Annotated in this window: 44 protein-coding genes and 1 tRNA gene; 33 read left to right on the forward strand and 12 right to left on the reverse strand. The window is 62.5% G+C overall.

Going from position 1 to position 46,891, the window contains the following annotated elements; translation table 11 throughout:
• Positions 1 to 491 precede the first annotated feature (491 nt).
• The gene (locus KFO72_RS26700; RefSeq protein WP_036003799.1) at positions 492 to 2,042 is read left to right on the forward strand and encodes a 2-isopropylmalate synthase; all 1,551 of its coding nucleotides are present in this window, start codon (positions 492 to 494) and stop codon (positions 2,040 to 2,042) included.
• Positions 2,043 to 2,171: 129 nt separating this feature from the next.
• On the opposite strand, the gene KFO72_RS26705 is transcribed toward KFO72_RS26700, so the two are convergent.
• Positions 2,172 to 2,696 carry a hypothetical protein gene (locus KFO72_RS26705; protein WP_054930065.1) on the reverse strand — a complete coding sequence of 175 codons (525 nt, stop codon included), beginning with the start codon at positions 2,694 to 2,696 and terminating at the stop codon, positions 2,172 to 2,174.
• A gap of 177 nt (positions 2,697 to 2,873) precedes the next feature.
• On the opposite strand from KFO72_RS26705, the gene KFO72_RS26710 reads away from it, so the two are divergent.
• The 28 genes from KFO72_RS26710 (at position 2,874) to KFO72_RS26845 (ending at position 29,931) form a co-directional block, all read left to right on the forward strand.
• A complete protein-coding gene (locus KFO72_RS26710; protein WP_225033410.1) occupies positions 2,874 to 4,154 on the forward strand; it encodes a branched-chain amino acid ABC transporter substrate-binding protein in 1,281 nt (426 codons plus the stop codon).
• 169 nt (positions 4,155 to 4,323) lie between these two features.
• Positions 4,324 to 4,596, forward strand: a complete 273-nt coding sequence (rpsO, locus tag KFO72_RS26715) for a 30S ribosomal protein S15 (RefSeq protein WP_036003805.1) — start codon at positions 4,324 to 4,326, stop codon at positions 4,594 to 4,596.
• Between the two features lie 316 nt (positions 4,597 to 4,912).
• Entirely contained in the window at positions 4,913 to 7,051 is a 2,139-nt protein-coding gene (gene pnp, locus KFO72_RS26720) for a polyribonucleotide nucleotidyltransferase (RefSeq protein ID WP_054930067.1), read from the forward strand.
• Positions 7,052 to 7,177: 126 nt separating this feature from the next.
• Positions 7,178 to 8,194 (forward strand): NAD(P)H-quinone oxidoreductase, encoded by a 1,017-nt coding sequence (locus tag KFO72_RS26725; RefSeq protein ID WP_036003809.1) that lies wholly within the window; start codon positions 7,178 to 7,180, stop codon positions 8,192 to 8,194.
• A 155-nt stretch (positions 8,195 to 8,349) separates the two neighbouring features.
• The gene (tpiA, locus tag KFO72_RS26730; protein ID WP_060600190.1) at positions 8,350 to 9,129 is read left to right on the forward strand and encodes a triose-phosphate isomerase; all 780 of its coding nucleotides are present in this window, start codon (positions 8,350 to 8,352) and stop codon (positions 9,127 to 9,129) included.
• A gap of 87 nt (positions 9,130 to 9,216) precedes the next feature.
• Positions 9,217 to 9,606 carry a preprotein translocase subunit SecG gene (gene secG, locus KFO72_RS26735; RefSeq protein ID WP_036003813.1) on the forward strand — a complete coding sequence of 130 codons (390 nt, stop codon included), beginning with the start codon at positions 9,217 to 9,219 and terminating at the stop codon, positions 9,604 to 9,606.
• A gap of 113 nt (positions 9,607 to 9,719) precedes the next feature.
• Positions 9,720 to 9,804, forward strand: a tRNA-Leu gene (locus KFO72_RS26740).
• A 171-nt stretch (positions 9,805 to 9,975) separates the two neighbouring features.
• On the forward strand, positions 9,976 to 10,335 hold the full coding sequence (locus KFO72_RS26745) for an NADH-quinone oxidoreductase subunit A (protein WP_007588164.1): 360 nt from the start codon (positions 9,976 to 9,978) through the stop codon (positions 10,333 to 10,335).
• Positions 10,336 to 10,397: 62 nt separating this feature from the next.
• Positions 10,398 to 10,877: a NuoB/complex I 20 kDa subunit family protein gene (locus tag KFO72_RS26750; protein WP_027819582.1), complete on the forward strand. Its 480-nt coding sequence runs from the start codon at positions 10,398 to 10,400 to the stop codon at positions 10,875 to 10,877.
• Positions 10,878 to 10,898: 21 nt separating this feature from the next.
• The gene (locus KFO72_RS26755) at positions 10,899 to 11,501 is read left to right on the forward strand and encodes an NADH-quinone oxidoreductase subunit C (RefSeq protein WP_036003817.1); all 603 of its coding nucleotides are present in this window, start codon (positions 10,899 to 10,901) and stop codon (positions 11,499 to 11,501) included.
• Positions 11,502 to 11,510: 9 nt separating this feature from the next.
• A complete protein-coding gene (locus tag KFO72_RS26760) occupies positions 11,511 to 12,764 on the forward strand; it encodes an NADH-quinone oxidoreductase subunit D (protein WP_054930070.1) in 1,254 nt (417 codons plus the stop codon).
• Positions 12,765 to 12,922: 158 nt separating this feature from the next.
• Entirely contained in the window at positions 12,923 to 13,408 is a 486-nt protein-coding gene (nuoE, locus tag KFO72_RS26765; protein WP_036003823.1) for an NADH-quinone oxidoreductase subunit NuoE, read from the forward strand.
• The gene (gene nuoF, locus KFO72_RS26770; RefSeq protein WP_054930071.1) at positions 13,405 to 14,733 is read left to right on the forward strand and encodes an NADH-quinone oxidoreductase subunit NuoF; all 1,329 of its coding nucleotides are present in this window, start codon (positions 13,405 to 13,407) and stop codon (positions 14,731 to 14,733) included. Before nuoE ends, nuoF begins: the two co-directional genes overlap by 4 nt.
• Before the next feature lie 95 nt (positions 14,734 to 14,828).
• Complete coding sequence (gene nuoG / locus KFO72_RS26775; RefSeq protein ID WP_054930072.1) at positions 14,829 to 17,162, forward strand: NADH-quinone oxidoreductase subunit NuoG; 2,334 nt, start codon at positions 14,829 to 14,831, stop codon at positions 17,160 to 17,162.
• Complete coding sequence (gene nuoH, locus KFO72_RS26780; RefSeq protein ID WP_054930073.1) at positions 17,163 to 18,227, forward strand: NADH-quinone oxidoreductase subunit NuoH; 1,065 nt, start codon at positions 17,163 to 17,165, stop codon at positions 18,225 to 18,227. It abuts the gene before it with no gap.
• A gap of 14 nt (positions 18,228 to 18,241) precedes the next feature.
• On the forward strand, positions 18,242 to 18,730 hold the full coding sequence (nuoI, locus tag KFO72_RS26785) for an NADH-quinone oxidoreductase subunit NuoI (RefSeq protein WP_012401389.1): 489 nt from the start codon (positions 18,242 to 18,244) through the stop codon (positions 18,728 to 18,730).
• Positions 18,731 to 18,886: 156 nt separating this feature from the next.
• A complete protein-coding gene (locus tag KFO72_RS26790; protein WP_054930074.1) occupies positions 18,887 to 19,555 on the forward strand; it encodes an NADH-quinone oxidoreductase subunit J in 669 nt (222 codons plus the stop codon).
• A gap of 18 nt (positions 19,556 to 19,573) precedes the next feature.
• A complete protein-coding gene (nuoK, locus tag KFO72_RS26795; RefSeq protein WP_007588140.1) occupies positions 19,574 to 19,879 on the forward strand; it encodes an NADH-quinone oxidoreductase subunit NuoK in 306 nt (101 codons plus the stop codon).
• A gap of 18 nt (positions 19,880 to 19,897) precedes the next feature.
• Positions 19,898 to 21,964: an NADH-quinone oxidoreductase subunit L gene (gene nuoL / locus KFO72_RS26800; RefSeq protein ID WP_060600193.1), complete on the forward strand. Its 2,067-nt coding sequence runs from the start codon at positions 19,898 to 19,900 to the stop codon at positions 21,962 to 21,964.
• A 24-nt stretch (positions 21,965 to 21,988) separates the two neighbouring features.
• Positions 21,989 to 23,482, forward strand: coding sequence for an NADH-quinone oxidoreductase subunit M (locus KFO72_RS26805; RefSeq protein ID WP_054930075.1), 1,494 nt, complete (start codon positions 21,989 to 21,991; stop codon positions 23,480 to 23,482).
• Positions 23,483 to 23,507: 25 nt separating this feature from the next.
• A complete protein-coding gene (gene nuoN / locus KFO72_RS26810) occupies positions 23,508 to 24,983 on the forward strand; it encodes an NADH-quinone oxidoreductase subunit NuoN (RefSeq protein WP_225033411.1) in 1,476 nt (491 codons plus the stop codon).
• The gene (locus KFO72_RS26815; RefSeq protein ID WP_060600196.1) at positions 24,983 to 25,279 is read left to right on the forward strand and encodes a DUF2818 family protein; all 297 of its coding nucleotides are present in this window, start codon (positions 24,983 to 24,985) and stop codon (positions 25,277 to 25,279) included. Before nuoN ends, KFO72_RS26815 begins: the two co-directional genes overlap by 1 nt.
• Before the next feature lie 41 nt (positions 25,280 to 25,320).
• The gene (locus KFO72_RS26820; RefSeq protein WP_054930078.1) at positions 25,321 to 25,911 is read left to right on the forward strand and encodes an NUDIX domain-containing protein; all 591 of its coding nucleotides are present in this window, start codon (positions 25,321 to 25,323) and stop codon (positions 25,909 to 25,911) included.
• Positions 25,912 to 26,144: 233 nt separating this feature from the next.
• Positions 26,145 to 26,588, forward strand: a complete 444-nt coding sequence (locus tag KFO72_RS26825; RefSeq protein ID WP_054930079.1) for a DUF1178 family protein — start codon at positions 26,145 to 26,147, stop codon at positions 26,586 to 26,588.
• A 54-nt stretch (positions 26,589 to 26,642) separates the two neighbouring features.
• Entirely contained in the window at positions 26,643 to 27,839 is a 1,197-nt protein-coding gene (locus KFO72_RS26830; RefSeq protein ID WP_225033412.1) for an acyl-CoA dehydrogenase family protein, read from the forward strand.
• A 10-nt stretch (positions 27,840 to 27,849) separates the two neighbouring features.
• The gene (locus KFO72_RS26835) at positions 27,850 to 28,977 is read left to right on the forward strand and encodes an acyl-CoA dehydrogenase family protein (RefSeq protein ID WP_225033413.1); all 1,128 of its coding nucleotides are present in this window, start codon (positions 27,850 to 27,852) and stop codon (positions 28,975 to 28,977) included.
• Between the two features lie 34 nt (positions 28,978 to 29,011).
• Complete coding sequence (locus KFO72_RS26840) at positions 29,012 to 29,470, forward strand: MaoC family dehydratase (protein ID WP_054930081.1); 459 nt, start codon at positions 29,012 to 29,014, stop codon at positions 29,468 to 29,470.
• Entirely contained in the window at positions 29,467 to 29,931 is a 465-nt protein-coding gene (locus KFO72_RS26845; RefSeq protein ID WP_060600199.1) for a MaoC family dehydratase, read from the forward strand. The genes KFO72_RS26840 and KFO72_RS26845 overlap by 4 nt, the downstream gene beginning before the upstream one ends.
• Before the next feature lie 1,043 nt (positions 29,932 to 30,974).
• Here the strand turns inward: KFO72_RS26845 and KFO72_RS26850 are convergent.
• From KFO72_RS26850 to KFO72_RS26870, 5 genes are all read right to left on the reverse strand, one after another.
• On the reverse strand, positions 30,975 to 32,192 hold the full coding sequence (locus KFO72_RS26850; RefSeq protein ID WP_054930084.1) for an acyl-CoA dehydrogenase family protein: 1,218 nt from the start codon (positions 32,190 to 32,192) through the stop codon (positions 30,975 to 30,977).
• A 66-nt stretch (positions 32,193 to 32,258) separates the two neighbouring features.
• Positions 32,259 to 33,359 carry a phosphotransferase gene (locus tag KFO72_RS26855; protein WP_225033414.1) on the reverse strand — a complete coding sequence of 367 codons (1,101 nt, stop codon included), beginning with the start codon at positions 33,357 to 33,359 and terminating at the stop codon, positions 32,259 to 32,261.
• 34 nt (positions 33,360 to 33,393) lie between these two features.
• Positions 33,394 to 34,125, reverse strand: coding sequence for a histidine phosphatase family protein (locus tag KFO72_RS26860; RefSeq protein ID WP_225033415.1), 732 nt, complete (start codon positions 34,123 to 34,125; stop codon positions 33,394 to 33,396).
• Positions 34,122 to 34,910, reverse strand: coding sequence for an oxepin-CoA hydrolase, alternative type (locus KFO72_RS26865; RefSeq protein ID WP_225033416.1), 789 nt, complete (start codon positions 34,908 to 34,910; stop codon positions 34,122 to 34,124). The genes KFO72_RS26860 and KFO72_RS26865 overlap by 4 nt, the downstream gene beginning before the upstream one ends.
• Positions 34,910 to 36,478: a 3-hydroxyacyl-CoA dehydrogenase gene (locus KFO72_RS26870; RefSeq protein WP_225033417.1), complete on the reverse strand. Its 1,569-nt coding sequence runs from the start codon at positions 36,476 to 36,478 to the stop codon at positions 34,910 to 34,912. The genes KFO72_RS26865 and KFO72_RS26870 overlap by 1 nt, the downstream gene beginning before the upstream one ends.
• 127 nt (positions 36,479 to 36,605) lie before the next feature.
• Between KFO72_RS26870 and KFO72_RS26875 the strand changes: the two genes are divergently transcribed.
• A complete protein-coding gene (locus KFO72_RS26875; protein WP_062915553.1) occupies positions 36,606 to 37,253 on the forward strand; it encodes a glutathione S-transferase family protein in 648 nt (215 codons plus the stop codon).
• A 106-nt stretch (positions 37,254 to 37,359) separates the two neighbouring features.
• On the opposite strand, the gene KFO72_RS26880 is transcribed toward KFO72_RS26875, so the two are convergent.
• Entirely contained in the window at positions 37,360 to 38,550 is a 1,191-nt protein-coding gene (locus KFO72_RS26880) for a pyridoxal phosphate-dependent aminotransferase (RefSeq protein ID WP_060600211.1), read from the reverse strand.
• 154 nt (positions 38,551 to 38,704) lie between these two features.
• Positions 38,705 to 39,220, reverse strand: a complete 516-nt coding sequence (locus KFO72_RS26885) for a putative toxin-antitoxin system toxin component, PIN family (RefSeq protein ID WP_225033418.1) — start codon at positions 39,218 to 39,220, stop codon at positions 38,705 to 38,707.
• A 57-nt stretch (positions 39,221 to 39,277) separates the two neighbouring features.
• On the opposite strand from KFO72_RS26885, the gene yaaA reads away from it, so the two are divergent.
• Together yaaA and KFO72_RS26895 are read left to right on the forward strand one after the other, a co-directional pair.
• A complete protein-coding gene (yaaA, locus tag KFO72_RS26890; protein ID WP_225033419.1) occupies positions 39,278 to 40,060 on the forward strand; it encodes a peroxide stress protein YaaA in 783 nt (260 codons plus the stop codon).
• Between the two features lie 30 nt (positions 40,061 to 40,090).
• Positions 40,091 to 41,257, forward strand: a complete 1,167-nt coding sequence (locus KFO72_RS26895) for a M14-type cytosolic carboxypeptidase (RefSeq protein WP_054930093.1) — start codon at positions 40,091 to 40,093, stop codon at positions 41,255 to 41,257.
• Between the two features lie 124 nt (positions 41,258 to 41,381).
• On the opposite strand, the gene KFO72_RS26900 is transcribed toward KFO72_RS26895, so the two are convergent.
• From KFO72_RS26900 to KFO72_RS26915, 4 genes are all read right to left on the reverse strand, one after another.
• Complete coding sequence (locus tag KFO72_RS26900; protein ID WP_060600216.1) at positions 41,382 to 42,065, reverse strand: BspC domain-containing protein; 684 nt, start codon at positions 42,063 to 42,065, stop codon at positions 41,382 to 41,384.
• A gap of 198 nt (positions 42,066 to 42,263) precedes the next feature.
• On the reverse strand, positions 42,264 to 42,938 hold the full coding sequence (locus tag KFO72_RS26905) for an energy-coupling factor ABC transporter permease (protein ID WP_054930095.1): 675 nt from the start codon (positions 42,936 to 42,938) through the stop codon (positions 42,264 to 42,266).
• A 109-nt stretch (positions 42,939 to 43,047) separates the two neighbouring features.
• Positions 43,048 to 43,929 carry a LuxR family transcriptional regulator gene (locus KFO72_RS26910; RefSeq protein WP_054930097.1) on the reverse strand — a complete coding sequence of 294 codons (882 nt, stop codon included), beginning with the start codon at positions 43,927 to 43,929 and terminating at the stop codon, positions 43,048 to 43,050.
• Positions 43,930 to 44,127: 198 nt separating this feature from the next.
• Positions 44,128 to 45,342: a DUF2863 family protein gene (locus tag KFO72_RS26915; RefSeq protein ID WP_036003896.1), complete on the reverse strand. Its 1,215-nt coding sequence runs from the start codon at positions 45,340 to 45,342 to the stop codon at positions 44,128 to 44,130.
• 260 nt (positions 45,343 to 45,602) lie between these two features.
• On the opposite strand from KFO72_RS26915, the gene KFO72_RS26920 reads away from it, so the two are divergent.
• Positions 45,603 to 46,727, forward strand: a complete 1,125-nt coding sequence (locus tag KFO72_RS26920) for an AI-2E family transporter (RefSeq protein ID WP_054930096.1) — start codon at positions 45,603 to 45,605, stop codon at positions 46,725 to 46,727.
• Positions 46,728 to 46,891: the final 164 nt, after the last annotated feature.

Raw genomic sequence — 46,891 nt, forward strand, 5'->3', positions numbered from 1 at the left:
GGCAAAGAAAAGTAGGTGCCGCCCCGCACAGGGGCGACGCGTGAAGCGCGCTAACAATTCGCGGATGCCAGCGCAAAGCCCGAAACCGTCGATGCCAGCGCAAAACCCGAAACCGCGGATGCCAGCGCAAAGCCCAAAAACGCAAACGGCGCATCCCGCGCCATCCCGCTCACGCAGCAAAAACCCCAAAAACCAAACCCCCCAGACCAAACCCCCCAGACCAAACCCCAAAAAGCCCGGCCCGCAGGGCCCCCAATTGCACGTTTCCGGCATTGCCGCTATAGTCTCTGGCATGGCACTTTCCAAGTTCCCCTTCCTGTCTCTTCAAGCCGGCAAGCTACTACGCTCGCTAGCTCTAGCGCGCCTGCCGCGCTGATCGTTTTCGCCCTCCGTCTGCCTCGTTCGTTGTTTAGCGTCGCCTGCGGTGGTGGCGCAAACACTCGAATTCCGTTTTCCAATTCAAACTGACCGAATCCCCCTGGAGACCCGAGATGGCAGACAAGCTCATCATTTTCGATACGACGTTGCGTGACGGCGAACAATCGCCCGGTGCGTCGATGACAAAGGAAGAAAAGATCCGTATCGCGAAGCAACTCGAACGGATGAAAGTCGACGTGATCGAAGCAGGCTTCGCCGCCAGCTCGAACGGCGACTTCGACGCGATCCACACGATCGCCGGCATGATCAAGGACAGCACCATCTGCTCGCTCGCTCGCGCGAACGACAAGGACATCCAGCGCGCCGCCGACGCCCTGAAGCCCGCCGACCACTTCCGCATCCACACGTTCATCGCGACGTCGCCGCTGCACATGGAAAAGAAGCTGCGCATGACGCCCGACCAGGTGTTCGAGCAGGCGAAGCTGGCCGTGCGTTTCGCGCGCAAGTTCACGAATGACGTCGAATTCTCGCCGGAAGACGGCAGCCGCTCGGACATGGACTTCCTGTGCCGTGTGCTCGAAGCCGTGATCGCGGAAGGCGCGACGACCATCAATATCGCCGACACCGTCGGCTACGGCGTGCCGGAACTGTACGGCAACCTCGTGAAGACGCTGCGCGAACGCATTCCGAACTCCGACAAGGCCGTGTTCTCGGTGCATTGCCATAACGACCTCGGCATGGCCGTCGCGAACTCGCTGGCAGGCGTGCAGATCGGCGGCGCGCGTCAGGTGGAGTGCACGGTCAACGGTCTCGGCGAACGCGCGGGCAACACGTCGCTCGAAGAAATCGTGATGGCAGTGCGCACGCGCAAGGACTACTTCGGCCTCGACCTCGGCATCGACACGACGCAGATCGTGCCGGCATCGAAGCTCGTCTCGCAGATCACGGGTTTCGTCGTGCAGCCGAACAAGGCGGTTGTCGGCGCGAACGCGTTTGCGCACGCATCGGGCATCCACCAGGACGGCGTGCTGAAGGCGCGCGACACCTACGAAATCATGCGCGCGGAAGACGTGGGCTGGACCGCGAACAAGATCGTGCTCGGCAAGCTCTCGGGCCGCAACGCGTTCAAGCAGCGTCTGCAGGAACTGGGCATCTCCCTCGACAGCGAAAGCGAACTGAACCTCGCGTTCCAGCGCTTCAAGGAACTCGCCGACCGCAAGTCCGAGATCTTCGACGAAGACATCATCGCAATCGTCACGGAAGAATCGGCCGAAGCGCAGGAAAAGGAGCATTACAAGTTCGTGTCGCTGTCGCAGCACTCGGAAACCGGCGAGCGGCCGCATGCGCGCATCGTGTTCTCGGTCGCGGGCAAGGAAGTGGTCGGCGAAGCGAACGGCAACGGCCCCGTCGACGCGACGCTGAACGCGATCGAAACGGAAGTGGGCAGCGGTTCGGAACTGCTGCTGTACTCGGTCAACGCCATTACGACGGGAACGCAGGCGCAAGGCGAAGTGACCGTGCGTCTGTCTAAGGCGGGGCGCATCGTGAACGGCGTGGGCACTGACCCGGATATCGTCGCCGCATCGGCGAAGGCATATATCTCGGCGCTGAACCGTCTGTATGCCGGACACGATAAGCTGAATCCGCAACGCTCGGAAATCTGATCGGCGTTTGTGCGGTTGATCGTAGTCAGAAAAACCCCGCTGCGGCGGGGTTTTTCTTTGCGACTGCGACAGGAAAAGTCATGAAAAAGCCGCCTCGCAAGGCGGCTTTCCGATTTGCGCCGAAGCAACTCAGAACAAGCTGCGGCGATCCGGATCATGCAAGGGATCAGGCGTCTTTTGAGTCAGACGCAGGATGCCCTGATCATCGAAATAGAAGCTGTACATCATGTACCAGACGTTGTCTTCCAGATAGCGGTACGTCCACACTTCGCGCTTCATCAGCGGGAAATAGTTCGTTTCGACCGGGCGTCCGAAGTTGACGAGCACGTCGTCGCGCGTCCATTTGCCGATCTCCGCGCGATAGAACTCGTTCGGCTGCAGCACCTGGCGCACGTTCACGATCTTGCCCGAGGCGTCGACGTCGGCGGCCGTGGTGGTTTCGCCCATCGGCTGCGTCGGCCACATCAGGCGCTTGCCGCCGTTGGGCAGGTCGTACACTTCGCGCGGCGGACCGAGGCGGGCGACGATCGTCGACTGATCCGCGCCCGCCTGATAGTTCTGCCAGGGCTGCGCGCAGCCAGCGAGCAACACGGCGCAGGCAAGAACGGCCAGCGCGCCGCGCGCCGGGCGCCCGAACGAAAGGCGGTTGAACATGACACCTCCGGTGGTGTTCGATGAGTGGTTGTTGTTCCAGGCTGATATTTTGACACGCGCCACGTCAAAAGATTTTCGGGCATTCGCCCGGCGGAACGGGCCTTCGCGCGCGATTCGCTTGCTTGAGCCCCGCGCGCCGTCCTATGATCCGCGCTTCGATCGACAGATGAGACGCTGATGAAAGCAAAGTGGGCAAAGGCGATGGCGACCGCGATGATGCTGGCGGCGACGGTTCCAGCCGCCAATCTGCATGCGCAAGGCGCGCCGGCTGGCGCGCCGATCCGTATCGCGATGATCGAAGGCATGTCCGGCCCGTTCGCGAACGCGGGCGCGGCTGTCGAGCGAAACCTGCGATTCGGCGTCGAAACGGTCAACGCGCGCGGCGGCGTGAAGCTCGCGGACGGCGCGCATCCGCTCGAACTCGTCGTGCTCGACAGCAAGGGCAGCGCGGAAGAGGCGCTCGTGCAACTGCGCGCAGCCGCCGACAAACACATCGGCTTCATCGCGCAAGGCAACAGCTCGGCCGTGGCGGCCGCCTTGCTGACGGCGATCGACAGGCAGAACACGCGCGAGCCGGACAACCGCGAGCTGTTTCTGAACTATTCCGCCGACGACCCGGCGCTCACCAACGCGAATTGCAGCTTCTGGCATTTCCGCTTCGACGCGCATGCCGGCATGCGGATGGACGCGCTCGCCGATGTCATCCAGCGCGACAAGTCGGTGAAGAAGGTCTATCTGCTGAATCAGGACTACAGCTTCGGACATGACGTGAGCACGCTGGCGCGGGCGGCGCTCGTCGCGAAGCGGCCGGACGTCGCGGTGGTCGGCGACGAGTTTCATCCGATCGGCCGCGTGAAGGATTTCGCGCCGTACATCGCGAAAATCCGCGCGAGCGGCGCCGATGCCGTGATTACGGGCAACTGGGGCAACGATCTGACGCTGCTCGTGAAGGCGGCGCGCGAGCAAGGCCTCGACACGAAGTTCTACACGTTCTACGGCAACAGTCTGGGCGCGCCGGCCGCGCTCGGCGACGCGGGCGTCAAGCGCGTGATCGCCGTGGCCGAATGGCATCCGAACGCGGGCGGCGCGGCGTCGGACGCGTGGTACGCGTCGTTCCGGCAGCGTTTCCCGGCTGCGCCGGACGATTACCCGGTGCTGCGCATGCCGCTGATGATCGAGATGCTGGCGGCGGCGATGGGCCGTGCGGGCAGCGCGCAGCCGGAGAAGGTCGCGAAGGCGCTCGAAGGGATGAAATACGACAATGGTTTTCATGCGTCGTGGATGCGCGCCGACGACCACCAGCTGATCCAGCCCCTTTACGTGATGGAGATGGACAAGGCAGGGACGCCGGGCGTCCATTTCGACAACGAAGGCTCGGGTTACGGCTTCAGAACGGTGCTGGCGCTGCCGCCCGAGCGCACGGTGCCGCCTGCGACGTGCCGGATGAGGCGGCCCTGAGCCGGTGTGAAAGTCCGGCCGTGGGCGGGTTCAGGCCGGCCGGGCGCGCGGCCCGAAACGGCGGGGTTCGCCCGATGAACACGCTGTGCTACAATACGCGACTCGTTTTGTTGTAACCCACGGCACGGCCTTTCTTCCGTGACCGCCTGTCGATTCAAAGGAAATCAACATGTCCGTAGCTGAAACCACCAAGAAATCCGACGTCGTCGCGCAATTCGCACGCGCTGCTAACGACACCGGCTCGCCCGAAGTTCAGGTCGCTCTGCTGACCACGCGCATCAACGAACTGACGGTCCACTTCAAGGCCCACACGAAGGACCACCACAGCCGCCGCGGTCTGCTGCGCATGGTGAGCCGTCGTCGCAAGCTGCTCGACTACCTGAAGGGCAAGGACGCTGATCGTTACCGCGCTCTGATCGAGAAGCTGGGTCTGCGTAAGTAATCCGGCGCATCGGACTTTCTGTCAGCAAGATGCCTGTGTCAGTTCCGCTGATACAGGCATTTTGTTTTTCAACGGTGCGCTTCGTGTGAGGTTTGCCGTTGATACCGCCCGTGAGGCGTGCCGGTTGCGCCGCGGGTAAAACGAAATAAAGCCGGGCTTCAGGGTAGGGCGCTGTGTCATTCCAGCGGTTCGCGTGCAAACAGTTGCAGCCACGTGATTCTCTGGAATGGCATAACACTCCTCTACCCGAAAGGTTCGGTCCTGACGGTGCCGCGCGCGGTTTTGCGCGGCATGACCAAAAGATCAAGGAGGACAAATGTCTCTGTTTAACAAGGTCGTCAAAGAGTTCAAGTGGGGCCAGCATACGGTCCGCATGGAAACGGGTGAAATCGCCCGCCAGGCGAGCGGCGCGGTGCTGGTCGACGTCGAAGACACCGTCGTGCTGGCTACTGTGGTCGGCGCGAAGACGGCAAAGCCGGGCCAGGACTTTTTCCCGCTGACCGTCGATTACATCGAAAAAACCTATTCCGCAGGCAAGATTCCCGGCGGCTTCTTCCGCCGCGAAGGCCGCCCGTCGGAAGGCGAAACGCTGATTTCGCGTCTGATCGACCGTCCGCTGCGTCCGCTGTTCCCGGAAGGCTTCTACAACGAAGTGCAGGTCGTCATCCACGTAATGTCGATCAACCCGGAAGTCCCCGCCGACATCCCGGCGCTGATCGGCGCATCGGCGGCGCTCGCGGTCTCGGGCCTGCCGTTCAACGGCCCCGTCGGTGCTGCGCGCGTCGCGTACATCAACAACGAGTACGTGCTGAATCCGACCCGCTCGCAAGTCAAGGAATCGCGTCTGGACCTCGTCGTCGCCGGTACGGAGCGCGCGGTGCTGATGGTCGAATCCGAAGCGGATCAACTGCCGGAAGACGTGATGCTGGGCGCTGTCGTGTTCGGTCACGAGCAGATGCAAACGGCTATCGACGCGATCCACGAACTGGTCCGTGAAGGCGGCAAGCCCGAGTGGGACTGGCAAGCGGCGCCGAAGAACGAAGCGCTGATTGCGCGCGTCAACGAAATCGCGGGCAACGAACTGCTGTCGGCATATCAGACGCGCGACAAGCAGGCTCGCTCGGCCAAGCTGAAGGCAATCTACGCAGCCACGCAAGCCAAGCTCGAGGAAGAAGCAGCGGCGGCGGGCACGGTGGCAGCCGACAAGGCATCCGTCGGCAACGTGCTGTTCGACATCGAAGCCAAGATCGTCCGTTCGCAGATCCTGAACGGCGAGCCGCGTATCGACGGCCGCGACACGCGCACGGTTCGTCCGATCGAAATCCGCACGGGCGTCCTGCCGCGCACCCACGGTTCGGCGCTGTTCACGCGTGGCGAAACGCAGGCGCTGGTCGTCGCGACGCTCGGCACGAAGGGCGATGAGCAGATCATCGACGCGCTCGAAGGCGAGTACCGCGAGCGCTTCATGCTCCACTACAACATGCCCCCGTTCGCGACGGGCGAAACGGGCCGCGTCGGCTCGCCGAAGCGCCGTGAAATCGGCCACGGCCGTCTCGCGAAGCGCGCGCTGGTCGCGTGCCTGCCGAGCGCCGAAGAGTTCGGCTACTCGATCCGTGTCGTGTCGGAAATCACGGAATCGAACGGTTCGTCGTCGATGGCTTCGGTGTGCGGCGGCTGCCTCGCACTGATGGACGCCGGCGTGCCGATGAAGGCGCACGTCGCCGGCATCGCAATGGGCCTGATCCTCGAAGGCAACAAGTTCGCGGTGCTGACCGACATCCTCGGCGACGAAGACCACCTCGGCGACATGGACTTCAAGGTGGCGGGCACGGAAGCTGGCGTGACGGCACTGCAGATGGACATCAAGATCCAGGGCATCACGAAGGAAATCATGCAGGTCGCCCTCGCGCAGGCGAAGGAAGGCCGCTTGCATATCCTCGGCAAGATGACCTCGGCGGTGTCGGGCGTGAACACGGAACTGTCGGCGTACGCACCGCGCATGATCACCATCAAGATCAATCCGGAAAAGATCCGCGACGTGATCGGCAAGGGCGGTTCGGTGATCCGCGCGCTGACGGAAGAAACGGGCACGACGATCGACATCTCCGACGACGGCGTTGTCACGATCGCGAGCACGAGCAGCGAAGGCATGGCCGAAGCGAAGAAGCGCATCGAGAACATCACGGCGGAAGTCGAAGTCGGCCAGGTCTACGAAGGCACGATTCTCAAGCTGCTGGACTTCGGCGCGATCGTCAATTTGCTGCCGGGCAAGGATGGTCTGCTGCACATCTCCGAAATCGCTAACGAGCGTATCAAGGACATCAACGACTATCTGAAGGAAGGCCAGCAAGTGAAGGTCAAGGTCATCCAGACGGACGAGAAGGGTCGTGTGCGTCTGTCGGCGAAGGCGCTCCTGAACGAAGCAGCACAAACGGAGCCGACGCCGCAGCAATAATGCGGTGAAGGTGGAGCGGCCGGTAGCGCAACTGCGCGCCGGCCGTTTTTCATGTAGGGTGGATTGCAGTGCGAACGGGTTTGCACGGCCGGTTTGCAGCGCAATCCAGACCTGGGAGAGACGACGATGAACGCAATCGAAATCACCGAATTCGGTGCGCCGGAAGTCTTGAAGCTCGCCGAGCGGCCGATGCCCGAACCGAAAGCGGGTGAAGTGCTGATCAAGGTGTCGGCGTCGGGCGTGAACCGCCCGGACGTGTTCCAGCGCAAGGGCGGCTATGCACCGCCGCCGGGCGCATCGGACCTGCCGGGGCTGGAAGTGGCGGGCGAAATCGTCGGCGGAAACATCGACGAGAAGCGCAATCCGTTCGGTCTGAAGATCGGCGACCGTGTGTGCGCGCTGATGGCGGGCGGCGGCTATGCGGAATACGCCACCGTGCCGCTGCTGCAATGTCTGCCAGTGCCGAAGGGCTTTTCCGATATCGAAGCGGCGGCGTTGCCCGAGACATTTTTCACCGTCTGGAGCAATGTTTTTGACCGTGCGATGCTCGGCAGAGGCGAGGGCGGCGAGAACGAAACGTTTCTGGTGCAGGGCGGCTCGAGCGGCATCGGCGTGACGGCGATCCAGATTGCTCATGCGCTCGGCTTTCGCGTGTTCGCGACGGCCGGCACCGACGAGAAGTGCCGCGCGTGCGAGGAAATCGGCGCTGAGCGCGCGATCAACTACAAGACGGAAGATTTCGTCGAGGTGATCAAGTCGCTCACGAACGACCGCGGGGTTGACGTGATCCTCGACATGGTCGCGGGCAGCTACGTGCCGCGGGAACTCAAGGCGCTCGCCGACGGCGGCCGTCTCGCCATCATCGCGCTGCTGGGCGGCGCGAAGGCGGAAGTGAATCTGAACGACATTCTGCGTCGCCGGCTTACCGTCACGGGGTCGACGCTGCGTCCGCGGCCCGTCGAATTCAAGGCGAAGATCGCGGCGCAACTGAAAGAGCGTGTATGGCCGCACCTGGAAGACGGCACGATCAAGCCAGTGATCTTCAAGGTGTTCCCCGCCAGCGAAGCCGCGCAGGCGCATGAGCTGATGGAGAGCAGCACGCACGTCGGCAAGATCGTGTTGAATTGGGGTGCAGGTGCTTGACAGCGGTCGTTTAATTGAGTTTGACCCAGTCTGTCAGCACACAGTAAAATCGCGTGTTTTGCGCGTTCTGCATGGTTTTTGCATGCGGAGCGGGTACCGAGCGCCGACGAAGCGGACGCGTTCATCACCCGTACCACGATAAAACGAGCGAGACGATGGCGAATCAACGAGCAAAACTGGTAGTCGGTAACTGGAAGATGCACGGCCGGCTGGCCGATAACCGTGTGCTGCTGCAGGCGGTATCGCGCGGCGCCGCAGATCTTCCGGACGATGTGCGAGTCGGCGTATGCGTGCCGTGTCCCTATCTGGCGCAGGCGCAAACGCTGCTCGAAAGCGGTCGCGTCGCGTGGGGTGTGCAGGATATCTCCGCGCACACGCAAGGCGCATTTACCGGCGAGGTCGCGGCCGAAATGGCTGCAGAGTTTGGCGCGTCGTACGCGATCGTCGGGCATTCGGAGCGTCGTGCGTATCATCGCGAAAGCCCTGAGGTCGTCGGCGTGAAGACGCAGCGTGCGCTCGAGGCAGGCTTGACGCCGATCGTGTGCGTCGGCGAAACGCTTGAAGAGCGCGAGGGTGGCAGGACCGAGCAGATCGTCGGCGAGCAACTGGATGCGGTGCTCGTGAATCTGTCGGTGGAAGAGGCGGCTCGCCTCGTGGTCGCGTACGAGCCTGTGTGGGCAATCGGCACTGGCAAGAGCGCGACGGCGCAGCAGGCACAGGACGTTCACGCGTTCCTGCGCGCGCGTCTCGTTGCCAAGGGCGGCGAGGCCGCCGACGTGCCGCTGCTGTATGGCGGCAGCGTGAAGCCGGAGAACGCGGAAGATCTGTTCAGTCAGCCGGATATCGATGGCGGCCTGATTGGTGGTGCGTCGTTGAAGGACAAGGATTTCCTGGCAATCTGCACGGCAGCTGTCGCGGCAACGGCCGCGCGCTGAGCATCAAGGCAGAGTGCCCGGGCGAGGATGACCCATTGCGTGCAGCATGTCGTGCTGTGCGGTTAAATAAAGACTCAGGTGAGTGTGATGCTGTATTTGAAAACGTTGATCATTGTCGTGCAGTTGCTGTCGGCGCTTGGCGTCATCGGCCTCGTGCTCCTGCAACACGGCAAGGGTGCCGACATGGGCGCGGCTTTTGGTAGTGGCGCGTCGGGCAGTCTCTTCGGCGCGACGGGCTCTGCTAATTTTCTGTCACGTACTACTGCGATACTGGCAGCTGTATTCTTCGTCACCACGTTGACATTGACGTACCTCGGCGCTTATCACTCGAAGCCTTCCGCGGGCGTACTGGGCAGCATGCCGGCAGCGGCGCCTGTGGCTGCCTCGGTTGCGCCTGGTGCTTCGGCACCGGCTAATGCATCGGCTGCAATTGCTGCGTCTGCAGCTTCTGCGCCAGGCCAGGACGTGCCGAAATAAATTTTCGGGAAAAACACGTTTGTGCGTTGAACAAACTGTTAGGCCGGGTTACAATTCAAGTCTTGAAGCGATTCGCGGGTTTTACAAGTTTGTTTTCCCGGATTGCAGACAGTGCCGACGTGGTGAAATTGGTAGACACGCTATCTTGAGGGGGTAGTGGCGAAAGCTGTGCGAGTTCGAGTCTCGCCGTCGGCACCAATGTTATCTAATGCCAGCCGCTTGCTTCAGCTTCGGCTGGCATTTTCACTTCTGAGGTGGTGTTTGCTGTGGGCTTTCAACATCAAGCATCCCGAAGTGTTTCGCGTCAGGGGTTGTTCCGCGTAGTCAACGTCTCCTGACGTCACTCAGAACCAACCGATTGAGGATACTTTGAACCTCGCAGCCTATTTCCCCGTCTTGTTGTTTCTCCTCGTGGGCACCGGTTTAGGCGTAGCACTGGTCAGTATTGGCAAGATCCTCGGTCCGAATCGACCGGACACCGAAAAGAACGCACCGTACGAGTGCGGCTTCGAAGCATTCGAAGATGCGCGCATGAAGTTCGATGTGCGCTACTACCTGGTCGCCATTCTCTTCATCATCTTCGACCTTGAAACGGCATTCCTGTTTCCGTGGGGCGTGGCCCTGCGCGATATCGGCTGGCCGGGCTTCATCTCGATGATGATTTTTCTGCTCGAATTCCTGCTGGGCTTCGCCTATATCTGGAAGAAAGGCGGCCTCGACTGGGAATGACGGGTTAATCGCCGGTGTGTGTAGGTGGCGATGGCTCGCCGCCTGTCTGGAGTGGAAAACAAATGAGTATCGAAGGGGTCTTGAAGGAAGGGTTTGTCACCACCACGGCTGACAAGCTGATCAACTGGACGCGTACCGGCTCGCTCTGGCCGATGACGTTCGGTCTCGCGTGTTGTGCGGTCGAGATGATGCATGCGGGCGCTGCCCGTTATGACCTTGACCGTTTCGGCGTGGTGTTTCGTCCGAGTCCGCGTCAGTCGGACGTGATGATCGTCGCCGGCACGCTGTGCAACAAGATGGCGCCTGCGCTGCGCAAGGTCTATGACCAGATGGCCGAGCCGCGTTGGGTGATCTCGATGGGTTCGTGCGCGAACGGCGGCGGCTATTATCACTACTCGTATTCGGTGGTGCGTGGCTGTGACCGTATCGTGCCCGTCGATGTGTATGTGCCGGGCTGTCCGCCCACAGCTGAAGCGCTGGTGTACGGCGTGATCCAGTTGCAGGCGAAGATCCGCCGGACCAGCACCATCGCCCGTCAATAAAAGCCCAAGCCTCCCCACAATATGGCAAGCAAACTCGAGACCCTCAAAGCGAACCTCGAGGCGGCCTTTGGCGGCCGCCTGACGAGCATCACCGAATCGACCGGTGAGTTGACCATCGTCGTGAAGGCGGACGATTACCTCGAAGTGGCAAAGCGTCTGCGCGACGACGCGACGCTGCGTTTCGAGCAGCTGATCGACCTCTGCGGTATCGACTATCAAACCTACGGTGAAGGCGCTTACGAAGGTCCGCGTTTTGCCGCCGTCCTGCATCTGCTGTCCGTCTCGAACAACTGGCGCGTGCGCGTGCGCGTGTTCGCGCCGGACGACGAAGTGCCGCTCGTCGCGTCGGTCGTCGACATCTGGAGTTCGGCCAACTGGTACGAGCGCGAAGCGTTCGACCTGTACGGCATCGTCTTCGAAGGTCACCCGGACCTGCGCCGCATCCTGACCGATTACGGTTTCATCGGTCACCCGTTCCGCAAGGATTTCCCTGTTTCCGGTTATGTCGAGATGCGTTACGACCCGGAAGAGAAGCGCGTCGTCTATCAGCCGGTGACGATCGAGCCTCGGGAAATCACGCCGCGCGTGATCCGCGAGGATCGCTATGGCGGCCTGAAACACTAAGAGAACGCCATGGCAGAGATCAAGAACTACACGCTCAACTTCGGTCCGCAGCACCCGGCAGCGCACGGCGTGCTGCGCCTCGTGCTCGAACTCGACGGCGAAGTGATCCAGCGCGCCGATCCGCACATCGGCCTCCTGCATCGCGCGACGGAAAAGCTCGCGGAAAACAAGACTTTCATTCAGTCCGTGCCGTACATGGATCGTCTCGACTACGTGTCGATGATGGTCAACGAGCACGGCTACGTGTTGGCCATCGAAAAGCTGCTCGGCATCGATGTGCCCATCCGTGCGAAATACATCCGCGTGCTGTTCGACGAAGTCACGCGCGTGCTGAACCACCTGATGTGGATCGGCGCGCACGCGCTCGACGTCGGCGCGATGGCCGTGTTCCTTTACGCCTTCCGCGAGCGCGAAGACCTGATGGACGTGTATGAAGCGGTGTCCGGCGCACGGATGCACGCGGCTTACTATCGTCCGGGCGGCGTGTACCGCGATCTGCCGGACGCGATGCCGCAATACAAGGCATCGAAGATCCGCAATGCGAAGGCCTTGTCGAAGATGAACGAGACCCGTCAGGGCTCGCTGCTCGACTTCATCGAGGACTTCTTCAACCGCTTCCCGAAGTGCGTCGACGAGTACGAAACGCTGCTCACCGACAACCGTATCTGGAAGCAGCGTCTGGTCGGCATCGGCGTCGTGAGTCCGGAGCGCGCGCTGCAACTGGGCATGACGGGCGCGATGCTGCGCGGCTCGGGCATCGAGTGGGATCTGCGCAAGAAGCAGCCGTACGAAGTGTACGACCAGATGGATTTCGACATTCCCGTCGGCGTGAATGGCGACTGCTATGACCGCTATCTGGTGCGCGTCGAAGAAATGCGTCAATCCACGCGCATTGCGAAACAGTGCATTGAATGGCTGCGCAAGAATCCCGGTCCTGTGATGACCGACAATCACAAGATCGCACCGCCGTCGCGCGTGGGCATGAAGTCGAACATGGAAGAGCTGATTCACCATTTCAAGCTCTTCACGGAAGGCTTCCACGTGCCGGAAGGCGAAGCATATGCGGCCGTCGAGCATCCGAAGGGTGAGTTCGGCATCTATCTCGTGTCGGACGGCGCGAACAAGCCGTACCGCCTCAAGATTCGTGCGCCGGGTTATGCCCATTTGTCCGCGCTCGACGAAATGGCGCGCGGCCACATGATCGCGGACGCCGTGACGATCATCGGCACACAGGACATCGTGTTCGGTGAAGTGGATCGCTAAGCGGATGTCGTAAGCGATTTTCATCAAGGCACGCGCTCACGTGGCCGATAAGCATGAGAAGCGGAGCGCGCGTCAAGCAAAGGAACGCCGGGTCTGTCGCAACACGCAGTGCGCGACAGGTTTTCGTTCGGTAGGAATTGAAAGAGTCGTGTCTGAAAATGATCTCAGCTGAAGGCCTGAAAGAAATCGATCGCGCGATCGCAAAGTATCCCGCCGATCAGAAACAGTCTGCCGTGATGTCGGCGTTGGCGGTCGGTCAGGAAGAGCTTGGCTGGCTGTCGCCCGAACTCATGCAGTTCGTCGCGGACTATCTCGGCATGCCGGCCGTCGCCGTGCAGGAGGTTGCGACCTTCTACACGATGTATGAGACGTCGCCCGTCGGCAAATACAAGATCACGCTCTGCACGAACCTGCCGTGCCAGCTCGGTCCCGACGGCGGTTCGGACAGCGCCGCCGAATATCTGAAGCAGAAGCTCGGCATCGACTTCGGCGAAACCACCGCGGACGGCAAATTCACCCTCAAAGAGGGCGAATGCATGGGTTCGTGCGGTGATGCGCCCGTGCTGCTCGTGAACAACCATCGTATGTGCAGCTTCATGAGCCGCGAGAAGATCGACCAGCTCCTCGAGGAACTTTCGAAATGACGTCTTTACACGATCGTCACATCAAGCCGCTGATTCTCGCCGGTCTGAACGGCGACAACTGGCATCTTCAGGACTACGTCGAGCGCGGCGGCTACAAGCAGCTGCGCCGTATCCTCGAAGAGAAGATTCCTCCCGAGCAGGTGATCGCCGACGTCAAGGCTTCGGGTCTGCGTGGCCGCGGCGGTGCGGGCTTCCCGACCGGCCTGAAATGGAGCTTCATGCCGCGCCAGTTCCCGGGGCAAAAGTACCTCGTCTGCAATTCGGACGAAGGCGAGCCGGGCACGTTCAAGGATCGCGACATCCTGCGCTGGAACCCGCACTCGCTGATCGAAGGCATGATCATCGGCGCGTACGCGATGAACATCTCGGTCGGCTACAACTACATTCACGGTGAAATCTTCGAAGTCTATCGACGCTTCGAAGCAGCACTCGAAGAAGCGCGCGCAGCGGGCTTCCTCGGCGACAACATCATGGGCTCGGGCTTCTCGTTCGAGCTGCACGCGCATCACGGTTACGGCGCGTACATCTGTGGCGAAGAAACCGCGCTGCTCGAATCGCTGGAAGGCAAGAAGGGCCAGCCGCGCTTCAAGCCGCCTTTCCCGGCGAGCTTCGGCGTGTACGGCAAGCCGACCACGATCAACAACACGGAAACCTTCGCGGCCGTGCCGTTCCTGCTGGCCGTCGGCCCGCAGAACTACCTCGAGATGGGCAAGCCGAACAACGGCGGCACGAAGATCTTCTCGGTGTCGGGCGACGTCGAGCGTCCGGGCAACTACGAGGTCCCGCTTGGCACGCCGTTCGCGACGCTGCTGGATCTCGCGGGCGGCATGCGCGGCGGCAAGAAGATCAAGGCCGTGATTCCCGGCGGTTCGTCGGCACCCGTGATTCCGGGCGAGCTGATGATGCAAACCGACATGGACTACGACTCGATCGCCAAGCAAGGGTCGATGCTGGGTTCGGGCGCCGTCATCGTGATGGACGAGACGCGCTGCATGGTGCGCTCGCTGCTGCGCCTGTCGTACTTCTATTACGAAGAGTCGTGCGGTCAGTGCACGCCGTGCCGCGAAGGCACGGGCTGGCTGTATCGCGTCGTGCATCGCATCGAGCACGGTCTGGGCCGCAAGGAAGATCTGGATCTGTTGAACTCGGTCGCCGAGAACATCATGGGTCGCACGATCTGCGCGCTCGGCGATGCGGCTGCGATGCCGGTGCGGGGCATGCTCAAGCACTACTGGGACGAATTCGAGTATCACGTCGCCAACAAGCGTTGCGTGGTCGGCGGTCATGCCGGCGCGGCGGCGGCCTCGGAAACGGTCGCCGCGTAAAGCGGGAATCAAACGCGGGAGCCGCCGCTAGCGCAAAACGCAGCGGCGAGCGGGCGAACGATTGAGCAGTAACAGGTTAAGGAAGATTGACCATCATGGTTGAACTTGAAATAGACGGCAAGAAAGTAGAGGTGGCCGAAGGCAGCATGATCATTCAGGCTGCGCATAAGGTCGACACCTACATTCCTCACTTCTGCTATCACAAGAAACTGTCGATTGCGGCCAACTGCCGGATGTGTCTCGTCGATGTCGAGAAGATGCCTAAGGCCGTGCCTGCATGCGCAACGCCGGTGTCGGCGGGCATGATCGTGCGCACGAAGTCGGAAAAGGCGGTGAAGGGTCAGCAATCCGTGATGGAATTCCTGCTGATCAATCACCCGCTCGATTGCCCGATCTGCGACCAGGGCGGCGAATGCCAGCTGCAGGATCTGGCCGTCGGTTACGGCAAGTCGTCGTCGCGTTATAGCGAAGAGAAGCGCGTCGTGTTCCACAAGAACGTCGGCCCGCTGATCTCGATGGAAGAAATGTCGCGCTGCATTCACTGCACGCGCTGCGTGCGCTTCGGTGAAGAAGTCGCCGGGGTGATGGAGCTCGGCATGCTGGGCCGCGGCGAGCACTCGGAAATCACGTCGTTCGTCGGCAAGACGGTCGACTCCGAACTGTCGGGCAACATGATCGATCTGTGCCCGGTCGGCGCGCTGACCAGCAAGCCTTTCCGCTACAGCGCCCGCACGTGGGAACTGTCGCGCCGCAAGTCGGTGAGCCCGCACGATTCCGTCGGCGCGAACCTCGTGGTGCAGGTCAAGAACAACCGCGTGATGCGCGTTCTGCCGTTCGAAAACGAAGCCATCAACGAGTGCTGGATTTCGGACAAGGACCGTTTCTCGTACGAAGGCCTGAACAGCCCGGAACGTCTGACGCGCCCGATGCTCAAGCAAAACGGCCAGTGGATCGAGACGGACTGGCAGACGGCGCTCGAATACGTCGTCAAGGGTCTGAAGGGCATCTCGGCCGACCACGGCGCGAACGCGATTGCCGCACTCGGCAGCGCGCACAGCACGGTGGAAGAGCTGTTCCTGCTCAAACAGCTTGCGCAAGCCGTCGGTACGCCGAACGTCGATTTCCGTCTGCGTCAGACGGATTTCACGGCCGCTGCGAACGGCACGCCGTGGCTCGGCACGTCGATCGCCAACCTGTCGCTGCTCGACAGCGCGCTCGTGATCGGCTCGTCGCTGCGCCGCGACCATCCGCTGTTTGCCGCGCGTCTGCGCCAGGCCGCGAAAGGTGGCGCAAAGATCACGCTGCTGCAGGCGACGCGCGACGACGCGCTGATCCCGCAGGCCGCGCGTATCGCTGCTGCGCCGTCGGCGTGGCTCAATGAACTCGCAGGCATCGCTGCTGCCGTGTCGGAAGCGAAGGGCGTTGCACTGCCGGAAGCATTCGCCGGCGTGACGGCATCGGATGCAGCAAAGCAGACGGCCAAGGAACTCGGCGCTGGCGAAACGCGCGTCGTGCTGCTCGGTAACGGTGCCGTCCAGCATCCAGAGTTCGCGCGCATCCATGCAGCGGCTCAATGGATCGCCGAATCGACGGGCGCGACGCTCGGCTTCCTGACGGAAGCGGCGAACACGGTCGGCGCGCATCTCGTCGGCGCATTGCCGGGCGAGGGCGGTCTGAATGCCCGCGAAGTCTTCGAACAGCCGCGCAAGGGTTACGTGCTGCTGAACCTCGAACCGGAATTCGACACGGCCAACCCGGCGCAGGCGCTTGCCGCGCTGAACCAGGCGGAAATGGTCGTGGTGATGTCGCCGTTCCAGACGGGCGCCGAATACGCAGACGTTCTGCTGCCGATCGCGCCGTACACGGAAACGGCCGGCACCTTCGTCAACGCGGAAGGCACGGTGCAGATGTTCAACGGCGTCGTGCGTCCGCTCGGCGACGCGCGTCCCGCATGGAAGGTGCTGCGCGTGCTGGGCAACCTGCTCGGCGCGTCGGGCTTCGACTACGATACGGCGGAGCAGGTGCGCGCCGCGGCACTGGGCGACGGTGACCTCACGCCGCGCCTGTCGAACAAGACGTCGGCAAGCGTTGCGCGCAGCAACGGCGCGAAGGCCGCGGAAGGCACGTTCGAGCGCATCGCCGACGTACCGATCTACCACGCGGACCAGCTGGTGCGCCGTGCGGAGTCGCTGCATCTGACGGCCGCCGCGCGCGCCGCCAACTCGGTGGGGTTGCCCGCCGCGCTGTTCGACAAGCTGGGTTTGAAGGAAGGCGACGCCGTGCGCGTTCGTCAGGGCGATCGCTCGGTGCAGATTCCTGCCGTGCGTGATGCGAATCTTGCGGAGACGGTCGTCCGCGTGTCGGCGGCTACGCCTGCCGGTGCAGCGCTGGGCAGCCTGTTCGGTGAACTGGTGGTGGAGAAGGCGTAAATGACCTTGTTCGAATCGATCAACGCGGGCGGCACCGAGATTCTCGGCGTGGCATGGCCCACGGTGTGGGCGCTGGTGCGCATCGTGGTGGTGGCCGTCGCGATCCTGCTGTGCGTGGCTTACCTGATCCTGTGGGAACGTAAGCTGATCGGCTGGATGCACGTGCGTCTCGGACCGAACCGCGTGGGTCCCGCCGGTTTGCTGCAGCCTATCGCCGACGTGCTCAAGCTGCTGCTGAAAGAAGTCATTCAGCCTTCGCAAGCGAGCCGCTGGGTCTACCTGATCGCTCCCGTGATGGTGGTGGTCCCGGCATTCGCGGTGTGGGCGGTGATCCCGTTCCAGGCGGGCGCCGTGCTCGGCGATATCAACGCGGGCCTGCTGTACGCGATCTCGATCTCGTCGGTCGGTGTGTACGGCGTGATTCTGGCGGGCTGGGCGTCGAACTCGAAATACGCGTTCCTCGGCGCGATGCGCGCGGCGGCACAGATGGTGTCGTACGAAGTGTCGATGGGCTTCGCACTCGTCGTCGTGATGATGACGGCGGGCACGATGAACCTGTCCGATATCGTCGGCTCGCAGATGCGCGGCATCTTCGCCAGCCACGGCGTGACGTTCCTGTCGTGGAACTGGTTGCCGCTGCTGCCGGCCTTCGTCGTCTACTTCGTGTCGGGCATCGCGGAAACCAACCGTCACCCGTTCGACGTGGTGGAAGGCGAATCGGAAATCGTCGCGGGTCACATGATCGATTACTCGGGTATGGCGTTCGCGCTGTTCTTCCTCGCCGAGTACATCAACATGATCGTGATCTCGGCACTGGCGTCGATTCTGTTCCTGGGCGGATGGAGCGCACCGTTCGAGTTTCTGTCGTTCATCCCGGGCATTTTCTGGCTGGTCCTGAAAGTCTTCTTCCTGCTGTCGGTATTCATCTGGGTGCGCGCGACGTTCCCGCGCTACCGCTATGACCAGATCATGCGTTTGGGTTGGAAGGTGTTCCTGCCGGTGACCGTGATCTGGGTGATCGTGGTCGGCCTCTGGATCATGTCGCCGTTGAATATCTGGAATTAAAGGGCGGACGAACCATGACCGCAATCCAAAACTTCTTCAAGACCTTCTTTCTGACCGAGCTGCTCAAGGGCCTCGCGCTGACGGGACGCTACACGTTCCAGCGCAAGATCACCGTGCAGTTCCCGGAAGAGAAGACCCCGATTTCGCCGCGTTTCCGTGGCCTGCACGCGCTGCGCCGCTACGAAAACGGCGAAGAGCGCTGCATTGCCTGCAAGCTGTGCGAAGCAGTGTGTCCGGCGCTCGCGATCACGATCGAATCGGAAACGCGCGCGGACAACACGCGCCGCACGACGCGCTACGACATCGACCTGACCAAGTGCATCTTCTGCGGTTTCTGCGAAGAGAGCTGCCCGGTCGATTCGATCGTCGAAACGCACATCCTCGAGTATCACGGCGAAAAGCGCGGCGACCTGTACTTCACGAAGGACATGTTGCTGGCGGTCGGCGACCGCTACGAAGCGGAAATCGCTGCGAACAAGGCAGCCGACGCACCCTATCGTTGATAGGTTGAAACAGCAGTTCGACGGCGCGCGGTCCGGCAGGCACAAGACCGCGCGACGCTGCCAGACCGCTCTGGCGCCGCGTCACGCATCACAAGCAGAAGACGACGCGCGCCAAAGCACCAAGCCTGACGATGGCCTAACGATGAATCGGTAATCATGGACTTCACGACCGTACTGTTCTACATCTTCGCGCTACTCCTGACGGTGTCAGGGCTGAAGGTGATCACTTCGCGCAACCCGGTGGCGTCCGCGTTGTTCCTCGTGCTCGCGTTCTTCAACGCGGCCGCGATCTGGATGCTGCTGCAGGCGGAATTCCTCGCGATCCTGCTGGTGCTGGTGTATGTCGGCGCGGTGATGGTGCTGTTCCTGTTCGTCGTGATGATGCTGGACATCAATCTCGACGTGCTGCGGCGCGACTTCAAACGCTTCGTGCCGATGGCGACCGTGGTGGGCGCGATCATCGTGATCGAAACGGCGCTGATTCTCTGGCACGGCTACGGCGCGACGGTTCAACCTGTGCGCGATACGACGGCCGCCGTCGCAGGCGCTGCCGACTGGTCGAACACGCGCCTGATCGGCAAGATCATTTATACCGACTACATCTTCGCGTTCGAAGTGGCCGGCCTCGTGCTGCTGGTCGCGATCATCGCGGCGATTGCGCTGACCACGCGTCACGGCAAGGACAGCAAGCGCCAGCGCGTGTCGGATCAGGTGAAGGTGCGGGCCCAGGACCGCGTGCGCGTGGTCAAGATGGCCGCCGAGAAGGAACATCCGGCTGAACCCGAAACCGTTGCCGGCGACGCTGGCGCCGGCAAGAACAGCTGAGCTCAGGAGGAGAAAAACATGTTGTCCCTTGCTCATTACCTCGTGCTCGGCGCGATCCTGTTCGCGATCAGCATCGTTGGCATTTTCCTGAACCGTCGCAACGTCATCATCATCCTGATGGCAATTGAACTGATGCTGCTGGCGGTCAACACGAACTTCGTCGCGTTCTCGCATTATCTCGGCGATGTGCATGGCCAGATCTTCGTTTTCTTCGTGCTGACGGTTGCGGCAGCAGAAGCGGCGATCGGTCTTGCAATTCTGGTGACCCTGTTCCGTAGCCTCGACACGATCAATGTCGAGGATCTCGATCAGCTCAAAGGTTAACTTCAGGCACAGGCTGTTATGTCAACGACACTCAATGAAAACCTGTTGCTGGCGGTAGCGCTTGCACCGCTGGCCGGCTCGCTGATTGCGGGGCTCTTCGGCAAGACGGTGGGGCGTGCCGGTGCGCACTCGGTCACGATTCTCGGCGTCGCCATTTCGTTCGTGCTCTCGTGCATCGTCTTTCTCGATGTGCTCCATGGCGCGAGCTTCAACGCGACCGTGTACGAATGGATGACGGTTGGCAAGGTGAAGTTCGAAGTCGGCTTCCTCGTCGATACGCTCACGGCGATGATGATGTGCGTGGTGACCTTCGTGTCGCTGATGGTGCACGTCTACACGATCGGCTACATGGCCGACGAGGAAACGGGCTACGAGCGCTTCTTCTCGTACATCTCGCTGTTCACGTTCTCGATGCTGATGCTCGTGATGAGCAACAACTTCCTGCAGCTGTTCTTCGGCTGGGAAGCGGTGGGTCTCGTGTCGTACCTGCTGATCGGCTTCTACTTCAAGCGTGAAAGTGCCATCTACGCGAACATGAAGGCGTTCATCGTCAACCGCGTGGGCGACTTCGGCTTCATTCTCGGCATCGGTCTGATCCTCGCATACGGCGGCTCGATGAACTACGGCGACGTGTTCGCGAAGAGCCATGAACTGGCCTCGCTGAGCTTCCCCGGCACCGACTGGGGCCTGCTGACGGTCGCGTGTATCTGCCTGTTCATCGGCGCGATGGGTAAGTCCGCGCAGTTCCCGCTGCACGTGTGGCTGCCCGACTCGATGGAAGGCCCGACGCCGATCTCCGCACTGATTCACGCGGCAACCATGGTGACGGCCGGTATCTTCATGGTGACGCGCATGTCGCCGCTGTTCGAGCTGTCGGACGCGGCGCTGTCGTTCATCACGGTGATCGGCGCGATCACGGCGCTGTTCATGGGCTTCCTCGGCATCGTGCAGAACGACATCAAGCGCGTCGTCGCGTACTCCACGCTGTCGCAACTCGGCTACATGACGGTCGCGCTCGGCGTGTCGGCATACCCGGTCGCCGTGTTCCACCTGATGACGCACGCGTTCTTCAAGGCGCTGCTGTTCCTCGGCGCGGGTTCGGTGATCATCGGCATGCACCACGACCAGGACATGCGCAACATGGGCGGCCTGCGCAAGTACATGCCCATTACGTGGATCACGTCGCTGATCGGCTCGCTGGCGCTGATCGGCACGCCGTTCTTCTCGGGCTTCTACTCGAAAGATTCGATCATCGATGCGGTGAAGCTGTCGCATCTGCCGGGTTCGGGCTTCGCGTACTTCGCGGTTGTCGCGAGCGTGTTCGTCACGGCGCTGTACTCGTTCCGCATGTACTTCATGGTGTTCCACGGCGAAGAGCGCTTCCGCGGTCCGAAGCATCCTGATTCGCCGATGGGCGCGGAAGCAGCGGCGCACGGCCATGGTCATCACGACGATCACGGGCACGGTCACGACGACCATCACGCTCACGAACCGCACGAAACGCCGTGGGTCGTCTGGCTGCCGCTCGTGTTGCTCGCCATTCCGTCTATCGTGATCGGCGCAATCGCAATCGGCCCGATGCTGTATGGCGATTTCTTCCAGCACGGCGTGGCGTTCGAGAAGGTGATCTTCATCGGCGAAAACCATCCGGCGCTGCACGAGATGGCCGAAGAATTCCAGGGCTGGGCGTCGATGGGCCTGCACGCTGCGTCGGGCTTGCCGGTGTGGCTGGCGCTGGCTGGTGTGGTGGTCTCCTGGTTCCTGTACCTGAAGCGTCCGGATCTCCCCGCCGTGATCAAGCGTGGTTTCGGCCCGATCTACACGCTGCTGGATAACAAGTACTACATGGACAAGATCAACGAAGTCGTGTTCGCGCGCGGCGCCGTGGCCATCGGCCGCGGGCTGTGGAAAGAAGGCGACGTCGTGGTCATTGACGGCATTGTCAACGGTAGCGCACGCTTTATCGGCTGGTTTGCGAGCGTGATCCGTTTCCTGCAATCGGGTTACATCTACCACTACGCATTCGCCATGATCATCGGCATGCTGGGGCTCCTGACCCTGTTTGTAACGCTCGGCGGCAAATAAAAAAACAGGCTGGAGACAATTCTCATGCACACGACGTTTCCGATTCTGAGTATCGCGATCTGGATGCCGATTATTTTCGGCCTGGTGGTTCTGGCCATCGGTTCAGATCGCAATCCCGGTCCGGCGCGATGGATTGCGCTGATCGGGTCGGTGTTGAGTTTCATCGTGACGATTCCGTTGATGACGGACTTCGACACGAGTACGGCAGCATTGCAGTTCGAAGAAAAGGCCAACTGGATCGAGCGCTTCAACATCACGTACCACCTGGGCATCGACGGTATTGCGATGTGGTTCGTCGTGTTGACGGCGTTGATCACGGTGATCGTCGTGATCGCAGCATGGGAAGTGATCACGAAGAACGTCGCGCAGTATCTCGCGGCGTTCCTGATCCTGTCGGGCATCATGGTGGGCGTGTTTTCGTCGGCCGACGGCATGCTGTTCTATGTGTTCTTCGAAGCGACGCTGATTCCGATGTACATCATCATCGGCGTGTGGGGCGGGGCGAACCGCGTGTATGCGGCGTTCAAGTTCTTCCTGTACACGCTGATGGGCTCGCTGCTGATGCTGGTCGGCCTGCTGTATCTGTACACGCAGACGGGCACGTTCGATCTGGCAACATGGCACGCCGCGAAGCTGTCGATGACACCGCAGGTGCTGCTGTTCATCGCGTTCTTCCTCGCGTTCGCCGTCAAGGTGCCGATGTGGCCCGTCCACACGTGGTTGCCTGACGCGCACGTGGAAGCGCCGACGGGCGGCTCGGTCGTGCTGGCCGCGATCATGCTGAAGCTCGGCGCATACGGTTTCCTGCGCTTCTCGCTGCCCATCGCGCCGGATGCGAGCCATTTGCTGGCGCCCGTGGTGATCACGCTGTCGCTGATCGCCGTCGTGTACATCGGTCTCGTTGCGATGGTGCAGGCCGACATGAAGAAGCTGGTCGCGTATTCGTCGATCGCGCACATGGGCTTCGTCACGCTCGGCTTCTTCATCTTCAACCAGCTCGGCACGGAAGGCGCGATCGTGCAGATGATCTCGCACGGCTTCGTGTCGGGTGCGATGTTCCTTTGCATCGGCGTGCTGTATGACCGCATGCACTCGCGTCAGATCGCCGATTACGGCGGCGTCGTCAATACGATGCCGAAGTTCGCGGCGCTCGTGATGCTGTTCTCGATGGCGAACTGCGGCCTGCCGGGCACCTCCGGCTTCGTCGGCGAGTTCATGGTGATTCTGGCCGCTGTCCAGTACAACTTCTGGATCGCGTTCGGTGCGGCCGTCACGCTGATTCTCGGCGCGGCCTATACGTTGTGGATGTACAAGCGCGTGTACTTCGGCGCGGTGGTGAACGACCATGTAAAGAACCTCGTCGACATCAATCGTCGCGAGTTCTTCATGCTGGCCGTGCTCGCCGCGTTGACGCTGTACATGGGCATCTATCCGAAGCCCTTTACCGAAGTAATGCACGTGTCGGTGGAGAACCTTCTGTCCCACGTTGCGCAGTCGAAGCTGCCGCTGTCGCAGTGATGCGAAGCGGAGGAATTTAAAGATCATGCAAAACGCACCTATGACCGCCTTGTTACCCGACGCGCTAGTGATGACCGCTATCGTCGTCGCGTGGCTTATCGACACGTTCGTTGGCCCGAACAGCCGCCGCACGACGTATTTCATCGCGCTGATTTCCACGGTCGTGGCCGGCATCTGGTTCGCCGTCGACGCCTTCTCGGGCACCGGGCCGCAATACTACTTCTCGCGCATGTACGTGGTGGACCCGTTCGCCAACGTGATGAAGGCGGTGGTGTCGCTGGGCTACGCGGTGTCGATCGTCTACTCGCGCAAATATCTGGAAGATCGCGGCCTGTACGAGGGCAACTTCTTCCTGCTCGGCATGTTCTCGCTGCTCGGCCAGCTGGTGATGATCTCCGGCAACAACTTCCTGACCCTGTACCTCGGTCTGGAATTGATGTCGCTGTCGCTGTACGCCGTGATCGCGCTGCGCCGCGAACATGCACCGTCGAACGAAGCCGCAATGAAGTACTACGTGCTGGGCGCGCTGGCTTCGGGCTTCCTGCTGTACGGCATTTCGATGCTCTACGGCGCGACGGGTTCGCTCGAACTGAACGAAGTGCTGAAGGCCGTGGCGTCCGGTCGTATCAATGATGTCGTGCTGCTGTTCGGCGTGATCTTCATCGTCGCGGGCATCGCGTTCAAGATGGGCGCCGTGCCGTTCCACATGTGGGTGCCCGACGTCTATCAAGGCGCGCCGACTGCGATGACGATGCTGGTCGGCGGCGGTCCGAAGGTTGCCGCGTTTGCATGGGGTCTGCGCTTCCTGGTGATGGGCCTGCTGCCGCTCGCTGTCGACTGGCAAGAAATGCTCGTCATTCTGGCCGCGCTGTCGATGATCGTCGGCAACATCACGGGTATCGTCCAGCGCAACATCAAGCGGATGCTGGCGTACTCGGCGATCTCGAACATGGGCTTCGTGCTGCTCGGCCTGCTGGCCGGCGTCGTGGACGGCAAGACGGGCGCAGCGGCGAGCGCGTACGGTTCGGCGATGTTCTACAGCATCGTCTATCTCCTGACGACGCTCGGCTCGTTCGGTGTGGTCATGCTGCTCGCGCGCCGCGACTTCGAAGCCGAAACGCTGGACGACTTCAAGGGTCTCAACCAGCGCAGCCCGGTGTTCGCCTTCGTGATGATGGTGCTGATGTTCTCGCTCGCCGGCATCCCGCCGACGGTCGGCTTCTACGCGAAGCTCGCCGTGCTCGAAGCGACGATGAACGCTGGCCTCACTTGGCTCGCTGTGCTCGCGGTGATTACGTCGCTGTTCGGCGCGTTCTACTACCTGCGCATCGTCAAGCTGGTTTACTTCGACGATCCCGTCGACACGACGCCGATCGCGGGCGACACCTGCAAGCGCGCGCTGCTGGCGCTCAACGGCGTGGCCGTGCTGGTGCTCGGCATCGTTCCGGGCCCGTTGATGTCGCTCTGCCTGAACGCGATTACGCATACGCTGCCGCTGTAATGTCGGCAGCGGGGTGGTTCATCGTGCTGTTGGCGCTCGTCGGCGCCAACCTGCCGTTCCTGAATCAGCGGCTGTTCGGTGTCATGCCGCTGAAGGCCACGAAAAAAAGCGCGTGGGTCAGGATCGGCGAACTGATCGTGCTGTATTTCATCGTCGGCGCGCTCGGCTTCATGCTCGAAGCCCGCGCCGGCAACCGCTTCGAGCAGGGATGGCAGTTCTACGCCATCACCTTCAGCCTGTTCATCGTGCTCGCCTTCCCGGGCTTCACGTTTCAATATCTCGTCAAACGGCGCTGACGGTTCCAGCCGTCGCGCTTCTTGCCGCAAAGAGGTCGCATATGGCAGAACTCCCCGATCACGACACCGCGCTGAAAGAAACCTGCATCAAGAGCGAAGTCGCCTATCAAGGGCCGTTCATGACGGTCAAATGCGACACCGTGCGCTTGCCCGATGGCAAGCAGGCGACGCGCGAATACGTGCAGCATCCCGGCGCCGTGATGGTGATCCCGCTGTTCGACGACGGCCGCGTGCTGATGGAAAGCCAGTACCGGTATGCGATGGGCAAGGTGATGGTCGAGTATCCGGCGGGCAAGCTCGATCCGAACGAAGATCCCCTGGCCTGTGCAAAGCGCGAACTGCTCGAAGAAACGGGCTATACGGCGCGCGAATACGTCTATCTGACGCGCGTTCATCCCATCATTTCATACTCGACGGAGTTCATCGACATCTACGTCGCGCGCGGCCTGACGGCGGGCGAGCGCAAGCTCGACGACGGCGAGTTCCTGGAGACGTTCATCGCGAAGCTGTCGGATGTGTCGGAATGGGTGCGTACCGGGCAGGTGAGCGACGTGAAGACGATCATCGGCACGTTCTGGCTGGAGAAACTGCTGTCGGGTGCGTGGCCGGAGAATCCGCCCGAGGCGGGCTGAGCTTCACTGGCCTCGCGTCGATGCAAAACGGCAGCCTTGCGCTGCCGTTTTGCATTTCCGGCGTTCGCCGCACGCAGCTATTCGAGCGTCGGCGTGTCTTGCGCCAACGCGCTAGAATGCCTGATTACCGTTCGCTGCCGGGTCGTCCGGACCGCTAAAAGTAAAAGCATTAGCGAACGATCGTTCACAAATCTCAATTTTGCGCTAAACTCGTACGCAAGCCCTGATTCCACATGAAGGTCCTCGATCTACAGTGCCCGCACGATCATCGGTTCGAAGGCTGGTTCGCTTCCGCCGATGACTTCGAATCGCAGTTGTCCCGCAAGCTGGTCGCATGTCCCATCTGCGGTGCGACGGAAGTGAGCCGTTTGCCGTCGGCGCCGCGTCTGAATCTGTCGGGCGCGACGAGTGCGTCGAACGCATCGAAGGAGAAAGCGGCGGCGAACGTTGGCGAACTGCAGGCGCACGTGATGCGCGTGCTGCGCGAGGTGCTGGAAAAGACCGAGAACGTGGGCGACCGCTTTGCCGAGGAAGCACGGCGCATCCACTACAACGAAGCGCCTGCTCGCAGCATCCGGGGCGTCACGACGCCCGAGGACGCGCGAGCCCTCGTCGAAGAAGGCATCGATGTGATGCCGCTGCCTGTACCCGCCGCACTGAAAGAGCCGCTGCAATAATCGTGGCTTGCAGTGCTCCTGGCGGCGCAAGGCCGCGGCCAGGAGACACTGCGCATGGACTTGAACTATTCCCCCGCCGACGACGCATTCCGCGCCGACATCCGCGCCTGGCTCGAAGCGAATCTGCCTGACGAGCTGCGCGACAAAGTTCTCAATCATAAGCGCCTGAATCGCGACGACTTCGCGAACTGGCACAAGCTGCTCGGCCGGCGCGGCTGGTCGGCGCCTGCATGGCCTGCGGAATTTGGCGGTCCGGACTGGAACGCAACGCAGCGTCATATCTGGGACGAGGAGTGCGCCCGGCTCGGCGCGCCGACGGTGCTGCCGTTCGGCGTATCGATGGTCGCGCCCGTGCTGATGAAGTACGGCAGCGAAGCGCAGAAGCGCCACTACTTGCCGCGCATTCTCGACGGCACCGACTGGTGGTGCCAGGGCTATTCCGAGCCGGGCTCGGGCTCCGATCTGGCATCGCTGCGCACGCGCGCCGAGCGGGTCGGCGATCACTACGTCGTCAACGGCCAGAAGACCTGGACGACGCTAGGCCAGCACGCCGACATGATGTTCTGCCTCGTGCGCACGGACAGCGGCGCGAAAAAGCAGGAGGGCATTTCCTTCCTGCTGATCGACATGAAGACGCCGGGCATCACCGTGCGCCCCATCATCACGCTCGACGAAGATCACGAAGTCAACGAAGTGTTCTTCGAAGACGTGAAAGTCCCCGTCGACAACCTCGTCGGCGACGAGAACCGCGGCTGGACTTACGCGAAGTATCTGCTCGGCCACGAGCGTACGGGCATCGCGCGCGTCGGGCAGTCGAAGCGCGAACTTGCCTTTCTCAAGCGCATTGCGCTGAATCAGAAGAAGAACGGCAAGCCGTTGCTGCTCGATCCGCTGTTCGCGGCGAAGGTCGCGAGCCTCGAAATCGAACTGATGGCGCTCGAAGTGACGGTGCAGCGGGTGGTAGCGAATGAAGCGGGCGGCCGCGGGCCGGGGCCGGAAGCGTCGATGCTGAAGATCAAGGGCACGGAAGTGCAGCAGGCGCTGACGGAACTGATGTTCGAAGCCGTCGGGCCGCTCGCCGCGCCGTTCGATCTGCGGTTCCTCGAAGGCGAACGCGCGCACAGCATCGCGGGCGACGACGACGCCGCGCCGCTCGCCGCGTACTACTTCAACTACCGCAAGACGTCGATCTACGGCGGCTCGAACGAAATTCAAAAGAACATCATCGCGCAGATGATTCTCGGACTGTGAGGAGCGGCGCATGGACTTCAATTTCACCGACGAACAGCAGCAATTCGCGGACGCGCTGCGCCGTTATCTCGACAAGCAATACGGTTTCGAGGCGCGACAGGCGATCGTTCGAACGGAAGCGGGCGTATCGGACGAGCATTGGTCCGCGTTTGCCGAACTGGGCCTGACCACGTTGCCCGTGCCCGAAGCGCAAGGCGGCTTCGACGGCGGCACGATCGACATGCTGGTTGTGATGCAGGAACTCGGCCGAGCGATGGTCGTCGAGCCGTACTGGTCGACGGCTGTCGGCATCGAGGCGCTGAAGCTGTCCGGCACGGGTGACGGCGACGATGCCGCGTTGCTCGAACGCGCGGCGCAAGGCGAGATCCGGCTGGCCGTCGCGTTCCATGAACCCGGCGCACGTTACGATCTTTTCTCGATCGACACGACCGCGACGCGCCACGGCGATGGCTACGCGTTGAGCGGCACGAAATCGGTCGTGCAGCATGGCGCGCAGGCCGATCACTGGATCGTGCCCGCGCGGCTCGACGGCGAGATTGCGCTGTTCGTCGTCGCGCGCGCTGCCGCGAACGCGCAGATCACCGACTATCGGACGATCGACGGCCAGCGCGCCGCGACGCTCGCATTCAACGCAACGCCGGCGCGCAAGCTGGACGGCAGGCACGCGGGCGCCGCCGCGCTGGAGCACATCGCGGACTACGGCGTGGTGTTGCTGTGTGCGGAAGCGGTCGGCGCGCTCGATGCGCTGAATCACGCAACCGTCGAATACACGAAGACCCGCCAGCAGTTCGGTGTGCCGATTGCGCGCTTCCAGGCGCTGCAGCACCGGATGGTCGAGATGCTGATCCACACCGAGCAGGCGCGCTCGGCGACGTATCTGGCGGCCGTGCGTTACGGCAGCGACGATGTCGACGAGCGCCGCCGCGCGGTATCGGCGGCAAAAGTGCGGGTGGGGCAGGCGGCGCGCTTCGTCGGACAGCAGGCAGTGCAGTTGCATGGCGGCATGGGCGTGACCAACGAGGTCGCGGCTGCGCATCTGTTCAAGCGTCTCGCTATCATCGAAACCACGCTCGGCGATGTCGATCATCATCTGGCGCGCTTCGCCGCGCTGCCGGGCTTCGCAACGGCCGACGCATGAGCGCCGCCGCCAACACATGCAAACGAGGTGAACGATGGGTTTGAGTTACGAGGACATGGAAGTCGGCAAGTCGTATGAAGTCGGCTCGCATACCTTCACGCGCGACGAGATCGTCCGGTTCGCGGAGCAGTTCGATCCGCAGCCGTTTCACGTCAGCGATGCGGGCGCTGCCGCATCGCCGTACGGCACGCTGATCGCGAGCGGCTGGCATACCTGCTCGGTGATGATGGGCATGCTGGTGCGCAACGTGCTGGCGGGTTCGACATCGATGGGGTCGCCGGGCATCGACGATTTGCGCTGGCTCAAGCCGGTACGCGTCGGCGACACGATCCGCATGATGAACAGCGTGCTCGACAAGCGCGTGTCGGCGAGCAAGCCGGATCGCGGCATCGTGTCGACGGAATGGCAGGGGTTCAATCAGAACGGCGAACTCGTGATTACCGTGCGCTCGAAGGCGATCTTCGGGCTGCGCAATCCGGGGTCGGCGGCATGACGCCGGACCTGACGCTCGCTTCGACCGCCGACGTACGTGGGCTCGTCGGCCAGCCGCCGCGCTTGAGCGCGTGGGTCGAGGTCGATCAGGCGAGCGTCGATCGCTTTGCTGTGGCAACGGGCGATCATCAATGGATTCATGTCGATCCCGAGCGCGCGAAGCGCGAGTCGCCGTTCGGCGGACCGATTGCGCACGGTTTTCTGACGCTGTCGTTGATACCTGCGTTGCTCGTCGATACGTTCCGTTTCGAGCAGCGCATGGGCGTCAACTACGGGCTCAACCGCGTGCGCTTTACGGCACCTGTACCTGTCGGGTCGCGGTTGCGGGCGAGCTTCGTGCTCGCGGGCGTGACGGATGTCGAAGAGGGCGGTGTGCAGATCACGTGGAATGTGACGCTCGAACGGCAGGGTAGCGAGCGCCCCGTGTGCATTGCGGAGTTCATTACGCGGCACTATTTCTAGGTGCGCCCGCTGGTGTTGCGCGATGTTCAGTGCTTTGCGCACTGCGTCGCGCCGAACGGTATTTGCTTCGCTTTTTCATCCGAAAACCCCAACCGGCACGCCCGCGCCTCGCAGGCATGTTCCAGATGTGCGGCATCGGCCCGACGCTCGACGCTCGGTCAGACACACCACTTCCGCGTCTTGTCTTTGCCGCTGGCGTTTGCGGTTTTTTGCGCTGGCATCCGCGGTTTTGGATTTTGCGCGGGCATCCGCGAATTGTTAGCGTGCTTCAGGCGTCGCCGGTGTGCGTTTGCCTTTGCGCTGGCATCCGCGATGCGTTAGCTCGCTTCAAGCGTCGCCCCTGTGCGGGGCGGCACCTACTTTTCTTTGCCGCCGCAAAGAAAAGTAGGCAAAAGAAAGCGGCTCACACCGCCAGCCTTTGACATTTGTCCACGGGCCCCTAACGTCCCCGTACTTTTCACGGCAACGCACCTGTACACGTGCGTTGCCAACGCTCTCTCTGTACGCCTCACCCGCTTCATGCATCCGCGTCACAGCACGCCGTGCCACACAGTCTGCCGCCGCCAAGGTGGCAAACTGTGTGTAGGTTGTCCCGCTTCACACGTCATTGCTCTTATCAGAAACACCGACCTTACTACCTGGTCCGGAGTGAGGCATTTATGGTGCGAACGCCTACACACAGTTTGCCGCCTGGGCGGCACAAACCATTCGCTGCCGCTGGTTGTTGTACGGGTGCATGAAGCGGGTGAGGCGCACTTTCGAAGCGTTGGCAGCGGGCATTGAACAGAGCGTTGCCGTGTGAATTGTAAGAACCTTTGGGGGCCCTCAGGCAAACACAAGAACTGGCGGTGTGAGCCGCTTTCTTTTGCCTACTTTTCTTTGCGGCGGCAAAGAAAAGTAGGTGCCGCCCCGCACAGGGGCGACGCGTGAAGCGAGCTAACGCATCGCGGATGCCAGCGCAAAGGCAAACGCACACCGGCGACGCGTGAAGCACGCTAACAATTCGCGGATGCCAGCGCAAAAAAACCGCGGATGCCAGCGCATCACTCCGAATACTTCCCAAGCTCAATCTTGGCAATAGCATTCCGATGCACCTCATCTGGCCCATCAGCAAACCGCAACCACCGCGCGGTGGTATAGGCATAAGCCAGAGGAAAATCATCACACATCCCAGCCGCGCCATGCGCCTGAATGGCCCAGTCAATCACCTGACACGCCATGTTGGGCGCAACAACCTTGATCATCGCGATCTCACCGCGCGCGCCTTTATTCCCGACGGTATCCATCATGTAAGCCGTCTTCAGCGTCAGCAACCGGGCCTGCTCGATCAGACACCTCGCCTCGGCAATCCGCTCCTGCGTAACAGTCTGCGCCGCAATCGGCTTGCCAAACGCCACACGCTGCAGCGTGCGCCTGCACATCAACTCGAGCGCACGCTCAGCAAGCCCGATCAACCGCATGCAATGATGAATGCGTCCCGGCCCGAGCCGCCCCTGCGCAATCTCAAACCCGCGCCCCTCGCCAAGCAACATATTCACAGCAGGCACGCGCACGTTATCCAGCGTGATCTCCATATGCCCGTGCGGCGCATCGTCATAACCGAACACGCTCAACGGTCGATGCACCGTAATCCCCGTCGCCTCCGCAGGCACGAGAATCATCGATTGCTGCGCGTGACGCGGCGCCTCAGGGTCCGTTTTGCCCATCACGATGAAGAGCTTGCAGCGCGGATCGCCCGCGCCCGACGACCACCACTTGTGCCCATTGATCACATACGCGTCGCCGTCGCGCACGATGCTCGTCTGAATGTTGGTCGCATCCGATGACGCCACCTCCGGCTCGGTCATCAGAAACGCCGAACGGATCTGGCCTTGCAGCAGCGGCTCCAGCCACTCGCGCCGGTTCTCCTCGTTGCCGTAACGCTCGATCGTCTCCATGTTGCCGGTGTCGGGCGCATTGCAGTTGAACACCTCGGGCGACCACGGCACACGGCCCATGATCTCGCACAGCGGCGCATATTCGAGGTTCGTCAGGCCCGCGCCGCGCTCGGAATCGGGTAGAAACAGGTTCCATAGGCCGGCATCGCGCGCCTGCTGCTTCAGCGTTTCGATCAGTTCCGTCGGCACCCACGCGTTGCCCGCCTGACGGTTGCGCGCCACTTCTGCAGCGTAGGCCTGTTCGTTCGGATAGATGTGCTCGTCGAAGAATGCGAGCAACTTGTCGCGCAATGCCTGAACCTTCGGGGTGTAGTCGAAATTCATCTTGCCCTCGTGGATGTCGTTGAATCCGGTCTACAGATCGAGCACGCGGTGTCGCAGGCCCATCACTCAGCGAACCTTCTGCGCATAGCGCCACGCAAGTTCGGCCATCGGCCTGGCGCGCCGTCCTGCGTCGGCGGCCTGTTCGCTCGCTGCCGTGCCGTCGACCACGCGCTTCATGATTCCCTGCAAGATCGCTGCGATGCGGAACATGTTGTACGCGAGATAGAAGTTCCAGTCGCCGCAAATCGTCTGGCCGGTGCGCTCGCAATAGCGTTGCACGTAGCGTGCCTCGTCGGGTATGCCGAGCGCGGTCCAGTCGAGTCCGGCGATGCCCCGAAACTGCTCTGGATCGACATGCCACGCCATGCAGTGATACGCAAAGTCGGCGAGGGGATCGCCGAGCGTCGACAGTTCCCAGTCGAGCACGGCTAGCACGCGCGATTCGTGCGGATCAAAGATCAGATTGTCGAGCCGGTAATCGCCGTGCACGACGGACACGCGCTGGCCCGCTTGTTCGTCCGTTTCGGCGGGCATATGTTGCGGCAGCCATTCGATCAGGCGATGCATCGCGTCGATCGGTTCGGTTTCCGACGCCTGATACTGCTTGCTCCATCGGCCGATCTGGCGCGCAAGGTAGTTGCCGGGCTTGCCGTAGTCCGCGAGCCCGACCCTGGCGACATCGACGCTATGCAGCGCGGCGATCACGCGATTCATCTCGTCGTAGATCGCACCGCGCTGCGCAGGCGTCATGCCGGGCAGCGACGGGTCCCACAGCACGCGGCCCTGGACGAACTCCATCACGTAGAACGCCCGGCCGATCACGCTTTCGTCCTCGCATAGCGCGAGCATCTTCGCGACGGGTACGTCGGTGTCGCGCAGCGCATGCATCACGCGATACTCGCGCTCGATCGCATGCGCGGACGGCAGCAGTTTCGCGGACGGGGCAGGCTTCGCGCGCATCACATAAGCGCGCGTCGGCGTAATCAGCTTGAAGGTTGGATTCGACTGGCCGCCCGCGAATTGTTCGAGCGTCAGAGGTCCGGCAAAGCCGTCGACATGTTGCGCGAGCCAGGCGGAAAGGGCGCCCGTGTCGATGCGCTGCCGTTCGCTGACGGGCCGCGTGCCTTCAAAAGCGGAGTAGTCGGTAGGTGTCGCGTCTTGCGGCATGTCTCCTCCGTTGGATGATCGAACGATCGGCCTGCTAGCTGCGCCTGCTCTGAATGAATTGTGCGTAAAGCATTTCCATCGACGTATTGCGCACGTCACGATGCAGCGGCGAGGGCGGCGCGTGATTGATCATCCTCACCACCCAGTCGCGCGGCGCGGCCCCGACGTCGAGCGCGTTGACGCAGCCCGTCGCCTGCGCGAGATGGCCGAAGAAGGTGCGGCCGCCCGCCGTGATCGCATGCGACAGGATCGCGCGATTGACGCCGCCGTGCAGCACGAGCAATACGACATCCCACGATGGGTCGGCGCGCAGCGCGGCCAGCGCCGGCAGCACGCGGTCGAACAGTGCGCCGATCGTCTCGCCGCCGAGAAACTGCAGGTCCTCCGCAACGATGCCGTCGAACGCGCCGATAAACGCCGCTTCGAGATCGTGGGCGGGAACCGAACCCGGCTTGCCGCTGCGTATTTCTTCCCATGCGGGTTCGATGTCGATCCCGGTGTGCTGGCTCATTTGCGCGAGCACGCGCTGTGCCGTCTCGACCGTGCGCGGCAAGCCACTGGCGATCACGCGATCGAACCGCACGTTCTGGTCGGCAAACGCGCGGCCGGCGGCATCGGCCTGTGCGCGGCCGTTTTCGTTGAGCGGCACGCGCTCGGGGTCGATCGTACTGCCCGATGCATCGAAGTACGTGACGTCGCCGTGCCGCATCAGATAGATGCGGCGGCGCTTCGGCAACTGATAGCCGGACCCGGTCGACGTGCTCATTTGTAGTTGGGTGCGCGCTTTTCGAGGAACGCGGTGATGCCCTCCAGCCCGTCGCGATGATGCAGCGACGCGACGAAGCTGTCGCGCTCCGCAACGAGATGCTCGGGCAGCGATTGCGCGCCCGCCGCCGCGATCAATCCTTTGATGCGTGCCTTCGCATTCGGCGATACCTTGCCGAGGTCGTCGGCCCACGCGATCGCCGTATCGCGCGCGGCGCCCGGCTTCACGAGCCGGTTGACGACGCCCAGCTCGTACAGACGCTGTGCGCCGATCGGCTTGCCTTCAATCAGCACTTCCGTTGCAATCTGACGCGGCAACGCGCGCGCGAGGAACCACGAGCCGCCGCCATCCGGCGTAAGGCCGACGCGTGCATACGACATTACGAACTTCGCGTCGTCGGCGGCGACGATCAGGTCGCATGCGAGCGCAAGCGAAAAGCCCGCGCCTGCCGCCGCGCCGTCGACGGCCGCGATCACCGGCTTCGACGACGCCTGCAACGCGGCGATCCATTCGCCGAGCAGATCGATGCTTTGCGCCTGCACGGACGGATCTTTCGCGCGGTTTTCGAGCAGACGGTTCAGGTTGCCGCCCGCGCAGAAGAAGTTGTCCGCGCCCGTGATGACGACGGCGCCGATCGACGGATCGCGTTCGGCGGTGTCGATTGCTTCGATGCCGGCGGCGTACATGTCCGGGTGCATCGCGTTGCGCGCGCCCGGGTTCGACAGCGTCAGCACGAGCGTCGATTCGCTTTCGGCTGGGCGGGAGGCGAGCAGTTCGGCAGCCATTACGCTTGCTCCTTCGTGTGGTCCTGATCGGCGGCGTCGGCTTGCGTGAGCGAGATGCCGAGTTGCGCGCGGCGCGCCAGCCACGGCGACGGACGGTAGCGTGGATCGCCGAGCACGTTGAACATGTTGCGCAGAATGGTCAGGATGGTTTGGGCGCCGAGCGCATCGCCGAGGGCGAGCGGCCCCCGCGGATAGCCGAGGCCGAGTGTCACGGCGAGGTCGATGTCCTGCGGCGACGCAATCTGGCGCTGTGCGATATCGCAGCCGATGTTGACGATCGTCGCGACCACGCGCTGCGCGACGAAGCCCGTCGAATCGCGGATGACAGTGACGGGCACGCCGTCGTGTGCGAAGAGAGCGTGCGCGGTATCGCGCGCGGCGCGCGTCGTTGCGGGCGTGGTCATCAGCGTGCGGCGTTGCGCGTCGACGAGCGGGAAGAGGGTATCGATGGCAACGACGCGGCTCGCGTCGAGGTTTTCATCGACAGCCGCGGTGGTCGCGTCGAAGCCGAGCGGCGTGACGACGATCAGCGAATCGGCGGCGGGGGTGGTGCCTTCGTCGACGGCGACGCGGGCCTTCGCGATCAACGCGAGCACGGCGTCGCGCGCAGCGGGCACGCGTGCGCTGACCCACACTCGCTTCGGCAGCTCGGTCGGTGCGGGCGCTTCGACAGGCGCCTGCTGCTTGCCGTCGACATATACATAAAAGCCTTCGCCAGCCTTGCGCCCGATCAGCCCGCCCGCGAGGCGCGTGCCCGTGATCGGCGACGGCGTGAAGCGCGGCTCTTCATAGAACTGGTGATAGATCGATTCCATCACCGGGTGCGACACGTCGAGCGCCGTCAGATCGAGCAGCTCGAATGGCCCGAGACGAAAGCCCGCCTGCTCGCGCATGATGCGGTCGATATCGACGAAGCTCGCGACGCCTTCGTCCGCGACGCGCAAGCCCTCCGTATTCATGCCGCGGCCCGCGTGATTGACGACGAAGCCGGGCATATCCTTCGCGCGCACGGGCGTGTGGCCCACGCGGCGCGCGAGATCCATCAGCGCGTCGCCGGCGGCGGGATCGCTGCGCAGGCCGTCGATCACTTCGACGACCTTCATCAGCGGCACCGGATTGAAGAAGTGATAGCCGACGACGCGCGATGGATCGGCGCACGCGGCCGCAATCGCCGTGATCGACAGTGAAGACGTATTCGACGCGAGAATGCAGCGCTCGCTGACGATGCCTTCGAGTTCCTTGAAAAGCGCGCGCTTCACATCGAGCTTTTCGACGATCGCTTCGACGACGAGGTCGCAGTCCTTGAGTTCGCCGATCGCCGTGGCGCCCGTTACGTTCGCGAGCGCGGCAAGCGAGCGCGAATTGTCGAGCTTGCCTTTGGCGACCAGCTTCGAGAACGTGTCGGACAGGTAATCGCGCGCCGCGCCGATGGCAGCGGCATTCGTGTCGTAGAGCCTGACCTTGAGGCCCGCGAGCGCGGCGATCTGCGCGATGCCGCGTCCCATCGCGCCCGTGCCGACGATGCCGACGGTCTCGATGCTGGTCTGGCGAGAGGTATTCGGTGCCATGATGTGACTCACTCCATGATTATTCTAAAATAGTACGTTCGTTTCAATTCGTCGTGTGCGCGTGCATGTGCGCGGTCCGCGACGAATGGCAAGCGACTTTCGACAACCATCCGCAGGGAGACACCGGATGATCAAGCTGCACGGTTTTGCGCTGTCCAACTATTACAACAAAGTGAAGTTTGCGCTGCTCGAATTCGGCATTCCGTTCGAGGAAGTGTGCGTTCCGTTCAGCCAGGACGAGGCGGTGCTCGAACACTCGCCGCTCGGCAAGGTGCCGTACATCGTGACTGAGCATGGCAGCCTGTGCGAGTCGCAGGCGATCATCGAATATCTGGCCGCGGCCTTTCCGGAGAAGGCAATCTTCTCGCGCGACCCGTGGGAAGCCGCGAAGGAGCGCGAATTGATCACGTTCGTGGACGTGCATCTCGAACTGACGGCGCGCAATCTGTACAAGCAGGCGTTCTTCGGCGGCACGATCACCGACGCCACGAAAGGGCGCACCGAGAAACTGCTGATCCATCATATCCGCGGCTTCAGGCGGCTCGCGAAGTTCACGCCGTATCTGCGCGGCGAGCAGTTCAGCATCGCGGACGTGGCGGGCTTCGTGAGCTTGCCGCTCGTCGGCATCGCGACGCAGGCCGTGTACGGGCGCGATTTTCTGCTCGATGTCGGCATCGACTGGAAGCCGTACGTGAAGGCGATCAATGCACGCCCGGCCGCGCAGCGCGTGACGGACGACCGCAAGGCCTACATGGAAGCGCAAAAGAAGCAGTGAGGGCGCGGCACGACCGCGCGCCGCATGCGGCGACCGACAGGCGCCGCGCCGCTTCGCGCGCGATGACGAAGAACCGGGGTTCGTTCGCAGCATCGCGCGCGCCATCTCAGAGACGCGCCAGCCGTTCGAGCGCGGTGGCGAGCGTGTCTTCTTTCTTCGCGAAGCAGAAGCGCACGACGCCCGATTCATGCGACTCGTGATAGAACGCCGACACGGGAATGGCGGCCACGCCGATCTCGCTCGTCAGCCATTGCGCGAATTCGGCTTCGGGCATGTCGCTGATGGCCGAATAGTCGACGCACTGGAAATACGTGCCCGTGCACGGCAACAGCTTGAAGCGCGATTGCGCGAGACCGGCGCGGAAGAAATCGCGCTTCTTCTGATAGAAGGCGGGCAGGTTCAGATACGGCGCCGGGTCCTGCATATAGTGCGCGAGGCCGAGTTGCATCGGCGTGTTGACGGTGAACACGTTGAACTGATGGACCTTGCGGAATTCCGCCGTCAGCGCGGCGGGCGCGGCCACGTAGCCGACCTTCCAGCCCGTCACGTGATACGTCTTGCCGAAGCTCGACACCACAAAGCTGCGCTGCGCGAGTTCCGGATAGCGCGCCACGCTTTCGTGCGGTGCGCCGTCGTAGACCATGTGCTCGTACACTTCGTCGGAAAGAATCAGCACATTCGTGCCGCGTACGATCTCTTCGAGCTTCTTCATGTCCTCCGCGCGCCAGACGGTGCCCGTCGGGTTGTGCGGCGTGTTGATGAGGATCATGCGCGTTTTCGGCGTGATCGCGGCGGCCAGCCTGTCGAACGGGATGGCGTAGTCGGGCGCTTCGAGCGTGACGAACACGGGCTTGCCGCCCGCCAGTTCGATCGACGGCAGGTAGCTGTCGTACGTCGGCTCGACCACGATCACTTCATCGCCCGGATGGACGGCGCACAGGATCGCCGTCAGAAGCGCCTGCGTCGCGCCCGCCGTTACCGTGATTTCGGTCGTGGCGTCGTAGCGGCGTCCGTACAGGTTGGCGATCTTCTCGGAGATCGCCTGGCGCAGCGGCGCGACGCCTGCCATCGGCGGGTACTGGTTGTGGCCTTCGCGCATCGCGCCGGCCACGGCATCGACGATGCGCGGATCGCAATCGAAATCCGGAAAGCCCTGGCCGAGATTGACCGCGTTCTTTTCGGCGGCGAGCGCGCTCATCACGGTGAAGATCGTCGTGCCGACGGTCGGCAGACGGGATGGGAACGATGGAGGCAGGGTGGTCATAGGCGTGCTCGTCAGATCGTGCGGTGCGTTCATGTCGCGGTCCGGATGCGGTCGTGGTCGTTGATGCCGTTGTGGTCAGGCGTGAAGCTCGATTGTAGGGAAAATCCGCGCGGCGGTTGGCGGTGCCGCCCGGCAGCGCGTCGCGTCGCCCCCGTTTCGTTTCGTCTGCGGACTGCGCTGGCGCCCGTCAGGCCTCGACAGGCGCTTGCGCCGTCAGCGCACATTCGACGACGAACGGCGCGGGCTGCGCGATCCGGAAACCGAAATCGCGGGCAACCCGTTTCGCGAGCTTCAACACCGCGCGATCTTTCGAGACCAGCCAGTCCGCCTGCATCGCATAAGCGAGTTCGAGAAACTTCTGGTCGTCGCGATCCTTGCATTTGGGCAGCGTGGGCGCGTTCTCGTCGGGCGTGGGCTCGACTAGCGTCGATAGCCGCGCGAGCGTCGCGAGCGCGGCGGTTTTGTCGACAGCGCGCTTTTCGAACTGCGGATAGTCGAGCACGTAAGTGAGTTCGGCGAGGCAGCGTGCGTCGATCAGCGCACGCAGCGCACCGCTTTCGAGCGCAGCGAGAATGGGGCGCGTGTGCGGGTCGTCGAACACGAGAATGTCGATCCACACGTTCGAATCGAGCACGACGGCGGGCGCCGCCGCATTTCTTGCGGCAGGCGTGTTCTGTTCGGGCAAGGCAGGGGTTTCGGGCATTCGTTACAATCTGGCTTTCGTCTTTGACCGCCAGGCACGGCGTGCCTGAAAGCCTCTATGATAATCGTTCTGTCGCCGGCCAAATCGCTCGACTACGACACCCCGCCGCACGTCAAGAAGCACACCATCCCCGATTTCGTCGATGACGCCGCCGAGCTGATCGGCGATCTGCGCCGCTTGTCGCCGCAAGACATCGCGTCGCTGATGGACATTTCCGATCAGCTCGCGCATCTGAATTTCCAGCGTTACGCCGACTGGTCGCCGAAATTCGACACGTCCAATGCGAAGCAAGCCGTGCTCGCATTCAACGGCGACGTGTATGAAGGCTTCGACGCGAAGTCGCTGTCCGCATCCGATCTCGACTATGCGCAGCAGCATGTGCGCGTGCTGTCGGGCCTCTACGGTCTGCTGCGTCCGCTCGATCTGCTGCAGCCGTATCGGCTAGAAATGGGCACGCGCTTCGAGAACCGGCGCGGCAAGGATCTGTACGCGTTCTGGGGCGAGCGCATCACGCAGGCGCTCAACCGGCAACTGGAAAAGAAGCAGGACGGCTCGCGCGTGCTGGTCAACTGCGCGTCGACGGAATATTTCAAATCGGTCAAACCGAAGAAACTCGCCGCGCCCGTCATCACGCCCGTGTTCGAGGACTGGAAGGGCGGGCGCTACAAGATCATCAGCTTTCACGCGAAACGCGCGCGCGGTTTGATGGCGCGCTATCTGGTGGCGAATCGCTTCGAAACGCCGGAGCAACTCAAGGGCTTCGACGCCGAAGGCTACGCTTTCGACGCCGATGCTTCGAACGATTCCACCTACGTCTTTCGCCGGCGCATCGCTGACTGACGCCGCGCCGAACCAGCAGGAAACACCATCATGACGCTATCCATTACGAGCAATTTCGACGCAGGCGCGATCGAAGTCCTGTCCTGCGCGCAGGCCGACAACATCCGCTTGCGCGTGCGTGCCGACAGCCACGCCGACTTTGCGCAGTGGTTCTATTTCCGGTTGTCGGGCGCGCGCGGCGAGCGCTGCGTGATGACCTTCGAGAACGCCGCCGACTGTGCATTCGCCGACGGCTGGCGCAACTATCAGGCGTGCGCGAGCTATGACCGCGTGAACTGGTTTCGCGTGCCGACCTCGTACGACGGCCGCGTGCTGACCATCGATCACACGCCCGATTTCGACCGCATCTATTACGCGTACTTCGAGCCGTACAGCGAAGAGCGTCACTCGGAATTTCTCGGCGCAGTTCAACAGATGCCGCATGCGGCGCTGACGGAACTGGGCAAGACGGTCGAAGGCCGGCCGATGTCGCTGCTCACGCTCGGCACGCCGAGCTTGCTCGAAGACGGCACGCTGAAGCCGAAGAAGACCATCTGGATCATCGCGCGCCAGCATCCGGGCGAGACCATGGCCGAGTGGTTCGTCGAAGGTCTGGTGAAGCGGCTCGCGGGGTGGGGCGACTGGTCGGGAGACCCCGTCGCGCGCAAGCTCTTCGATTACGCCGACTTCTACATCGTGCCGAACATGAACCCGGACGGCAGCGTGCACGGCAACCTGCGCACGAATGCGGCCGGCGCGAACCTGAATCGCGAATGGATGGAGCCGGACGCTGCGCGCAGCCCCGAAGTGCTGCTCGTGCGCGACGCGATTCATGCGACGGGTTGCGATCTGTTCTTCGACATTCACGGCGACGAGGCGCTGCCGTATGTGTTCGTCGCGGGCTCGGAGATGCTGCCGAGCTTCACCGAACGCCAACGCCAGGAGCAGACGGCATTCATCGAAAACTTCAAGCGCGCGAGTCCCGATTTCCAGGACAAGTATGGTTATGAAGCGAGCAAGTATCGGCAGGATGCGCTGAAGCTGGCATCGAAGTACGTCGGCAACGAGTTCGGTTGCCTGTCGCTGACGCTGGAGATGCCGTTCAAGGACAACGCCAATCTGCCCGACGAACGCGTGGGCTGGAACGGTGAGCGCAGCGCGTCGCTCGGTGCGTCGATGCTGCAGGCGATTCTCTGGCATATGGAGACGTTTGCCTGACGCGCTGTATCGACGAATCGCAAAGGTATGTAAAAAAGCGAGGCCACGCGTGATGCGTGGCCTCGCTTTTTATTGCTCGCGTGGTTTGTCTGATCGGATGGTCAGATCAGGCTCTCGCGCGAGCTCAATGTGTCTTCTTCGCGGCCGACTTTTTTGCGCTCGTTTTAGCGCTCGTCTTCGCGGCGCTGCTCTTGGTCGTCACGGCCTTGCCTGACGATTTGCCCGACTTCTTGTTGCCTGACTTGTTCGTCGTGCCTTTCGTCGACTTGCCTGAGTTTTTCTTCGAACCCTTGCCGCTGACAGCGTGCTTGCCCTTCGCCGTGTTCGATCCCGACGACGCCGTGCTTCGCGAGCGCAGAGGCGGCACGGGATCGTTCCAGCTGAACGCGAGCATCTGCGCGCCGACATAGCCGCAGCGGAACTTGAGCTGCGCCGGGTCGCCGCCGCTTTGCGGAACGCCCAGACCTTCGACGGTCACGACGCTGTCGACCTTGACCTTCTGCTTGCCTTCGTCGAACGAATCGTTCCAGGGCGTGACGGCTGCGTGCGCGCTGTCGAATGAACTGGGGGGGAACTCGACGTGATCGAAAGCCGTCGACGTACTCGCGACAAAGTTGCCATGCGCGGCGCAATCCGCAACGAGCGGATCGGCGTGCATATCGTTGATGAATTTGCTGACGAGGTCGTTGTGCTGCCCGAGTTGATCGGCGAGGGCAGGCAGCGAGCATGCGAGCGACGCGCTCGCAATCCACACCGCTAGCCGGCCGACCAACCGCGGCAATCGGCGCGGTGCGTTGGTGCGATCCATCTATCTATGATCAATGCTATGAAGACGTCAGGCACATAAGATGCCCATCCGCAGGAAGGAGTTCAATCCTGGCACAAATATTTTGCCGTGTCGTAGTGCCCGATCTCAACGAGCGATAGATGGGCGGATGTTGCATGCATCAGCAATCGCGCCGGACGGGCGCATTCATCTCGATGCCATTGCACAGCGGTTGAAGGATCAGGTGCGCGGACCGCCGAGACGATAGCGCCGCACGTCATACGTCGTGACCCACGCGGGACGATAGACGGCGATCAACGCCGTCGACATACCCGTGAACCACGATTCGCCCGACGCAAGCAGGAACACGCTAAACGCATAGCCGGCCGGGATGACCGACATCGAGCCGTCGGCGAGCGCGATATGCGTTGCCAGCGCAACGGCCGATGCCACCGACACCGCGATAGCGGGCGACACGAAACCCTGGCCGAAGATGAACATGAAGAGATTGCGCGGCAGCCACGCGACGCATGCACGTTGCAGGAGCGTCGATACGCCGACGGGAACGGCGCCGAATACGAGGAAGGTGAGTGCGATGCCTTGCCACGGCGCGTCGAAGACGACGGCGGCAAGCCCCGTCACGATGGCCATTGCGATGAGTGCGAGCCCCCAGTCGAATAGCGTGACGACGAGCGTCGCACCGAGCAGGTGAATCACCGTGCCATCTTCGAGCCAGGCGTTGGTCGCCCACAGCACCGACACGGCGACGATGATGGCGAGCCACACATGCTGGAGCACGGGTTCCTGCAAGCGCCTGAACGGATTCTTCCAGAGCGCGAGCGCGAGCAAAGCCACAGCGGCGATCCAGCCACCGACAGCGACCCACAACGGAAGCGGTGTGTAGAGGAAACCCATGTCTTCATATTACTCGTTGAATAGCGAAACGTGTGAGCGGATTCCATGCCAGCGATGATTTATGTCTATTCACGGTGGATTCCTTTCGACCTTTACATCCTTTGCACCTTTACATCGCGCCGTCGTCGCGTTCCGGGCGTTTGCGCCGTATGTCGTAGGGCGTCGTCGCTTCGGCGGCCATCGGCAGTGCGCCGGTGGTGTCGTTGGCAGGCAACGGATAGCGGAAAGTTCGCGGCTTGCGCTGCCGCAGTGGCGCAACGTTGGACGTCACGCGCGCGGGCCGCTGGATGCGATTGTGTCCGCTGCGCAGCACTTCGAGTTGCGCGGTGAGCCAGCCGTTGTAGATCGCGACGGCGGCGGCGCGGTTCGGTGCGCCCAGTTGCTGGAAGATCGTCGCCAGATGGATTTTCACGGTGCCCTCGCTGATGCCTAACGCGCGAGCAATCATTTTATTCGTACTGCCCATGTGCACGCAGCGCATGATCTGTTCTTGCCGCGGCGAAAGGCCGCCGCCCAGGCGTGGCCGCTTGGGCGGCGCGACCAGTTCTAGCGAGCGAGCCTCGTTCAGTTGACGCGCGAGCTTGCCGGACGAGACGGGTGCGTCGAACGACAGGGCGCCCGCAGGAATGTAGTGAACGCCCAGCAAAACCATTTCTAGCGCGCGCACGATCACGCGCGGATCGGTGGAGCGCGGAATGACGCCGAGCACGCCTTTCTCGACGAACGCGCGCACATGGGCGGGCGATATGTCGTCGACCAGCACGGCGACGGGCAGGCCGGGATGGTTGGCGAGCAACGTGCGGGCGTCGAGGGGCGACATCCAGTCCTCCCAGTCGATCAGCAACAGGTCGGGTTGCAGGCGGCGCAGCGTGCGCTCGACCTGCGGCCAGTCCTGCGCTTCGCCGAACCGTGCCTGCCGGTCGATTTGCCGTAAGAGAGTCTTGAGTCCTTCCCTGCGTTCGGCGTCCGAGTTGAAAACTGAAAATCGCATGCATTGCCTCCTGATCGATCGGTCGTGACGGCGCGATGCACGCAACGATTTCGTCGTCGCGCAGCGATGCACCATCGTGTCGATGATGACAAATTCCCAGTCGCGTGGCGGCCTGTCCAGGTGGCATAGGACGAGTGCCATGAAAAAAGCCCCGCACGCGGCGGGGCTTGATTCGATGCAGAGAAAACTCTGAAGTGATCAGTGGAAATGTGGCTGAGCGGGCTCGGCATCTTCCGGCATTTCGGCGTGAACGATCTCGCCGAGCGGGTCCGCATAAAGTGGGACGCCGCAGTCGTCACAATATTCCGGCTCGAAGCGGCCAGCATGACGGCGGATATCGGTGATGCCCGTTTCTTTCAGCAACGCGACGATATCTTCGAGCGGACCTTCAGCCGACATCGCCTCTTGCGGTTCCTCGTCGATGCCCGGGTCGCCGTTCTCGCGGCCGTACAGCGGCCACACGACGCCGTAGATCACGTCGTTGCTGCCGCGGCGCGTGAAGCCGATCCGGTATTCGTCGATGCGCCGCTCGCCGAAGCCGGCGACGACCGCGCGCAGTTCGTCGGGCGTCGCGCCGATCGTGTCGAACAGATAGCGCACCGCGGTGCGAACGGTGTGCGGGCGCACGCGCTCGTCGGCGTCGCGGCAGGCCGAGTAGTAGGCGTCCGGCAACAGGCATTCGAACTCGCAACCGGGCAGCACGACGGCCAGATTGGCGCCGCCTTGCGTCGCCCATTGTTCGAGACATTGGCCGCGCTCGATGCGCGAGCCACCTTCTTCCTCCTGCCAGCGGAACACGGGCGCGCCGACGGGCGCCGCGACGACGGCCAGCACGAAGCGTGGATCGGCGAGAATGGGCGACGTTTCCGGCAGTTCGCCAAAATTGATCTTCGCGTTTCCGCCAGCCACGGCTGCCTGCGCCAGCTGCTGCGCGAGCCGCCAGGTTTCGACGTGATGACGCGGTAACTGGTCGATGCTATACATAAAGGGCGCCATCGCGACACGCGTGCCGGCTGCAAGCACATGCGCCTGCAGATGGGCGCGCAGCGCGTCGGCCGCGTCGCCTTTGAGGGTGCCCGACGGAATCGCGTAGCGCGTCCAGGCCAGTACGGGCGCGGCGATCAGCAACGCTTCGTACTGGACGCCGTCGTGCTCGACGAGCAGCGACTCGCTATGCGTTTCGGCCATGTCGGCCAGGGCGCCGTAAGCATCCGGATGATTCTGCTGGAGATGGTCGAGTGCGGCGTCGAGCGTGGTCTGGTTGCCGTTGCGGACTATTTTCGCGAGCAGTGCGTCGAGCTTGGATTCCCAGAAGCGGTCTTCGGTGCGGCTGCCCGACGCGAAGAGCGCGAGCGACAGACCGACCAGCTTGTCGGCATCGGGAGGGAGACGTTTGGCGATTCGCGAGCGCATAAATCCGGAGGTTGTGTGCAGAGAACCATATATTCTAGTCGTTTCTTCGTCGACATATTATCGACACGCACTGCTGGCAGCGAATCGCCCGCGGTGTGGGCTTGTCCGTCCGTGAAGGGCGCGCTCGCGGAGGCTGTTGGTCCGTGTCGGGCCTTGCGTTCGTGGCTTTCGCCTGAGCTTTCCTATACTCGTTCTGCAGATGTTTCGACGTCTGCGCGGCGGTCGTTCAGGTCACTTTGGGGTCGTGTCGGGGGTAATGCATGGTGAAGTCGGATCAACTGATCGAGCGGCTGGCGGCTGTGTTCGCGTTGCTGCTGCTGGTCGGCGGCTCGCTGCTGGTGCTGGCGCCGTTCACGACCGCGCTGCTGTGGGGCGCGATTCTCAGCTACAGCTCGTGGGGCTTGTACTGCAAGCTGTCGCAGACCTTGGGCGGGCGGCGCAAGTGGGCGGCGACGCTGATCGTGCTCATCATTCTGGTCGTCGTGCTGGGCCCCTTCGTGTACGCGGGGTTTGCGCTGGGCGCGCATACCAAGGACATCACCGCGTTCGTGCAAAAGCTGACGGATTCGGGCTTGCCCGATTTGCCCGGTTGGGTTGCGCGGATTCCGCTCGTCGGCTCGAGCATCGAATCGTTCTGGGAGCGCGTGACCAGCAGTAATTCCGAGATGGTTGCGCAACTGCGTGTGCTGGCCGCGCCGGCGGGCAAGTGGGTTCTCGCGGCGGCACTTGCTGTCACGCATGGGCTAGGATTGCTCGCGCTCAGCATCATTCTCACTTTCTTCTTTTATACGGGCGGCGAAGGCGCTGCGGCGTGGCTCAACGCGGGCATGCGGCGCATTGCCGGCGAGCGCGCCGACTATCTGCTGGCGCTGGCGGGCAGCACGGTGAAGGGCGTGGTGTATGGCATCCTCGGGACGGCGCTGGTGCAGGGCGTGCTGGCTGGTTTCGGCTGCTGGATTGCCGGCGTGCCGACGCCGGCGTTGCTCGGACTCGCGACGTTCTTTCTTTCGGTGATACCGGGTGGCCCCGTGGTGGTGTGGCTGCCCGCCGCGATCTGGCTGTATCACGGCGGCGCAACGGGATGGGCGATCTTTCTCGTGGTGTGGGGCGTGGTGGTGGTGGGGATGTCCGATAACGTCGTCAAGCCTATCCTGATTGGAAAGAGCAGCGACATGCCGCTGATTCTCGTGATGCTCGGCATCCTGGGCGGCGCGTTCGCGTTTGGCTTCCTCGGCGTGTTCATTGGTCCGACGCTGCTCGCCGTGGCATACACGGTGTTGCATGACTGGACGATCGGTTCGCCCGATGCTCGCGAACTGGCTGCGAAGGCGGGTGGAAAGCCGGTGGACGCGGTGGCGCAAGTCGAGAAGGCGCGGGAGGAATGATTGCTTTGGCCGCTTTAGAAAAAACTTTGCATCTCACCCTTGTCACGTGGCGTGGGATGGCCTAAGATTCGCGTCCTCGTTGAGCGGCAGTCAGTTGGATGCGACACAACGGGGCCGCGGCAGAGACGGCGCGGTCGTGAAGTCAGCAAGGTTTTTCAGGCGAT

It is taken from the genome of Paraburkholderia sp. XV, assembly GCF_020177535.1.
Classification (GTDB): domain Bacteria; phylum Pseudomonadota; class Gammaproteobacteria; order Burkholderiales; family Burkholderiaceae; genus Paraburkholderia; species Paraburkholderia caribensis.

Excerpts from the sequence above, each read along its gene's own strand:
- KFO72_RS26885 (WP_225033418.1), bottom strand. The coding sequence starts at position 39,220 with ATGCCCGAAACCCCTGCCTTGCCCGAACAGAACACGCCTGCCGCAAGA.
- KFO72_RS26835 (WP_225033413.1), top strand. The coding sequence starts at position 27,850 with ATGGACTTCAATTTCACCGACGAACAGCAGCAATTCGCGGACGCGCTG.
- KFO72_RS26880 (WP_060600211.1), bottom strand. The coding sequence starts at position 38,550 with ATGAACGCACCGCACGATCTGACGAGCACGCCTATGACCACCCTGCCT.
- KFO72_RS26865 (WP_225033416.1), bottom strand. The coding sequence starts at position 34,910 with ATGGCTGCCGAACTGCTCGCCTCCCGCCCAGCCGAAAGCGAATCGACG.
- tpiA (WP_060600190.1), top strand. The coding sequence starts at position 8,350 with ATGGCGAATCAACGAGCAAAACTGGTAGTCGGTAACTGGAAGATGCAC.
- KFO72_RS26850 (WP_054930084.1), bottom strand. The coding sequence starts at position 32,192 with ATGAATTTCGACTACACCCCGAAGGTTCAGGCATTGCGCGACAAGTTG.
- KFO72_RS26895 (WP_054930093.1), top strand. The coding sequence starts at position 40,091 with ATGACGCTATCCATTACGAGCAATTTCGACGCAGGCGCGATCGAAGTC.
- yaaA (WP_225033419.1), top strand. The coding sequence starts at position 39,278 with ATGATAATCGTTCTGTCGCCGGCCAAATCGCTCGACTACGACACCCCG.
- secG (WP_036003813.1), top strand. The coding sequence starts at position 9,217 with ATGCTGTATTTGAAAACGTTGATCATTGTCGTGCAGTTGCTGTCGGCG.
- KFO72_RS26790 (WP_054930074.1), top strand. The coding sequence starts at position 18,887 with ATGGACTTCACGACCGTACTGTTCTACATCTTCGCGCTACTCCTGACG.
- KFO72_RS26705 (WP_054930065.1), bottom strand. The coding sequence starts at position 2,696 with ATGTTCAACCGCCTTTCGTTCGGGCGCCCGGCGCGCGGCGCGCTGGCC.
- KFO72_RS26710 (WP_225033410.1), top strand. The coding sequence starts at position 2,874 with ATGAAAGCAAAGTGGGCAAAGGCGATGGCGACCGCGATGATGCTGGCG.
- nuoI (WP_012401389.1), top strand. The coding sequence starts at position 18,242 with ATGACCGCAATCCAAAACTTCTTCAAGACCTTCTTTCTGACCGAGCTG.
- rpsO (WP_036003805.1), top strand. The coding sequence starts at position 4,324 with ATGTCCGTAGCTGAAACCACCAAGAAATCCGACGTCGTCGCGCAATTC.
- nuoF (WP_054930071.1), top strand. The coding sequence starts at position 13,405 with ATGACGTCTTTACACGATCGTCACATCAAGCCGCTGATTCTCGCCGGT.
- KFO72_RS26905 (WP_054930095.1), bottom strand. The coding sequence starts at position 42,938 with ATGGGTTTCCTCTACACACCGCTTCCGTTGTGGGTCGCTGTCGGTGGC.
- KFO72_RS26755 (WP_036003817.1), top strand. The coding sequence starts at position 10,899 with ATGGCAAGCAAACTCGAGACCCTCAAAGCGAACCTCGAGGCGGCCTTT.
- KFO72_RS26750 (WP_027819582.1), top strand. The coding sequence starts at position 10,398 with ATGAGTATCGAAGGGGTCTTGAAGGAAGGGTTTGTCACCACCACGGCT.
- KFO72_RS26820 (WP_054930078.1), top strand. The coding sequence starts at position 25,321 with ATGGCAGAACTCCCCGATCACGACACCGCGCTGAAAGAAACCTGCATC.
- nuoK (WP_007588140.1), top strand. The coding sequence starts at position 19,574 with ATGTTGTCCCTTGCTCATTACCTCGTGCTCGGCGCGATCCTGTTCGCG.
- nuoG (WP_054930072.1), top strand. The coding sequence starts at position 14,829 with ATGGTTGAACTTGAAATAGACGGCAAGAAAGTAGAGGTGGCCGAAGGC.
- nuoE (WP_036003823.1), top strand. The coding sequence starts at position 12,923 with ATGATCTCAGCTGAAGGCCTGAAAGAAATCGATCGCGCGATCGCAAAG.
- KFO72_RS26830 (WP_225033412.1), top strand. The coding sequence starts at position 26,643 with ATGGACTTGAACTATTCCCCCGCCGACGACGCATTCCGCGCCGACATC.
- nuoL (WP_060600193.1), top strand. The coding sequence starts at position 19,898 with ATGTCAACGACACTCAATGAAAACCTGTTGCTGGCGGTAGCGCTTGCA.
- KFO72_RS26920 (WP_054930096.1), top strand. The coding sequence starts at position 45,603 with ATGGTGAAGTCGGATCAACTGATCGAGCGGCTGGCGGCTGTGTTCGCG.
- KFO72_RS26910 (WP_054930097.1), bottom strand. The coding sequence starts at position 43,929 with ATGCGATTTTCAGTTTTCAACTCGGACGCCGAACGCAGGGAAGGACTC.
- KFO72_RS26815 (WP_060600196.1), top strand. The coding sequence starts at position 24,983 with ATGTCGGCAGCGGGGTGGTTCATCGTGCTGTTGGCGCTCGTCGGCGCC.
- KFO72_RS26725 (WP_036003809.1), top strand. The coding sequence starts at position 7,178 with ATGAACGCAATCGAAATCACCGAATTCGGTGCGCCGGAAGTCTTGAAG.
- nuoH (WP_054930073.1), top strand. The coding sequence starts at position 17,163 with ATGACCTTGTTCGAATCGATCAACGCGGGCGGCACCGAGATTCTCGGC.
- KFO72_RS26700 (WP_036003799.1), top strand. The coding sequence starts at position 492 with ATGGCAGACAAGCTCATCATTTTCGATACGACGTTGCGTGACGGCGAA.
- KFO72_RS26845 (WP_060600199.1), top strand. The coding sequence starts at position 29,467 with ATGACGCCGGACCTGACGCTCGCTTCGACCGCCGACGTACGTGGGCTC.
- KFO72_RS26915 (WP_036003896.1), bottom strand. The coding sequence starts at position 45,342 with ATGCGCTCGCGAATCGCCAAACGTCTCCCTCCCGATGCCGACAAGCTG.
- KFO72_RS26860 (WP_225033415.1), bottom strand. The coding sequence starts at position 34,125 with ATGAGCACGTCGACCGGGTCCGGCTATCAGTTGCCGAAGCGCCGCCGC.
- KFO72_RS26870 (WP_225033417.1), bottom strand. The coding sequence starts at position 36,478 with ATGGCACCGAATACCTCTCGCCAGACCAGCATCGAGACCGTCGGCATC.
- pnp (WP_054930067.1), top strand. The coding sequence starts at position 4,913 with ATGTCTCTGTTTAACAAGGTCGTCAAAGAGTTCAAGTGGGGCCAGCAT.
- nuoN (WP_225033411.1), top strand. The coding sequence starts at position 23,508 with ATGCAAAACGCACCTATGACCGCCTTGTTACCCGACGCGCTAGTGATG.
- KFO72_RS26805 (WP_054930075.1), top strand. The coding sequence starts at position 21,989 with ATGCACACGACGTTTCCGATTCTGAGTATCGCGATCTGGATGCCGATT.
- KFO72_RS26825 (WP_054930079.1), top strand. The coding sequence starts at position 26,145 with ATGAAGGTCCTCGATCTACAGTGCCCGCACGATCATCGGTTCGAAGGC.
- KFO72_RS26875 (WP_062915553.1), top strand. The coding sequence starts at position 36,606 with ATGATCAAGCTGCACGGTTTTGCGCTGTCCAACTATTACAACAAAGTG.
- KFO72_RS26855 (WP_225033414.1), bottom strand. The coding sequence starts at position 33,359 with ATGCCGCAAGACGCGACACCTACCGACTACTCCGCTTTTGAAGGCACG.
- KFO72_RS26840 (WP_054930081.1), top strand. The coding sequence starts at position 29,012 with ATGGGTTTGAGTTACGAGGACATGGAAGTCGGCAAGTCGTATGAAGTC.
- KFO72_RS26900 (WP_060600216.1), bottom strand. The coding sequence starts at position 42,065 with ATGGATCGCACCAACGCACCGCGCCGATTGCCGCGGTTGGTCGGCCGG.
- KFO72_RS26760 (WP_054930070.1), top strand. The coding sequence starts at position 11,511 with ATGGCAGAGATCAAGAACTACACGCTCAACTTCGGTCCGCAGCACCCG.